Consider the following 57,671-nt stretch of genomic DNA (forward strand, 5'->3'; position numbering starts at 1 on the left):
GGACCAACAGACGTCCCCCGGTGTCCACGGACATCGGGGGACGTCTGTTTTACGTTTCCGCGGCCGCGCAGACCGCCGGGCGCGACCGATCAGCCGGCGACTCGGGTTTCAGTCGCCGGTCGCCGCCTGCGCGCGCTCGGCCCGCCTGGCCAGGATCTCCAGGGTGGTCGTCCCCCACCGCACGTTCTCCTCCTCGAAGCCGATCCCGCGGGCGAGGGTCAGATACGGGCCCACCCGCGGCGCGGAGACGAGGTAGTCGGCCTCGGTCAGCCCACCGAGCAGCCGATCGCGCAGCCGCAGATAGCGCTTCAACTTGGTTTCCGCGAGTTCCACCCGAGCGGCGACGGCGGCGCGCACGGAGTCGATGTCACCCCACTCCACCCCCTGGACCTGCACCATCATCTCGTCCCGCAGGGCCGTGGGCTTCGGCTCCCGCCGGATGAACTCGGCGACCGCCTCGAGACCGGCATCGGTGATCGAGAAGACCCGCTTATTCGGTCGGCGCTCCTGTTCGACCCGACGCCCAGCCAGCAGGCCCTCGGCCTCCATCCGGTCGAGCTCCCGGTACAGCTGCTGCGGCGCGGCGGTCCAGAAGTTCGCCACCGAGTTGTCGAAGGACTTGGCCAGGTCGTAGCCGGAGGACTCGCCGTCGAGCAGGGTCACCAGGATCGCATCGCGCAACGCCATGGCAACGAACAGTACTCACATTGTGGCTAATCACATCGGTGACCACTCACCGGCGTCGAACAAGAATTCATACCTAGTCAACAAAGTGAGTAGGTTATTTGGTTAGTATCAGTGACGCCCGGTGTCGTGTACCGATCCGACCGCCGATACCCGGGCCGATCCGCCGCCGCCCCGAGGAGATACGCCATGCATCCGTTCCGCAAAGCCGTCGAAGCCCGCGACCTCGACGCCGTCGCCGACCTGCTCGACGACGATGTCGTCTTCACCAGCCCGGTCGCCTTCCAGCCCTACCCGGGCAAGCCGATCACCGTCGCGATCCTGCGCAACGTCATCGAGGTCCTCGAGGGCTTCCACTACGTCCGCGAGATCGGCGCCCCCGACGCCGCCGACCATGCGCTCGTCTTCGAGGCCACCATCGACGGCAAAGCCGTGACCGGGTGCGACTTCATCCACGTCAACGACGCCGGCCTGATCGACGACTTCGTCGTCATGGTCCGACCGCTCAGTGCCACCAAAGCTCTCGCCGAACAGATGAACCTCCGCTACGAGCGCATCAAACAGCAGGCCGGCTTCTGAGCGTCGAGCCGTGACGATCAGCGCCGCTAGGACGAACGCCGGACGCCGGTGACCATCCGCGTCGCGATCGGCGACAGCCGTCCGGAGGTCTTCCGGGATCGCCGGATGTGGTCCCCCGATCTGCTCCACCTCGGCCCCATCGGCCACGAGCAGCCGGCGAGGGGCTGCCGCCGAGACCCTCGGGCTTCCCGGCGTCGCCCCCTGGCGGGAACCGCTCACCGGACCCCCACCGGGGTTCACCCCCCCCCGCGACGACACGGCGCGGTGGATCACCCCCAGCCCCAGGACGAGGACGGGACCCGGAACGCCGACGGCGCGATCATGTCCGTCCCCGACGCGGCGCTGTAGCTCGTCCGGGACGTGCGCTGTTCACACCTCCACGTTTTTCGGCCGCCGAGGAGACTATTGTCTTGCCGCCCGAGAAACGTCGAGCTTTGAACAGCCACCCTGCCCATACTCCATCTGCGCACCCCATATCGCGTGAGCTTCCCTTAATATCGAGCCCATCGCCGATAGTAAGAGGTGCCATGACATCGCACGTGCAACCCTCCGTGAAAGCTCTGCAGGGGCAACTTCTGACCCTCCTGATGGGCAACTGGATTGCCACATCGATTTCCATGGCCGCCGAACTGGAAATCCCCGACGCACTCGACGGCGCCGCCCTCGATTCGTCGCAGATCGCTGCACGGATAGGCGCCGAAACCGAACCTGTCGCCCGACTGATGCGCCTGCTCCACGCCCTCGAGATCGTGGACGAGCAGGACGGGCGCTATCGGCTGACACCACTGGGCCACCTCATGGTCGGCGATCACCCGCATTCGATGAAGGATCTGGCAATTCTCTATGGGGAGAGCTACTTTCACCGTGCCTGGTCGGAGCTGGCGGGAGGAGTCCGCACCGGCGAGCAGCCCTTCGTCCGCTCCCACGGCCACTCCGTGTTCGAGCATCTCACCGCCAACCCGCAGCTATTGCCGACCTACTCCGCGGGAATATCCGTGGGTAGTCGATTCATCGACGAAATGGCCGATCTCTACGACTTCTCGCAGAAGCGAATTGTTGATATCGGCGGCGGGGACGGCACACTTCTGAAGGCCGCATTGGCAGCAGAAAATACCGCCACCGGCATTCTTTTCGAGCAGCCGGAAAACCTGTCCGCCGCGGAGCGGAAATTGGGCGAATTCACCTCGACCGGGCGGTGCTCACTCGTCGGTGGGGATTTCTTCACACGTGTTCCCGCCGGGGGTGATGTCTACATTCTCTGCCGGATTCTGCACAACTGGGACGACGACGAGTCGATACGAATCCTCCGCAACTGCCGGTCCTCGATCGAGGACGACGGACGACTGCTGATCGTCGAGAGGGTGATCACCGAGCCGCCCTCGGTGATCACCTCCGGCTTCGATTTGCATATGTTCGTGATGACCTCCGGACGGGAACGCGACCTCACGGGTTATGGACGATTGCTCGATCGGGCCGACTTCGCGATCGATCGGGTGGTCGAGCTCCCGCTGGAGATGCGGTTGATCGTGGCCCGCCCCCGATAGATCCCGGCCACGCCGGCTACGCGACCACATCGGCCCCGGAACCGGACTACACCGACTGGGGTCCGTACTGCTTCTTGGTGGACTGGCGCGAGATCTTGCCGTTGGTGGCCCGCGGAATCGCCCCCGGCTCGACGAGGTCGACACCGCCGAGCCGAACGTCGAAGGTACGCGACACCGCCCGCACGATCTGCTTGCGCAGGGCTTCGCGGGCAGCCGGGTCGGTCTCGGCGGTCTCGACGACGCAGGCCAGTTCCTCGCTTGCGGCGACCTCGTAGCCGTAGACCGCCACCGCGAGGACCCCTTCGAGCGCCTGCACGGTGGCGTCGACGTCCGGCGGATGGATATTTCGGCCGTTGACGATGACGACCTCCTTCAGCCGCCCCGCGATGTAGAGGCCTCCGTCGTGGAGGAACCCCAGATCGCCGCTGCGCAGCCACCGTCGGCCGTCGGCGTCGACGACAAAGACCTCCGCAGTCTTCTCGGGTCGGCGCCAATAGCCGTCGGCGACGCTGTCCCCGGCGAGTCGGATCTCGCCGACCGTGCCCGGAGCGACGGGGCTACCGGTGTCCGGGTCGACGATCGCGAGGGTCTGACCGGTCGCCGTACCGCAGCAGACCAGGGTTCGGGCCACGCCGGCCGGCGGCCGCACCCTCCCCACCTCGAGGTGCGCGGCATCGAACTCGGACACGACGTAATCGGTGTCCACCGGCTTGGCGGCGGCGAGGCTGGCCTCGGTGCATCCGTAGCTCGGCGTGGCCGCCGCTGCCGGAAGGCCCAACGGCTCGAGCGCCTTCTGGACCTGAGCCATCGTGTCCGGGTTCATCCGTTCGCCACCGTTGATCAACGTCCGCAGGGATCCGAGATCGATGCCGGACAGGTCGGCCGCGCCGATGCTGGTCAACAGACGTTCGTAGGCGAAGTTCGGTGCGCCGCTGACCGTCGCACCGGTTTCGCTCATCACCGCGAGCCATCTGAGCGGATCCTGGATGAAGGCCTGCGCCGCGAAGTAGACCCCGTGCCCGCCCGCCATCAGCGGTCCGAGCACCTTGATGAACAGGCACATCGCGAAGGAGAACGGCATCCAACTGACCGCGACGGTGTCGTCGCCGAATCCGTAGGCCCGATCGCATTCGGCGACGTTGGCCAGCACGCTGCGATGGGTGGTCATCACCGCGCTCGGTGTGCCGGTCGATCCGGAGGTGTAGATCAGGTGAGCGAGGTCGGATCCCGCCCGGGCCACGGGTTCCCATCCGGCACCGCTCCCCGGTTCGATGTCGTCCGCGACGAGGACCTGTCGTACTCCGTCGAGCCCCTGGTCGCGAAGCATGCGCCGGACCGCCGGCAGGTAGTCGCCCGTCGTCACAACCACGGTCGGCTCGGCGTCGCGCAGGCAGTCCGCCAGATGCTCGATCTTCCCGTACTCCGGCGGCGCGAGCGGGATGGCCGTACCGCCGGCATAGAGCGTCGCCAGATAGCTCAGCGGATAGTGCTCGCTCGGCGGCAACAACAATGCGATCCGATCACCGGGGTGTGCTTCGATCCCGGCCGCAAGGTCGAGCACGGCCGACTCCACCGCTCCGAAGGTCAGGGTGCGGTCCTCGAAATCTCCGGTCGGCCCGTAGTCGCGGAAGGTGATCGCCGGACGCTCCCGATTGCGTTCCACCACACTGCGAAACCGGTCGACGATGCTGCCGGTACCACTATCGATTGCCATCTCTGCCCTGTCCTTCCAGGTCGCGTCGTGCGAGCCGGGCACGCAGGACGTCACGTTGTCGACGCGCCCGATCACGGTGCACGTTTCGGTGATCCGAACTCGAATTCCCGGTGCCGTCCTTGGCGGCGAACCATTCGGCCAGGCCGGCGACGGTCGGGTAGGCGTAGAGGTCGACGATCGAGACCTCGACCCCGGTGCGGCGGAACAGCATCGGCTGCATGGCAGCCAGGAGCAGCGAATGCCCGCCGGCCTCGAAGAAGTTCGTGTGCACGCCGACGGCGTCGATACCGAGGACGGCACACCAGGAATCGGACACCAGTTGCTCCCAGTCGTTCCTCGGCCGCTGCGCCGCCACCGATACCGGCACCCGCCGGGTGCCGGCGAGGGCCTTGCGATCGGTCTTGCCCGCCCGGGTGAGCGGAAGTTGCGGGAGGACCTCGATCGCGGCCGGCACCATATATTCCGGTACCTTCCGCAGCAGCCAGGCCTTGAGGTCGATGCCACTGACCGACGTTTCGGCGACCGGGGCGACGAAGGCGACCAACTCGGTGCCGCCGGCCGGGCCGGCCGCCACCATCACGGCGACCTGTCGGATATCCGGATGTTGTCGCAGATGTGCTTCTATCTCCCCCAACTCGATCCGGAAGCCACGGACCTTGACCTGGCTGTCGGTGCGCCCGACGAACTGGATCTCACCGCCCGAGCAGAAACGTGCCAGATCTCCCGATCGGTACAGTCGAGCACCCGGTGCCCCGGAGAACGGATCCGGTACGAAGCGGTCCGCGGTCTCGTAGGGCGCGTTGATGTAGCCGCGGGCCAACTGGGCGCCGCCGATGTAGATCTCGCCGACGACACCGATCGGCACCGGCTGCTGATCCGCATCGAGCAGATAGAGCTGTGAATTCTCGTTGGGACGCCCGATCGTGATCCGCGGGTCGTCGTCGCCGTCCCGAAAGACGCGGTGGGAGACCCCGATCGTGGTCTCCGCCGGCCCGTATCCGTTGTACATCGTGGCGCGGCAGGCCGCGCGAAAGCGATCGTGGAGGGCGGCGGTCAATGCTTCTCCGCCGCACCAGACGTGGGTGAGGTTGGCTACCGCCGTCGAGAAGCGGGGGTGGTCGACCATCACATCGAGGACCGATGCCACCACGTAGAAGAACGTGACACGTTCGCGTTCGATCACATCGAGCAGGTAGCCCGGATCCCCGTCACGACCTGCGTCGGCGATCACCAGACGTGCACCGCAGGTCAGCGGCAGCAGCATTTCGTTGATCGAGATATCGAAGCTCAGCGGAGCCTTGTACAGCACGGCGTCGGACGCGCCGAGTCCGAGCAGGTCCGCATGCCAACGCAATCGGAAGCCGATGGCCCCGTGCGTGATGATCGCGCCCTTCGGCTCCCCGGTCGATCCCGAGGTGAAGACCACGTACGCCATGGCGTCGTCCGATACGTCGACCGGCGGCGGGGTCTCGGCGGGTTCGTCGGGCTCGGAAGCGGCGACGATCACCACCTCGTCGGTACCGGCGTCGTAGTCCGACCCGGCCGCGATGACGATACGAATGCCGGCCCGCTCGAGCACGGCGTGCTGCCGCTCGGGCGGCCAATCGAGGTCGAGCGGGACAAAGGATCCGCCGGACCGCAGCGCCCCGAGGACCGCGCAGACCTGCTCGGGACCCCGCGGAACCGCGATGCCGATCGTGGTCTCCGGGCCGACGCCGGCCGCGATCAGACGGCCCGCCACGTCCTGTGCGGCCGCGACGACCTCGCCGTAGGTCATCCTTCCGGCCGACGAGGTGATCGCGATCCGGTCGGGATGATCGTGGGCGATCCGCTCGACCATCCGATGCACCGGGGTCCCGTCGATGGGGATGTCGGCGCCGCGCGACCATTGCCGGACAACCAGATCGCGTTCCCGATCCCCGAGGATCTCGAGAACTCCGATCGGCACCGAGTCGAACCGGTCGACGGCGTCCTCGATCAACAACGCCAGATGCCCCAGGATCCGGTCGACGGAGTCGACATCGAACAGATCGGTGCGGTAGATCGCAGCGACGCTCAGGACATCGGGCGCGTCCGTGAACTCGAGGACCAGGTCGAAACGTGCGGTCTCCTGTACCGGGTCGGGTGCCGAGATGACACATTCACCGGCGTCGATGGCCTGCGGTACCCCCGACCGGTAGGAGCACATCACATCGAAGAACGGGGTCCGACCGGCCGATCGGGGCGGTCCGACGGCCTCGACCACCCGATCGAAAGGGACGTCCTGATGCGCGAATGCCGCATTGCAGGCCCGGACCGTCCGACGCACCACCTCACCGAAGTCCGGCTCGCCCGACAGGTCCGTACGAAGCACCACCGTATTGACGAAGTTACCGATCAGCGGCTGCAGCTCCGGTAGATCCCGTGTCGACACCGGCGCTCCCACAGCGATATCCGTCTCGGAGCTGTACCGGTACATCAGGACGTTGACCGCTGCGACCAGAGCCATCCACGTCGTGGCGCCGGACGCCCTCGCTCGAGCCCGCAATCGGTCGGCCACCTCGGCGGACAGCGCCAGCTCGCGCCGGCCACCGGCCGAGCCGAGGACCGGTGGCCGGGGCCGTGACAACGGTAGGTCCAACGCCGGTGGCGGCGGATTCAGAGCCTGCACCCAGTACTCGATCTGCGCCGCCGATCGGTCACCGGCGGTGCGCTCCCACCGCGCATAGTCCGCGTACTGCAGCGGCAACGGATCGATCTCGCCGACGTCCGCGCGCCCGTCCCGAGCCGCGGCGAGCCGGCGGTAGTGCATGCTCAACTCGGCGAGCAGGATATCGAAGGATACGAAGTCGACCGCCACATGATGGGCGACGATCAGCAGCCGATGGCGGGTCGGCGACAGGACGAACAACGTGCAGCGTATCGGCGCCGCGCACGACAGATCGAACGGTTGACGTGCCCGTCCCGCGATGGCTGCGCCGAGCTCCTCGGCCGACCATGCCGACGCGTCGACGACGGCGCACAGGTCCGCGGGCGCCGTCAACGGCACGCCGACCACCTCGATCGACCGATCGCCGGGCTCCGCGGACGTATCGTCCGTCCCCGTGGAACGCTGCCGATAGGTCGTACGCAGGACCTCGTGCCGGTCGACGATCGCCTCCACCGCCGCGACCACGATGTCCGGCCGACACCGGCCGGTCAGATCGACCGAACCGGAGAGGTTGTAGGTGGCGGAACCCGGTGCCGCCCTCTGCATGAACCACATGCGCTGCTGCGCGGCGGACAGCGGTCGCTCCCCCGACTCCGGTGCGGCGGCCGTGATCGCCTCGACACCGGCCGAGGCCTGCGAACCGAGCCCCGCCTCGGCGACCAGGGCGCGCAGCAGGGCGGCGCGTTCGTCGTCGCTCATCGGGCAGTCCTTCCAATACCGTTGGGCTGTAGTCCCGTCCATGTCTGCCGAATGACCTGTAGACAATCCTCCCGACTGCCGTCGATCCCGACGCTTGTCCAGCCGAGTGGCAATGCGCGCCGCGAACTCCACACCGACCGATGACCGTGTCCGTTGACGACCACCCGCCACCCACCCGGCGCCGGCGCAGCGGCGACCCGTCGATGATCGAGCTGCGGGCGAAATGGGCAACCGGCGGCCTTCAGGGCCGGCACCGCCGACTCGTCATCGGGAATGAAGTACTGCAACCACTCCCGATTCTCGGGATCGCCGAAGTTGCCCAGCACCGCCGACGGCTGCGACCCGTCGAAGGCCCGCAGTCGCGTGCGGATCGCCCGTCTCGCCGCGATTCCGCGCGCGCTGTCCGGTTCGAGCCCCTCGAAGACCCAGCGCGGTTGGAAGGTGATCATGAATTCCGGGTTGTGCCGGCTCCTTCGGATCCCGTGGGCCGGCGTATTACAGACGACGAAGATCTCCTCTCCCCCATAGGCGAACTCCCAGAGCGGATCGTCCGCGTCCATCGGCAGATCGGCCGGCCATCGCTCGCGATCGTTGTCGTGCAGATACTGCAGAATCTGCCAGAAGCGCCGAAAGAAGAAGTCCTCCGCGAACCCGTCCATCACCCCGCCGAAGAAGACGACCAACGAGGTGTCCCTGGCCAACGACCGGAAGTTCTCCAGGTAGTCACGAAGAATCAGATGTAGTGGCTCCCAGGTGGACTCGTCGTGCAGGTCCTCCACGAAGCCGTAGCGGAGCGAGCCTTTGCGGGTGGCGGACACCGCGAATGTGCACGGGAAGAGGTCCTCCCGGTCCAGAAGCAACCGCTCCAGCTCGATCACCCGATCGGCACCCCAGGTCGGCAGCGTGCCCATCGTCATCCCTCGGATACGTTCGATCCGATCATCATGAGGCTGTGCTGTGGCGGGCATGGTCAGACGGAGGCCAGCAGTTCGTCGGTGATCACCGGCTGGTGATAGGTGCAGCTACCGGTCAACACCACCGAGCCGTGCAGTCGGAAGGACGGGATGAGCACCTTGTCGCCCTCGTTCATCGGGATCAGCACGCCGGGGCTGTTCCAGAAGTGCATCTGCCCCTTTTCGATCACCACGAGCCGAGTGTCGTTGTGTACGTGCGTCGTCGAGGTTTCCTCGCAGGACTCGACGAAGGTCTCCAGGTCGACCTCGATGCCCTCGCTCTCGATGCGGTGGTAGAGCTTCTCGGCCTTGTCCATATGTTCCTCGAGCGCATCGGCCCATGCCAATTGGACGGAGAGGTCCTCGTCCCACGCGTCGAAGTTCGCGGCGGCATTGGTCAGACCGCGCAGGACTCCGGCGACGAATACCGGCCCGCGCACCGATGCCAGCGGAGCCACCAACGCGTCGACGACCCGGTCGACATCATCATGGCCGAACCCGGTCCCCGTCTCCGCGGCCGCCCCGATGCCGTAGACGCTGTCGTGCAGACCGGACAGCTGCTCCGATTGCGCCCCGTCCGTGGCACTTTCGTGTAGCACGGCCCCGATGAACTCACCGAATCTGCGTCCGTCCCGGGCGGTGAATTCGAGATAGTGGGCCCGCTGCATCGACGTCGCCAGAAAGAACTGCCAGTAGGCGGTGGTCTGCGGGTTGAGCGAGGCCGCTTCGAGCCGGCTCACCAGTCGCTGCGCCTGTTGCCGCGACTGGAGGTGTTCGGTGTACAGGTGCTCGTCGGTCGCGGGTGCGACCACCGGGTACTCGGAGATCGCCGCGCGGGCGAGCGAGCGCTGCCGGGCGGGCAGGATCGCGGTGAGTTGGGCCAGCAGGAAGCCGGCGGCCTTCGACGCGTCGCGCGCATCGAGCGCGGCCTGCAGCGCGAGGCTTCCGGTCCGTCGTCGATCGATCAGATCGTGCAGGCTCCGGGTGATCTCGTCGATCGTCGCCGAGCCGGTATCGATGTCGGTATCGATCAGGCCGAAGAGGTGGTCGGTCAGGACCGGCTCCGCGGCGGCGGCGAGCACACGATTGCGCGGTGCATAGAGTTCGGCGCGGTCGCGCTCCGATTCCGGCGAATCCTCCCGGGCGAACAGGATCGTCGAGGTGTCGTAGGCGGTGCGCAGCATGCGGTGCCCGATCAGCATGCTCAGGCCGAACCTCCGATTCTGTCGGACCGGCCGCGCGAAGTTCAGGAACTCCAGATCGTGCGGCCGAACCGGGCGGCGGAAGGGGTTGTCCTCGTTGACCAGTTCCGTACTGGTCGCGTTCCGATAGGGGTATGCCGACACATATTCGGCCAGCAGCGCATTCGGATCCGAGTAATCGATGGTGAGGTCCGGGCGATCAGTCATTTCTTTTCTCTCTCTTCGATGGCCTTGTGTACTTCTTCATCACTCATCGCGGCGACCATCACGTAGAGTTCCGCGATGCGGTGGGTGGAATCCGAGCGCTCCGCGAGGGTCTCGGCGAGACCGGACGCGGTGCGCACCGTCAGGACGTCCGGGATGGCGACGGCGACGTCGGTGAATACCTTGCGCAGGGCTACGACCACGCGGTTCGCGGTCAGGGAGTTTCCGCCCAGGTCGAAGAAGTCCTCTCCGGGGCCGACGTCCGGCCGGTCGAGGGCATCGGCGAAGATCATCGCGACCGCCTGCACCAGGGGCCCGTTCGATACCGATTGCGCACCACGCGGCCGATCGATCCGGGCGCGTTCCGCCAACAGACGCCGGTCGACCTTTCCGTTGGGCGTCAGCGGGAAGCTCTCGACGACATCGATTCGTTCCGGCAGCAGACTTCGCCCCAGCACCCCGAGCAGGTCGCTCCGCAGAATGTCCGGATCCAATGCGCCGGTATCGGTTTCGGCAGTCACATATGCCGCCGTCCCGCGATACCCGGGCTGGGTGTCGTGCCGGATACCGACGACGACGGCTTCCCGGACCCCCGGTGTGGAGATCAGCGCTCGCTCGATCTCGCCGGCCTCGATCCGGTGGCCGCGCACCTTGATCTGGTTGTCGCTTCGCCCGCGGAACTCCAGCCATGATCCGCCGGAGCCGGACGGGACGAACCGTCCGAGATCACCGGTACGGTAGCGGCGCTCGCCGTCCGGTCCGAGATCGAAAGCAGCCGCGGTGCGTTCGGGATCGCGCCAGTAGCCCAGTCCGAGATTCGCGCCCGCGCAGTACATCGACCCGGTCACCCAATCGGGGCACTGCGCACCCATCTCGTCGAGCACGGTGTAGGTGTTCGCGGCGGTCGGCCGACCGTAGGGCACGGTGGGCGCGTCCGCGGGCAGATCCCGGCAGCGATGCAGGATATTCCACACCGTGGTTTCCGTCGGGCCACCGATCGACACGATGTCGGCGGCCGGTGCGATCCGACGGATCCGTTCGACCAAGGGGACCGGGAACCAATCGCCACCCAGAATCACCAGACGCAGCCCGGGCGCCCGGAAGGATTCGGGTGCGGCATCCAGCAGCATCTGCATCATCGGGGGAACCGTCATCCACACGGTGACGTCCGCTTCCCGAACGATCCGCACCCAGTCATCCGGGGACGCATGGTCCGCCACGGGCGGCACGACCACCCGCGCTCCGAGCGCGGGGCCGGCGACGACCGGGAAGACACTGAGATCGTGATGCAGCGCGGTCACCATCAGCACCCGGTCGTCGGGCCGCAGCAGGTCGTCCTGCTCGACCGTGGCGACATAGTGCGACAGGGCATCGTGTCCCACCACCGCACCCTTGGGTATCCCGGTCGACCCGGACGTCATGATCACGTAGGCCGGGGTGTCGGTGGGCGCCGGGGGCGTCGGGTGGCGCGCATCCGGCGGGGCGTCGACCGGTCGGTCGATGTCGATGGGCAGTGCGCCGATCGCGCGTACCTGTTCGGCACGGTCACCGGTGGTGATCACCGTCGTGATGCCGGTCTGCCGCACGATGGCGGCCAGCCGCGGCGGCGGAAGGTCGCGATCCAGCGGCAGATAGACCCGTGCGGCGGACAGAGCCGCCTGTACCGCGACCACCTGACGGTGTCCGGGATCGAGCAGGATCCCGACCGGCCGATCGTCCCCGACCTCGGCAAGTGCCAGCCATCCCGCGATATCGCATGCGCGTCGGTGCAATTCGGCAAAGGTCAGGGCGCCTGCCGCATCGACCACGGCGATATCGTCCGGCCGGACGGCGGCCTGGTGCGCGAGCATCGCGGATACCGGCCGGGCGGGTACGGCGAGCGCGGGGCCGATACCCGCCCCGTTCCGGGATCCGCAGGTCGGCGGCAGGATATCCGGATGCCGGGCGTCCCAGTGGTCGCCCGCGACGAGGCCGTCGACCAGTCGGACGAAGGCGGCGAACATATCGGAGACCAGGTCCGGGGGAAACAGTTCGACGACGTAGTCCCAGACCAGCCAAAGCTCTCCGCGGTTCTCGTTGACCTGAAAGTCCAGCCATACCTGCGGGGTCTGGGTGATTCCGCCGATCGGGGTCAGGAATCGTGTCCCGTCGTCTCCCCCGCTGCCCAGGGCGAGCCCACTGGTCATGACCACGGGCATCACCGGCCGGTCGTGTATGCCGGATCGGCGCATGATGTCGCGCAGCACTTCCACGCCCGGGTACCAGGGATGGCTCAGGTCCTCCCAGAGCCGATGTTGAACGGACACCGCCCGTTCGGCGAACGTGTTCCCGGCGGCGCGGTCGATCTCGACCAGGATGACCGAGGACAGCTGTCCGACGATCATGTCGACCTGCGGATGTACCGGCAGCCGCCCCGCATAGGGCAGGTTCACGGTGAAGCTCCGGCGACCGCTCCACCGGCCGATCACCTCGCCGTAGATCGCCAGCAGCAGACCCGACGGACTGAGCCCGCGCCGTGCGGCGGCGGACCGCAACCGCTGCCAGTCACCGCTCGGAAGGTGATACTCCATGCGGTCGAAGGTCGGCTCGGTGACCCGGTTCGGTGGTAGCGCCAACGGCAACTCCGGTGACGGCGCCAGGGTGGTGATGCGGTCCTGCCAGTAGGCCTTCGAGCGGAGATAGCGCTCATCGTCGGACAGAGCGGCGATGCCGCGCACGTAGTCGCGATAGGTCAGCTCCAACTCCGGTAGCTCGCAGCCCGGATCATTATGCAGCGCCTCGAGTTCCGCGACCATGATCGCCCAGCTGCGGTGGTCGTAGAGCAACGCGTCGATGCTGAGGTGGATATGGACGCGATCATCGGTCAGGCGGGTGACCGCCACCTCGTAGAGCGGCCAGTGCATCGGATCGCGTTGTTCCGCGCCGAGGCGCGCGTGCAGCAGATCGTGCGCCGCGGCCACCTCGGTGTCGTCCCGACCGCGAAGATCGATCACCTCGATGTCGAAGTGTGGAACGGTCTCGAGGATCCGCTGCTGATTGCGTTCGAGGGATACGACCCCGCGCAGCACGTCGTGCCGGCGGATCAGGAGATTCCACGCCTCGACGAACCGATCGATATCGATGCCGACGCCTTCGAATTCGACGTAGGCGTGCGCCGCGCCGGCGCCGAGTTCGAAGTCGTCGAGCCGGCCCACGGCGTAGGCCTGCTGCTGCGGGGTCAGATCGAACCAGTCGTGGCGGCCGGAGGCGTCCGGTCCGACCCGCAGGTCGTCGGCGATCCCGAGATCGCCCCCTTCCAGACGCCGTTGCCGCAGCACGCCGGCGAGTTCGGCCGGCGTGCGATGGGCGAAGATATCCCGCAGGTCGATCGTGACCGCCAGGCGGGATCGGACCGCGGCGACGATGCGCGCGGCGACGAGCGAGTTGCCGCCGGATCGGAAGAAGTCGTCCCGCAACCCCATTCGTTCGACCCCGAGCGATTCGGCGATGATCGCGGAGACCTCGACGGCCAAGCCGTCCGATGCGGTCGCCGGATCGGTTGCGGAGCTTCCCTTCCGATGCAGCTCCACCGCACGCGTCTCGAGGTCCCGGCGGTCGACCTTGCCGTTGACCGTCAGGGGAAGCCGATCGAGCGTCGTGACCACCGTCGGCCGCGCATGTCGGGGCAACCGGTCGTCACAGGCGGCATACACCTCGTCGACGACCGTCTCCGGCTCCGCGTCGGCCGAGATCGTCAGGAAGAGCGCGACATCGCCGTAGCCCGGTCCGGTCGACGCCGGGATCCCGACGGCAACCGCGGCCCGCACCTGTGCGTGGCCGGCGGCGCACGCCTCGATCTCGCCGGGTTCGAGCCGATGTCCGCGAATCTTGATCTGCTGGTCGACGCGACCGAGGAATTCGATGTCTCCGTTCGGCCCCATACGACCGCGATCCCCGGTGCGGTAGAGACGCCTTCCGGTGGTCGGGTCGACGACGAAGGCGCGTTCGCCGGCCGCCTCGTCGCGGAAGTACCCGGCCGCGACGCCGACTCCGGAACAGCAGAGCTCGCCGCCGACACCGTCCGGGCACGGCCGCAGCCGGGCATCGAGAATGTGGTAGCCGCAGTTGGCGATCGGCCGCCCGTAGGAGACGGAACGGGCGTCGGCGGGGAGGTCGCCGACGCGGTGCTGGATATTCCACAGCGTGGTCTCGGTCGGACCACCCACCGACACCACCTCGAGGTGGGGCGCGCGTACCGCCAGGTCGCGCACCAACGGCACCGGTATCCAGTCGCCGCCCAGGAAGGCCAGCCGCAGCGACGCGAGGTCGGTATCGGTCGCGGCGGTGCAGAGCATCTCCATGGCGGCCGGCACCGAATTCCACAGGGTGACCCCGTGTCGCCGGATCGTGCGGGACCACCGTCGTGGATCGGCATCGCCGTCCGACCCGTCCAGCACGACGGACCCTCCCGCGCCGAGCACGCCCAGGCTGTCGAACAATGCCATGTCGTGGTGGTTCCGAGTGACCGCCAACACCCGATCCGCCGGGCCGATGTCGAAGGCGTCGATCGTGTGGTGAATCGCGTTCGCCAGGCCGGCGCGGGTGATCTCCACACCCTTGGGTATGCCGGTGGAGCCGGAGGTGAAGATGATCGCCGCGAGAGCGGGCACCCGTTCCGGTACCGCGAGCTCGACGAGATCGGTCGAATCGATCGGCGGCGGTAGGGCATCGAGCGTCAGCCCCGCCTCGATCGACGTCGATACCGCGTCGACCACGATGATCGATGCCGGTTGGCACCTGTCGACCAGGTCGGCCAGGCGCTCGTCGGGATCGACCGGATCGACCGGTATGTACACCGCGCCGAGGCTGAGCAGCGCCACCTGCACGCTCAGCGCGCGGGGCTGGTGTCCCGCGGCGACCACCACGCGGTCACCGACGCCGACACCGGTCCGGGCCAGCTCGGCGGCGATCGCCGCGGCGTCGACGCCGAGGTGCCGATAGGAGACCGCTCCGCCCGGGTGCAGGATCGCCGGGTGGTCCGGCTGTTCGATGATCCGGCGGCGGATATCGGTCAGCACATCGGACGACGGAAATCGTGTGGCCGGCCCGAAGATCCCGCCGGCGGTCATCGCGTGGTCGTTCGGCAATTCGATCGGGTCGGCGGCGTCCCAGCGCTCGTTCCGCGCCAGGGCGGTCACCAGCTCTTCCAGGGTGGCGAACATGTCGGCCACCATTCGAGGGTCGAACAGCTCGCGGACGTGATCCCAGCCGATCACCAGGCAGCCGTCGCGCTCCTCGACCTGGCAGTCCAGCCAGGTCTGTGGCGTCTGGGAGATGCGGTAGGTCTGTGCCCCCGCACCGCCGAGGAAGGCCGTGGGGGCATCCGACGGTCCCGGCAGCGCGGACAGTCCGTTGAACACCACCGGAGCGATGGCACCGTCGAATCCGCGCTCGCGCAGGATATGCCGAACGACCTCGATGCCGTCCACCCGAGCGTGGGCGAGGTCCTCCCAGAGGCGGCAACCGAGCCGCTCCGCCCGGGCGCCGAAGCTCTCCGCACCGCGCTGGTCCACCTCGACCAGCAGGAAGCCGGCAAATTCGCCGACCAGCCGATCGACATCGGGATGAACCGGCAGCCGGTTGAGCGATGGCAGGTTCACCAGGAAGTGCTCACTGCCGCTCCAGCGCCCGAGTACCTCGGTATAGGCGGCCAGGACCACCGCGGGGACCGTCAGCCCGCGTTCCCGTGCGACCGCGGTCAGCCGGCGGGTGGTCTCGGGTGACAGACGGGTCTCGCGGCGCACGAAGGTGGGGACCTCGATCGATGCGGGCGCCGCCGCCAACGGCAGCTCCGGCGGCCCGGGCAGGCTCGCCGCCCGCTCCCGCCAATACCGGCGACTCGCCACCACCGCAGGTTCGTCGGCGCTCGCCCGCACCAGTTCGAGGTAGTCGGCGAAGGTCAGCTCCGCACGCGGCAGGGCGGCGTCGAGGTCGACGTAGCGGATCGACAACTCCCCCAACAGGATCTGCAGGCTCTGATAGTCGCAGACCAACGCGTCGATGCTCAGGTGCAGCCGGAAGCGATCCCCGGTGCGCAAGGAGATCACCCACGCGAAGAGGGGCCACCGGTCGGCCTGTCGAACCTCGGCGGACAGTTCGGCGCGAATCGAGCGCAGGACCTCGCCGTCCTGCTCGACGGTCCGATCGCGCAGATCGACCACCCGCGGTCGGTAGGGCAGCGGGCCGTCGAGCACCCTCGCCCGCATCGCCCGCACATCGATGATGGTGCGCAACTGATCGTGGCGGGCGATCAGGCCGTTCCAGGCCTCGACGAAACGTTCGACATCCAGGCCACGACCATCGAATTCGAGATAGCCGTGCGTGGAGACATTGCCCAGCTCGAGGTCGGCGCCGCGGCCGGCGCAAAAGGCCTGCTGCAGCAACGTCAGACCGAACCACTGCTCACCCTCGGGCGCCGGCGGATCGGCGGTGGTACCGCGCTCGCCCGCAGCACCCTCGACCCCGTCCACCCCGTCGACACCGTCCACCCCGTCGACACCGTCGGCCCCGTCACCACTGTCGGTCGTCGGCGACGCGGCTCCCGCCGCGACGATCGCGCAGATCTCGGTGATCGTCGGGTTCTCGGTGAACACGGTCGGAGCGATCCGTATCCCGTACTCCCGCTCGATTCGCCCGACCAGCTGCATCACCACCAACGAGCCCAGACCAAGGTCGAGCAGCCCGTCCCCGACGGTCCACTCGATGTCGAGGGCGTCGAGCAGGTGCGCGATGTGCTCGTCGATCCGATCCGGCACGCCCATCTCGATTGTCACCAGGCAGCTTCCTTCCCCGTCGGTGGCCGGACTCCGTTCGTGCCCGCCCGCATGCGCCGCGATCGCTCAGGATCGGCGCGAACTCATCAGCCGAATACCGATGCCGCCCACGACAACCGTCAGCGCCCCGAACCACACCAGGGCCGGAACGACCTCCGCGGCGCCCGCCTGCCCCTGCGAGAGCGCATCGAGGGCGTTGACCGCCACCGATACCGGCAACAGGTCGACCACCGGTTGCAGGGCATCGGGAAACGCCTCCAGTGGCACCATCCCGGTGTTCAGGAACAGCAGCACGACGTACAACGCCTCGAATCCCTGCGCCTGCGCGACGTTCTTGCTCGCCGCTCCGATCGTCAGCCCGATGGCGGTGAATCCCAGGGTGATCACCACCAGCATCGCCAGCCAGCCGGGTACGACCTCCGGGCCGGCGAAGCGGAAGCCGAACAGATACGCCACCACCACCACAACCGTGGCGGACAGTCCCATGCGCACCAGTTCCGCCCAGGCCCGGCCGAGGATGTCTCCGCCGCGCCGGATGGGCATCGAATCGAATCGCCGCAGGATGCCCGCCTCCCGTTCGACGATCAGCGACTGACCGGCGGCGAGCGCACCGAACATGGCGGGGCAGACCAACATCAATGCCGTCAGAGCCGAGATATGGTCCGTACCGGAGGCGAATTCGATCGAGTCGCCGAAGATGGTTCGGAACATGACGAACAGGACGACGGGAAACAGGAACGTCTGCACCAGGATCGGCGGATAGTAGCGCCACCGGCGCAACAGCCGACCGGCCTGCAGCAACGATTGTCCGAGCAGCGTCGGCGGGCGCCAGGCCTCCACCGATTCGTCCCGCGTCGGCGCGTCGATCGTGGTCATCGCCCCCTCCTGAGGGTCAGTCCGGATACCGCGAGAGCAACCACCGCGAGTCCGATCAGCCAGGCGAACGCCGTCGTTACCGACGACCCGGCTGTGCCGGCCGCCAGATCCCGGAGGGCGTCGATGATCCGGGACACCGGTTGATGTTCGACGAACCAGGAGACCGCCGAGGGAAACCTTTCGGCGGGAACGAGTCCGGTCGACATCAGCGAGAAGATGAGCATCGGCAGCGTCAGGACCGGGGACACCGCGTCCGGTGAGCCGAGCAGCAGCGCCACCGCGTCGAACAGGGTGTAGATCACCGCCGCCGTGAACAGGGCGATGATCAGGAACAGCGCCGTGTCGATCGGGTCGCCGCGCAGTCGGAAGCCGAACGCGTAGGCCACGCCCAACAGCACCGCGATCGCGGGCACCGCGTGAGCCAGTTGGATGATCGTCCGGCCGAGCGCCGGAGCCAGCGCATATACCGGCAAGGACTCGATCCGGCGGAGCATTCCGCTCGAGGCGTCCTGGGCGACCCGGGTCGCGGCGTTGATGCCCAGGAACATCAGCACCTGGACCAGCACCCACACCGGCAGGAACTGCACATAATCGATGCCCTGGGCATCCATGATCTTGCGTTGTGTCACCAGGAAGCCGGCCAGAAAGACCGTCGGCGCGGCAACGGCGATGCCGATCGATTCCCCGATCATGGCGCGCGCCTTGATCGCCTCGCGCACGGTGAAGACCCCGGTCTGCCGCATCAGTTCGGCCGTGGCGCTCATGTGGTTGTCTCCGCGGGGTCTCCGGTCAGCTTCAGGAAGACCTCGTCGAGGGTCGGCCGGCGCAGTCCGATATCGGAGACCTCGATCGCCGCCTCCCGCAGACGCGCTCCGACCGCCGCGAGCGTGTCCAGTCCGTGCGGGGCGGGTATCCGAATCACACCGGTCTCGGAGACCGTGGCACCGAATTCCTCGAGCAACCGGCCCGCCTCGTCGACCGCCGCCGGATCGGCCACGGTGACCACGCACAGGGGCTTGCCGACACGATCCTTGAGCTGATCGGCGGTGCCGTCCGCGATGACCCGTCCGCCGTCGATCAGCACGATGCGGTCGGTCAGCTGGTCGGCCTCCTCCAGATACTGCGTGGTCAGCAGCACGGTCACACCGCGATCCCGCAGGGCGCGTACCTGTTGCCACACCATATTTCGGCTCCCGGCATCCAGGCCGGTCGTCGGTTCGTCGAGGAAGATGACCTCCGGGTTGCCGATCAAGCCGACCGCCAGATCGAGCCGCCGACGCATGCCGCCGGAGTACTTCTTCACCTGCCGGTCACCGGCTTCGGTCAGACCGAACTCGGCCAGCAGGTCGACCGCTCGCTGTTTGGCGGCGGATTTGGGTGCGCCCAGCATCCTGGCGATCAGCTCGATGTTCTGCCGTCCGGTCAACTCCTCGTCGAGGGACGCGTACTGTCCGGTCAACGCGATCACCGAACGCACCTTCGCCCCGTCGGTGACCACGTCGTGGCCGGCGACGGTCGCGGTCCCGGAGTCCGGGCGCAGCAGCGTCGACAGAATGTTGATCGTTGTGGTCTTGCCCGACCCGTTGCGGCCGAGCAATCCGAGCACCTCTCCTCGGCGGACCTCGAACTGCAGTCCGTCCAATGCCGCGACATCACCGAATCGCTTCACCAGTGCGCGCACTTCGATTACCGGATCTCGTGTGGTCGACACGTACACCCTCTCCCCTTCACGTTGGTCTCGTCATCACGATCGATCAGCGCCCGGTCCGGGCTTTTTTCCGGGCTTCGGCCCGAGCGTGTCCCCGATGTCGACCGGTACCGGCGGCCGGTCCGGTGGGCGCGGCGGCGAGGTGCTCGGCCGGCGCCGATTCGGCTGCCCCCGACGCGGCTGCGGCGTGCAGCGCGCCCGCCAATCGCGCCACGGTCGGCCGGCGGAACAACTCGACCAGCGGCAGCTCGAACCCCTCTTCGCGCAGGGCATGTTGGACCGCAACCAAAGTCAGCGAGGTGCCACCGAGTTCGAAGAACGAACTCGTCGACGTCGGCACCTCGCAGCCGAGGACCTCCGACCACACCCGAGCGACGAGGCTCTCCCATTGCCCCACCGGGGCACCGCCCGCGCGAGGGGCTGCTCCGCTGCCGGCCAGCAGGTCCCGATCGATGGAACCGGCCGTCCCGGGCAATGATTCGTGCTCGACCACGGCCTGCGGGCATTCGTGTCCATACCCGTCGACCGGCACCGGCGGTGTCGGCGAACCGGCGGTTCGCGCCGCACGGTGGGCGACGAGGCGATGGAAGGGCGCGGCGGGCGCATCGATATCGCCGGTGAACCGCGGGGCGCTCGGATCGATGGCGACCAGCTGTTGGGGCGCCGGATCGGCCAGCGCGGCACAGAGTGTCGCCCAGCATGTTTCGGCATCCATGAGGAGGTAGCCGTGCGAGGTCGTCGCCTCGGCGGTGATCGTCGTGCGGGAACTCATCCCGACGCCGTCGACCCGACTCAACGCCACGCTGACGCAGCGGTCGGCGCCGAGTTCCCGGTTGAGTCGCGCCGTCGCCCGATCCGCCCAGGCACACGCGGCGGCATAGCCGGCGGCCGGAGGTGAGCCGAAGTGGCCGCTCACCGAGGAGGCCACGGCCAACCAGGCATCCCGGTGGCGCACCATCAGCGCCCGGGCGACCGCCAGAGTCTGCATGCGCGTCTCGATCGGCTCGATCACGTCGGCATCCGCGAGCTCCGATACCGGACCTTCCCGATAGACGCCGGCCAGATCGAAAACCCCCACCAGCGTTCGTCCCACTCGGCGGCCGAACGCGTCGATCCGATCCTGCAGATCCTCGATATCCGATGCGACGCTCCAGTAGCGCAACCGATCCGACGGGATCGCCCCATCGGCGTCGGGCTCCGGGCGGCGACCGATGACGACCACCGCCGCATCGTGATGATCGAGCAGTCGTCGGGTGATCAGCGATCCGATCCCGCCGGCGCCACCGATCAGTACGTACATGCCCCCAGTGATCAGCGACCGGGCCACACCGTCCGGCTCCGCGCGGTGGCCGAGGCGGGGCAGATAACGCCGCCCGCCGCGGTAGGCCACCCGCCGCTCGCCGTCGGCGCGATCGAGTTCGCCGAGCACCGCGACCGTATCGGCCGGGTCGAGATCGACACTGCGGGCCGACAGACCACGCACCGCCCGGTGCACCGAGGCAACGTATCCGGGAACCGCCCATCCGCCGGGCTCGATCGAGTCCTCCGGGCGGACCTCCTCGGCCCCGAAAGTCAGCACCACGAGCCGGATATCGACGTCGACCTCCGCTCGATCGACGGCGGCGGCGATGGCCCGGACCAGGGTGTGCACCTCGAGCACGGCGGACCGGTCGTCGTCGACACCGGGCCTCAGACAGATGATCAGGCGTCGATCGGCGCCGGCGGTGATCGCATCCGAGATGATCGCCGGGTCCGGATCGACCTCGGCGGCCGGGATATACGGAACGGCGCGATCGCCGAGTGCCGAAGCGACCCGATCGAGGCCCCCGCCGATCAGCAGCACCGGCGTCCGAGGATCGACCGAGTCGCCGGCGGACCGACCGCGCACCCAGGTGACACCGTAGAACCATCCGGGTAGGCGGTCCGCACCGCTGCCGGTCAACCGGTCCATTCGGGCGATCGTCGCGTCGAACTCCCCGGCCGCGAGCCGATCCCGGAGGTGGGCGCGTTGGACCTTGTGCAGAATGCTCTTGGGAATCTCGCCGAATGCCAGCGGAATGACGAACCTCGGCTGCAGCCCGCACTGGATCGACAGGGTCGACCGGATACCCGCGGCCAGCGCGATCGACTGCTCGTCGTCCGCAGCCACCGAGTCGGGCACCGACACGAAGACCGCCACAACCTCGGCCGCCGTCGATCCGGGACGGACGGCGGTCACCGCGACCTCACCGCGGGTGACCCCGGGGACGCCGGCGACCACCGACTCCATCTCACTGCAATGGAAGTTGGCGCCGTTGACGACGATCTCGTCCTTCAACCGCCCGATGACGACCAGCTCGCCGTCGAGGACCATCGCCGAATCACCGGTATCGAGCCACCCGTCGGCATCGAAGGCCTCGGCATTGCGCTCCGGATCGGCATGGTAGCCGGCCGTCACATTGGTCCCACGCACCTCCAGGCGGCCGACCTCGCCCTCGGTGAGGACCGCGTTGTCCGCCCCCGTCACGCGAACGGCGGCGCCGGGGATGGGCCGCCCCACCCGAGCGAAGACACCCGACTCCGGGTGGGCGTGGGTCGCATACGTCATCCCCGTGGATGTTTCGGCCATTCCCCAGGCGGGGGTCACGGCGGCCGCCGCCAACCCGTACGGCGCGACGGCTCGGACGAAGTCCGCCATCGTCGAGGTCAGGACCTCCTCCCCGCCGCACAACAGCGACCGCACACATCCCAGGTCCCACTCCGGTTGGCGGCCGCCCTCCCGCAACGCTCCGGCGACGAGGCCGAACATGAAGTTGGGCGCCCAGGACGACGCGACGCGATAGGTGTCGATCGCATCGAGCCACCGCAACGGATCGGCGAGGATCACATCGGTCTCGATCAGGGTCTGCTCGACGCCGCGATAGACATCCGCCATATGGAAGAAGCCCAGCCCGGCCAGGTGATCCATGGGCATCCAACACAATCCCGGCGCCTCGGCACCGAGACCGGTGCGGGCCATCGCTCCGACGATCTGGGAGAGCATATTGCGGTGCGAGATGGTGACCGCTTTCGGCGTGCCGGTGCTTCCCGAGGTGAACATGTACAGCGCGATGTCGTCGGGGTTGCGTTGTACGGGGGCCTCGCCCGGCAGCGGGTCGCCGGTCGCCAATGCGGAAGCACCGAGCACATGGGCCGGGGTCTGCCCGAATAGCTGTCGGACCGCGGGTGCGATCGCGTCCGCGACCACGATGCTCGGCCGTCCGAGCAGCTCCCACGCGGAGAGCAATCGGCGGACCGCGACGTGGTCGGGATCGAGTTCGCCCCGAACGGGACCCGCGAAGGCCGCGGGTGGAAAACTCAGTGGGGCCATTGCGGCACCCGCCAAGACGCAGCTCCAGAAGGCCTGCACGAATTGCGGATTCGAGTCCCGCACGACGATCACCGGATCGTCCCGCCGGACCCCGGCCCGTATCAGACCCGCCGCGCCGATGCGCGCCTGCGCCAGCAGCTCCGCGTAGCTGTGCGTGGTCTGCTCACCCCACCGTTCGATATAGCGAATCCCCCCGCGTCCGCGCGCCGCCTTCTCCAGGACCTCCGAGAAAACCGTGGAATCCGGTGTGACGGCGGGGCCACCGTCGATGAAGGCCGGTGCGGTCCGCGCGGAGATCGGCTCCTGCTCGTCCCGGTCGGCCACGGCCGGAATACGTCGATATCCGAGGTCGGGCGACCGAGGCTCGAGCAGTACGGCGACGTCGGCCGTTTGCCGACCGGCGTTCCACGCCTGCTCCCAGGCCTCGGCGGCGCGGCGACCCACCACCGGCAGCGCGGCGAGCGCCCGAAGGTCCGGCGTTCCCTCGCCGGTCAGCGGGATCCGGTTGACCGGGACGATGTCGTCGGGCACCAGGGGGCCGGGCAGCTCGGCGGCAAGCTTCCGTCGCAGGACGTCGGCGTGCACCGGACCGTCGGGGACGACGTACGCCACGATCCGGCGAGCGCCGGCGGTGTCCGTGCGGGCGACCGCGATGCTGTCGCGCACACCGGGCGCGGTCGCGAGAATCCCCTCGACGGCGGACCCGGGAGCCCACCAACCGCCCCTCTCCAGGTGGGTATCCGGGTCCGGTCGCACGATCGCGAGGCGCCCGTCGGGCAGGAGCCATCCCGAGCGGCCCGCGTCGGTCGTGCCCCCGTCCGCACGCACCCGCACCACTCGTCCGAGGATCTCGGCCGGTACCGGCCGGCCGCGCTCGTCCCGGATGTCGATTCCGGGCGCACCGATCCCCACCAGTACATCCGCGCGGTCGCGGTCGATGTCGCCGGCCAGGAGGTATGCCCCGGTGGACGGATCGCCGATCAGCCGATCGGTGGGCTCGCCGCCGACCTGCCACTCGCCGTCGCCCACGAGCACGCGCAGAATCTCCCACATCGCGTTCGGTATCGATCCCCCGGTTCCCACGGGACCGACCGCCTCGGCAGCCGGCCCGGCCAACCAGCCGACCGTGGCGACGATCGTCGCGGAGTCCACCAGGATCGGGCTACCGACACCTGCGATGAGGAACGTCGAGGCCGGACGCGCCCGGTCCGGCTCCCGATCGGCGGGAGTGAGATCGCCGCCGGCGAGATCCGCAGGGGGCATCGTGATCCGGCGGCACGGCAGTTCGGACGACCACCGATCGTCGCCGAGCACCAGGTCCGGACCGACGCGCCGGAGCTGTTCGTCGAGCCCGGGCGATTCCGGATCGAACAGCACCGGAACTCCGCCGGCGGCATAGGCCGCGAGGACCGCGGCCATCCGGGCCGCGGCCGAACCGGCGACGATCGCGATCCGAGCGGCGGGAAGCGCGACTTCGGCCGTGCGTGCCGCGCACGCCAGGGCATTGCGGTGCAGTTGCGCGCGCGTCACCCGCGTGCCGTCGACATCGCGCAGAACCGTCCGATCGGGGTCGGCCGCGTACTGCTTGCGCCAGCATGTCCAGACATCGATGCCCTCGTCGGCGGCGGGCACCGGCGGAGGGGCCTCGTGCGGCCGCCGATCGGTCGAGACGAAGAGGTCGATGTCGGCGATCGGTCGATCCGGCTCGGCGCACGCCCGCCGCAGCAGCACCACCAGCCGTTCGGCCAGCCGCTCGATCGCGTCCGACCGGTACCGGTCGACATCGTGCACCAACGCCAGGGCGATGCCGTCCCGGGCGTTGTGCCAATGGAATTCGAGATCGAAACGCGTTCGGGTGGCCTCGGTCACCAGCGCTTCGGCGACCAGTCCCGCGGTCACCGGGGTGGGATCGAACGATGTGCCCTGTAGTCCGCAGACGATGTCGGTGAATTCGCCGCCACCGGAGGCGCCGGCCGCCGCCACGATCCGGTCGTAGGGGGTGTCACTGTGCTCCCAGCACCGGTTGCACTCCTCCGCCACCCGCATGCTGAGCTCGGTGAAGCTCTCCGATCCGGTCAGCCGCACCCGGATCGGCAGGGTGTTGACGAACAGCCCGATCAGCGGTTCGATTTCCGGCCGATCCCGCCCGGCGTACAACGTCCCGAAGACCTGATCGGCCGGCCCCGCGGTGCGGAACAACGTGGCCGCGACCGCCGCCATCAGGACCGGCTGCAGGGTCAGCCCCAGCGATCGCCCGAACGCGATGACCCGGTCACTGCTTCGCCGGTCCACCTCGGCGATGTGGCGTGTCCCACGGTCGACGCGACCGATCGCCGCCGTGCGCGCCGGTGCGATCTCCAATGCGCGAGGAGCATCCCGCAGGTAGTCCCGCCAGAAGTCCAGCGATCGCTGCCGTCGCGCCGCGTCGTTCCGGCCGATCAGCCATTCGGCGTAGTCGCCGTACTGGATATCGATCTCCGGCAGGTCGGGAGCTCGGTGGTCGATCCGGGCCCGATAGGACTCGAACAGGTCCCGAGCCAGGACCGGAAGCGACCAGCCGTCCGCGATGATGTGGTGCATCGCGATCGTCAATACCGCTGTTGTGGAGATCTTTTCGAGGGAACCCGCGGGACCGACCGGCGCATCCGGGTCGGGCAGCCGGAACAGCCGAGCCCGGATCAACGGTCCGACGGCGAGATCGTAGGGTGCGGCGCGCAATCGCTCGACGGCACCGTGCAGAGCCTCCGCCGGGATGTCCCGCGGATCGAGGTCCACCGAGACCCGGGTGCCGACCACCTGCAGCAGCTCGCCATCGACCTCGACGAACGTCGTGCGCAAGATCTCGTGTCGGGCAACGACGTCCGCCAGGGCGCCCTGCAATGCCTCCGGAGACAGCGAGCCGATCAGCCGCAGCGACACCACGACGTTGTAGGCCGTGGCGGCCGGATCGAGTTGCGACAGGTACCACATGCGCTGTTGCGCGGGCGTGCAACGGAAGGTCAGCACCTCGTGCGGAGCGGAGTCCGACGAGATCGCGGCGGCGGGCAGCACCTGGTCAGTCACGAGCGGCTCCTTCGGTCGGCGCGGCCTGTTCCCCGGCAGCGGAGCGTCCCGCCGGGACCGCGGCGAGCAGTCGACCGTCCGCGGCGCGCCATACGCGGCGCCCGCGCCGCGGTGACGGTGTGATCGTCTCGGCCGTCTCGGCCGTCAGGGCGGCTGTCGGCGATGTTCGGCGACCGTCGATCAGGGTCGAGAGCTCGCCGACAGTCTTGGCGGCGAATACATCCCGCATGGCCATCGGCACGCCGTATCGCCGGCGAACCCGCGATGCAATCTGCATCACCATCAGTGATTCACCACCGAGGTCGACCAGATCGTCGTGGACGCCGACGCGGTCCAGGCCCAGGACCTCGCGCCAGATCCCCGCGACGACCTCCTCGATCCCACCCCGCGGTGCGACAAATGCGGTGGCCAGGTTCGGTCGGCGGTTGAACAGTTCCGGATGGCCGGCCGTGGCGGTGTTGCCCTGCGACGCTGGGGAATCGGCGTCGTCGGGGGGAGGAACGTAGAGCGTCTCGACGTGCTCGTCGGGCAACCGTCCACGTCCGTCCCCGCCGATCACATGCGTCCAGAGGCTGTGGCCGGCCCGGTTGCCGGCGGCGCAGCCGCGCGAGATCGTCGCGGCTCGACGGGCGAACCGGGGCACCGCCGTCCCGTCCGCGTCGTCATCCGGAGCCGCGCTGGTGATCACCACTCGTTCGGCCCGCGGGTACCGGCGAGCGATCTGCAGCCACCACTCCTCCCCCAACGGGTCGGGCAGTGCATCGGCGGCGATCCGGACCTCCCCCGACTCGGCGCCGTCGCTACCGCGTTCGCGCCGGGCCAGCACCAGGGTGGTGTCCGCTCGCGCGACGTCGTCGGGCAGATCCGGCAGGGTGGTCACGGTGACCCCGTCGAACTCGGCAAGCAGTCGGCCCCAGCTCTCGGGATCGATCAGCGGCGAGTCGGCGCGAATATCGTCGTCGAAGTACCACCAGCCCTCGTAGAGGCCGGCCACCAGCACGGCGGGACGCGGCATCCGGTAGCCCTCGAGGAGCGCGAAGACGCCGCCCGGGGCCGTCAGCGAGATCGCATTGTCCACCGCGGCACGCAGATTCGGTACGGCGTGGATGACGTTCAACGCCAGTACCAGATCGAAGGAACCGACCGCGTAACCCTGCCGAGCCGGGTCCTCGGCGATGTCGAGAACACCGAATCGCACATCGCCGAAGTCGCCCGCTGCCCGCACTCGGGCCTGCGACTCGACGACGAACGACCGGCCGATATCGGTCACGTGATACTCGACCGGCCCGGCGTTCCGCAGCGCGGCCAGCAGCGGCCAGGTGAGGTGACCGCGGCCGGAACCTATCTCGAGCACCCGCAGCGGCCGATGCGCGGCCGCGGCCAGCGCGCCGACCATGTCGATCAGGATCGGCTGGTAGACGGGCAGGAAGGTGGACGCGAGCTTCCGCTCGACCAACTCGCGCATCCCCGAGACGTGGCCGTCCGGGAACAGCACCTCCTTCTGGTCGACCTGCTCGGCGAAGACGGCCGGGTACCCGGCCGCGATCCGCACCAACAGCTCCACCTCGGCTGCCGCGGCCGGGTCGGCCCGGATGATCCGCGCGGCCGCGTCGCCCGCCGTACCGGCCGGCGACAGATCCCGCAGGAAGCGAATCCGGTCGGCGTCGATCACCAGGTCGCCGTCGGCGGCGAGCAGCCCGAGCAGCGCACCGATGAAGCGATGCCACCGCGGCGCCGCCCCGAGTGCCGCATGGACGTCGTCGAGGCTCAGCACTGTTCCGGTGGCGATGTCGATGCCCGTGGAGCGCAGAAACTCGTGCAGCAGAAGTCGACACAACTCGTCGATCTCCCGCTCGGTCGAACCGGGCCGCTGCGCCGGCAGCGCGGCGATCGCGTCGTTCTCGGCGCTGCGTGCGCGGCCGATCTCCGCGATCAGCCGGTCGTCCGAGAAGGCGGCACCGCGCCCCTCGGGGCGACGTTGCGAGGATGGCCGAATCCGGCACCGCACCCACCGCTGCGAGGGGGTGCGCACGACCGTTGTCTCGGCGGTCGCGATCTCGGCGGCGATGATGTCGGTGATGGTTGCGGCATCGTCGATGCCGTGCAGATCCAGCAGCAGGCATCGGCCGCAGCCCGGCAGGGCGCTCACCGCCGCGACCATCGCCTCGACCGGGTAGGCGTCGTCGGTCGCGAACTCCGCCGCCGTCGGATCGAACAGGCCGGTGCCGGTCACCACGATCGTCGCCGGCTGATCGGGTGTCCCGAGCTGCGCGTGGAGCCGCCCGGCCGCCTCGTCGACGTCGATCGGCCCGGCACCGAGATCGACAACCCGCACGTCATCACCCGGAATGCCGACCGCGCGCGGTACCGCCGCCAGCCGCCAACCACCGCGATAGTCGGTACCGGATTCGGCGGACGTACCCCGGTGCGCGACCCCGGGCTCCACCTCGTCGAGCCAGTACTCGCTGCTCGCAAAGGGGTATCCGGGGACGGACACCCGGTTGCGGACACCGATCGCGTGGGGCAGGTCCCGAACGGACACCCCGAGTTCCCAGCAGGTCGCCAGGGCGCCGAGGATTCCGGGATATCCGGGTGCGGCGGCGGGCTGGGTGGCCACCACGGCGACGGTCTCGGATACGACGGGGTGCTTCGCGATCACCGACGACATCCAGGCGCCCGGACCGACCTCGAGGACCAGGCTCGGCCCGGCGGAGAGCGCGGTCCGCAGGGCGCTATCGAAACGGACCGGTTCGCGAAGATGACGGGACCAGTAGGTGCCGTCGGCGAGGTCCTCGTGCGCGATCCATCGTCCCGTCGAGCAGGAGACGTACGGCAGGGCGGGCGGCTGCGCGGTGATCGTCCCGGTCACCTCGGCCAGACGGCCCAGCTCGGCGTCCAGTAGCCACGAGTGTCCGGCGGCGCGGACCGGAAGGCGGTGGTACTCGATACCGTCCGCATCGAGCGCCGCCTCGAGGGATCTGATGGCCGCCAACGGCCCCGCGACGAGACACCAGTCGGGTGTGTTGACGCCCGCGATGTCCAACCGGTCGCCGCGGGCGGACGGATCGAGGTAGCGATCGATCGCCTCGGGCGCCGCGTGGATCGAGACGGTGGCGCCCGGCGGACTCGCGGCGATCACGTCGCTGCGGCCGAGTACCAGTCGGACCGCGTCCTGTGGGCCGAGGACCCCCGACAGCAACGCCGCCGCGTATTCGCCGGCGCTGTACCCGACCATCGCGGTCGGCGAGACACCGTGCGAGATCAGCGAACGGCCGAGCCCGTACTCGATCGCCAGCAATCCCACACCCGCATCCGGCACGTGCTCGCGACGGCTGAACCCGACCCCGTGGGTGGTGACGTGCTCGAGCAGGTCGACACCCGGCCGGTGGCGCGCGTGGATGCGCGCGCACGCGTCGAACGCCTCCCGGAAGACCGGATCCGCGGCATGGATCTCGCGGATCCCGGCACAATCCTGACCGCCCGTGCCGGGGAAGACGAACACCACCGGCGGTGGTGGCGAATCGACTGTCCGCGAACCGTTGTCGCGGCGACCTCCCCCGGCGGCCGCGACCGATCCGTCGGTGCTCGCGACCAATGCCCTTCGGTGGGTGTGGATTCCGCGGCCCCGGGAGAGCGAGAATGCGAGGTCCGCCAGCTGATCGGGTGTCGAGGCACCCGCACCCAACCGATCGCGGGTCTGCCGCTCCAGGGCCGCGAGAGCGGCGCCGCTGCGCGCCGACAGCGTGATCACCTGGTGCGCACGCCCGCCCCGGGAGTCCCGCGGCTTCGGCGGCGCGGCCACGATGACATGGGCATTGGTGCCGCCGACTCCGAACGAGCTGACACCGGCGATGCGTTCGCCGGCGATCGGCCACGATTCCGCGGCCACGTTGACCCGGAACGGGGAGGAGGAGAAATCGATGATCGGATTCGGTCGCGCGAAGTTCGCGGTCGGCGGGACCGTACCGGACTCCACTGCGAGCACCGTCTTGATGAAGCCGGCGACCCCGGCGGCCGCGTCGGTATGCCCGATATTTCCCTTGACCGCGCCGAGCAGGACCTCGCCGCTCGGCGCAGCCGGGCCACCGAACGCCTCGATCAGCGCCCGCACCTCGATCGGGTCGCCGACCGGGGTCGCCGTCCCGTGCGCCTCGACGAACCCGATCTGCTCGGGCTCCACACCGGCGGCGGTCTGCGCGGCCACGATGACCTCGCGCTGACCGTGACTGCTCGGTGCGGTGAACCCCACCTTGCGGCGCCCGTCGTTGTTGACCGCACTGCCCTTGATCACCGCACGGATCCGGTCGCCGTCGGCGATGGCATCGGACAGCCGTCTCAGCACCACCATCCCGGCACCGTCGGACGGCACCGAACCGTCGGCGTCGGCATCGAAGGGGCGGCATCGTCCGTCGTGGGACATCGGGGCACCGGCGATATAGCGATAGTGCGGTACCGCCGACGGGTCGATACTGACGCCACCGGCCAACGCGATATCGCAGCCGAACGACAGCAGGTCCTGGCAGGCGGTGTGGATCGCCACCAGCGATGTCGAGCACGCGGTACGAATCGTCATCGACGGTCCGGTCAGGCCGAGTTCGTAGGAGATCCGGGTCGCCAATCCGGACTCCAGATTTCCCAGCTGCGCCGCCGGAACGGCCAACCGATCGTCGGCCGACCGCGGGTGGACATGCGACAGCAGATAGCGATTCTGCCCGGACCCCGCGTAGACACCGATGCGCGGATCATCGGCGGACGGGGCGGCCCACGGATCGGCCAGCACACCGGCGGCCTCGAGAGCATGCCAACCGATCTCCAGCAGCTTTCGTTGCTGCGGATCCATGAACGAGGCATCGCGGGCGGAAAACCCGAAGAAGTCCGCGTCGAACTGCCGTGCCCCGTCGATCCGACCGCCCGCGAACACCACATCCGGATCGCCGAGCAGCCGTTCGTCGACCTGCGTCGGGTCCGGCACCGTTCGCGTGATCAGATCCCGCCGATGCAGCAGGTTGTCCCAGAACCGCTCGACGGTCGGGGAACCGGGGAAGATGGCCGCCATGGCGATCACCGCGATCTCGAAATCCGCGCTCTCCGAACGGCTCATCGGATCGGCGGCGGTCATCGCGCAGCCGCCGGGTCGTGGGTGCCGCGCCCGGAGGACGGCGCCATCAGCTGCCGAAGGTATCGACCGACAACGTGCGAATCGATGGGCGGGCAAACGATTGCGTTCCCATCGAGGACGCTTCGGGCACGGGTGCAGTCGAGACGGATCGAGCCCATCTCCGGCGACCGGGCACCGGCGCCGACGATCGTGGCGGCCGCGCGGGTCGCCGTCGACGCACCGGGTTGGACCGCGGAATCGGTCAGGGCGGTCACCCAGTCCTCCCAGGGGATGCCGGCGCATTCGTATCCGAGCTCCCGAGCCGTCGAAAAGACGGCGTCCAGGGTGGTCTCGGTCGGATTCGCGAGATGGAAATCGGCGCCGGCGGGGTCGGGCAAACGGTCGGTCGCCAATGCGATACCGAGGTGGGCGACCGCCGAAGCGACGTAATCGACCGGAACGAAGTTGATCGGTGTCGCCGTGGACCCCGGCGAATCGGCCCGCGGAATCACCCCCAGTTCCAGGCAGGCGGTGACGATGTTCCACATCGCGTCGTCGTAAGCTCCCCTGCCGCTGACGCTGTGTGGGCTGATCCGGTGCGGTCGCACGACGGCCACCGGCAGCCCCCGCTCGCGGGCACGCAGCGCGATCTGCTCGGCGACCCATTTCGACTGCGGGTAGCCCAGTGCCAGCACGTCCTCGGCGGCGAGCCGCCGGCTCTCGACTATCGGTAGTCCGCGCTCGTCGCCCCGCACCACCGCACCCGAGGTCGACATGTGCAGCACCGGTATCGCCCGACCGGTCGTGGCCAGATCGAAGACGTGTCGCGTTCCCGTGACGTTCATCGCGCTCAGGCGGCGGTACGAGGCGGTCACATCCACCCGCGCCGCGTTGTGGACGATCAGGTCGACCTCCGTCAACCCGGCGAACCGCCGATCGGTCAGCCCGAACCCGGGCAGTTCGATGTCACCGGCGACGGCATCGATCCGGTCCGCCCATCGAGGGTCCCGGAGCCGGTACTGCGACATGACCCGCTCGATCCGATCGGCGGCGTCGGCATCGCTGTCCGCCCGCACCGGACAGATGACCCGGTGGACGCCGCGGTCGAGCAGTTCGGCCAGGACGAAGGCACCCACGAACCCGGTCGCTCCGGTGAGCAGCACCCGTTCGACCGCATCGACCGCCGCCGTCGGGGCGCCGGAACCGACCGTGTCGGCAAGTCTTCGAACATCCGCGAGCATCTCGGCCGTCGCGGTGGCCGGCGGCGGCTTGCGCCCGGGCGTCGACGACCGTTCGACGGCTTCGACCGCCCGGGTCATGCCCGACACCGTCGGCTCCGCCATCAGCTCGCCGATCGAGATCTCGATCCCCGATCGTTCGATGAAGGCCCGCAAATTGACCGCCAACAGCGAATGCCCACCCAGATCCTGGAATTCGGCGTCCGACGGAACGTCGGTGATACCGAGGACGTGCTGCCAGGCGTCCACCACCACGCGATGCGCCGGCGATCGAAATCTCCGGCCGCCGTCGGCGTCGCCCCGACCGTCGTCGCCCGTCGATTCCGCCGGTCCCGGCCGAGCTTCCCGCGACACCACCGCCGGCTGCGCGGTGTCGGCCGGCGTCACCCAGTGACGTCGGCCCTGGAAGCAGTAGGTGGGCAGGGAGATCCGACGCGGCGGCGGACCGTCGATCCACTCCGGTCGATCCACGCGCACCCCGCGGGCCCACAGCCGTCCCACGGCCCGGGCCATCCGGGAGGCGTCACCCCCGGAAGCGTCCGCCGGGCCGAGGGTGGTGACCACCCGGCGGCCGAAGCCCCGTCGCGCGGCGATCCCCTGCAGGGTGTTCGACGGACCGATCTCGATCAGCACCGGACACCTCGACTCGATGGCGTCGAAGGCCTCCCGATACCGAACCGGAACCCGGATCTGCCGAGCCCAGTAGTCACCGTCCGGCACCGCGGACGGGTCGAGCCAGTCGCCCGACGCACCGGATACCAGCGCCGCCGCCGGGCTGCGGAACGCGAAGCCCGAGACGCTGCGCCGAAACTCGTCGACAACGTCGTCCATCAGCGGCGAATGCACCGCAACCGTTCCCGGCAGCCGCGTGGCGCGCACCCTGCGCATCCGCAGGTCGTCGACCAGCGCCTCGATCGAGGCGACGCCGCCGGAGACGACGGTCTGATCGTCGGCATTCGCCGCTGCGATCGCGATATCGGTTGCACCCGCACGCGCGATCAGCTCCTCGGCGGTGCGCACATCGCAGGCGATGGCCACCGTCGCACCGGGCGGCGGCTGCGCCATCAGTCGACCGCGAATCGCGGACAGCGCACACCCGGTCTGCCAGGTCATCGACCCGGCGACCGTGGCCGCGACCAGTTCGCCGAGGCTGTGTCCGACAACGGCGGCAGGACGCACGCCCCACTCGGCCAGCAACTCGGTGGTCGCGTACTCGACGACAAAGAGCGCCGGCTGGATGAACCGGGTATCGCTCAGCAGGTCGGTCGCACGGGTCGGGTCGTCGAATACTGCCCGCAGATCGATGCCGAAACGATCGCCGAGCAGTTCGAGACATCCGTCGACGGCGCGCCGGAACACCGGCTCCTCCCGGTAGAGGCCGGCGCCCATCAACGGGTACTGGGCGCCCTGGCCGGGGAAGAGGAAGCCGACCGCGCCACCGTCACGGGAATCGACCGTCGCCGCCTCGTCGAGCGCATCGGCGATATCCGCGGCCGTGCGACCGACGACCACCGAGCGATACCGCAGTTCCCTGCGTCCCACCGCGAGGGTATGACAGACACGGGCGATGTCGACGTCACCGCGGGCGTGCAGCCAATCGACCAGGGCGCTGCGACCCTCCGCCAGGGCCACCGGATCGGCCGCCGACAGGCGCGCCAGCTGCCACCGCGGCGATGACACGGACATCGCCTGCTCCGGCCGGTCGTCCGGCGGGTCGGCGACGATCGCATGCGCATTGGTGCCGCCGATTCCGAAGGAACTGACCGCGGCGAGCCGTCGGGTACCCGGCCGGGGCCACGCGATCGGCTCCGCTGCCACCCGGAATCCGCAGGTGGCGAAGTCGGCGGTCGGGTTCGGTTCCTCGAAGTGAAGGGTCGGCGGAATGCGATCGTGCCGATACGCACCGAGGATGTTGATCAAGCCGACCACACCGGCCGCGGTGTCGGTATGCCCGATGGCGGTCTTGACCGAACCGAGCCAGTGCCCATCGGTGCCGGTGGACTCGAAGGCCTCGGTCAGCGCCTGCACCTCGACCGCGTCGCCCAGCGGTGTCCCGGTGCCGTGTGCCTCGATGTAGTGAATGTCGTCCGGTCGTATATCGGCGATCGCCACGGCCTCCGCGATCACGGCCGCCTGGCCGTCCAGGCTCGGCGCGGTGAAGCTCAGCTTGTCGGCGCCGTCGTTGTTGATCGCCGTACCCAGCAGCACACCGAGGATCTCGTCCCGATCGGCGACCGCGTCGTCGAGCCGCTTGAGCAGCACGAAGGCGGATGCATCGCCGGGTACCGCACCGCCCGCGCGTCGGTCGAAGGCACGGCAGAAACCGTCCGCCGAATTGGTGCCGCCCGGTCGATATCGGTAGCCGGTCTGCGGGAACGAGACGGTCACGCCGCCCGCCACCGCCAGATCGGATTCGCCCGCGAGCAGACTCTGCGCCGCCAGATGGACGGCGACCAAGCCGGAGGAACATCCCGTCCCGACGGTGACCGCGGGCCCCCGCAAATCGAAGTGATACGCCAGACGCGTGGTGAGGAAATCCTTGGTATTGCCGAGCGATACCGACAGAAGCCCAACATCCCTAATTACCTGCGGGTTTCGAGCGACATTGGCCAGTAGGTAGCTGTTGAAACCGGAAGCCGCGAACGATCCGATCGCCCCATCGAATCGGGTCGGATCGTAGCCCGCCGATTCGAACAGTTCCCACACCGTCTCGAGGGCGATCCGCTGCTGCGGATCGACGATATCGGCCTCCGATGCGGCATAGCCGAAGAGATTCGAGTCGAAGCGATCGACATCCGCGAGCAGGAAGCGGCGCCGAACGACGGCCCCCGAAGCGATCTCGTCGGCGGTGAACCCTTCGGCCATGAGCATCTCATCGGTCAATTCCACCGCGGAGTTGCATCCATTTTGAATATTCAACCAGAATTCCGATACCGACCGAGCACCCGGAAATCGACCTGCAGCACCGATGACCGCTATCGCCGGAGCACCACCCAAGACATCCTCACCAACCTCTTGATCGCCGCCACCGGAGGGTGAACGGACAAAAGCTCCCAGCAGCCGAAGTCGACGAAGCAGCCTCGCATCCGCCCTAAATAGGCAGCACCACAAGGCCTTACCGAAATTGACAGCGATACGACGTAGCGGTTGACCCGCGTCCGACCACTTACTAACGTAACCAAGGTGAGCCTAACAAAAGAGACCGAAAGCGCAAGATCGCCGTCCGATCGGGTGGGATCTATCGCGGAAGCGGTCCGCCGCCACGGTTGGCTCATCGCCCTGGGCGCCGTCCTCTCGGTGCTCTCCTCGGCCGCCGGACTGATCCCCTACGTCGTCGTCTTCTGGATCGCTCGCGAAATCCTGGACCAGGCAGGGACTTCCAACCTCGCCGCGGCCGCATGGGTCGCCGCCGCAGCACTGCTCGTGCGAGCGATCGCCGGGGCGGGGTCGACCTATCTGTCCCACGTATCCGCCTATCGGGTCCTCGCCGACGTTCGAATCGCGCTGGCTCAAAAGCTGGATCACATGCCGCTCGGCCGGGTTCGATCCACGTCTCCGGGCGATGTGAAGAAGGTCGTCCAGGAGGATGTCGAACAGTTGGAAGAGGGCATCGCACACGCGATTCCCGATCTGAGCGCTGCCGCGACGGTTCCGATCGTCACCGCGATCATTCTTTTCACCGTCGACTGGCGCATGGGTTTGCTCACGATCGCATCGGTGCCGCTCGCCATCGCCGCGTTCGGCTGGTTCGCCTCCCGCGCGCTACCCGACATGCCCCGATACAACGAGTCGCTGGCCACGCTCAACTCGTCGGTGCTGTCCTACCTGTACGGCATCAAGGTCATACGCGGCTTCGTCGACGGTGCGCGACTGTCGGATCAGACTCGCCGCGGTATCGACCGACTGCGCGATATGCGACTGTCGCTCGCCCGCGCACAAAAGGTTCCGAATGGTCTATTCAACATCGCGATCTCCGCAAACGTCGCGTTGCTGGTTCCGTTCGGTGCACTCTTCTATCGGGACGGCTCCCTGTCCGGCGGAGACTTCGTGCTCTTCATGGTTCTCGGCCTGGGGTTCGCCCTTCCGATCCAACGGTTCATCATGACCAGCGCGGCGAGCATGGTGCGCGTGACCGAGTCGGCCAAGTCGATCCGGGAGATCCTCGACGCCGACGTCCTGCCGGTCGCCGAGACCCCTCGACTGCCTCGGGGCGACGACATCGAGTTGTCCGGGGTGTCGTTCGCCTACCACGACGACGACGTGCTGCACGACATCGACCTGCGGATCCCGCAGGGTTCGACGTTCGCCCTCGTCGGCCCGAGCGGTGCCGGGAAGACGACGGTGGCCCGGCTGATCGCACGGTTCTGGGATACGCGCACCGGGACGGTGCGCATCGGCGGGGTCGACGTGAAGGACATCGCACCGGACGAGTTGGCCCGCCGGATCGCCCTGGTCGCCCAGGACGATTACCTGTTCAACGACTCGATCCTGGAGAACATCCGGATGGGCCGCCCCGACGCGTCCGACCAGGAGGTGATCGAGGCCGCCCGACTCGCTCGGGTCGACGAGTTCGTCGACGACCTCGAGGCGCTCGGACGCACCACGGTCGGCACCGGCGGGATGCGGCTGTCCGGCGGTCAGCGCCAACGGATCTCGATCGCCCGAGCACTGCTGAAGGCCGCCCCGATCGTCATACTCGACGAGGCCACCGCCTTCCTGGATGCGGAAAACGAACTCGCGCTGCGCGAGGCCATCGCCGAACTCGGCCGCGGGCGCACCCTGATCGTGGTCGCGCACCGAATCGCCTCGGTGGCGGAATCCGACGCGATCGCCGTCCTCGACAACGGCTCGGTCTCCGGCGTCGGCACGCACGGTGAACTCCTCGACCACAACGCCCTCTACCGGCGACTGTGGTCGACCTACAACGACGCCGAGGGCTGGCACCTCAACGCACCGGACAGGGCCACCTCGGCCCCGAAGCCCACCCGGTCGCCGGCGAGCACGACCGACCCGGATACCGACACCGAGGCGGCCGTCGAGATCGGTTCGCTGCCCTTCGGTCGGCAATGGCTCGAATTCCTCGGCCCCTATCGCCGACGGTTCCTCACCCGCGCCGTCCCCTTCCTGATCCTCGACGGCATGCTGCGCGGCGCCCCGATCCTGGTGGTCTACCTCGCCCTGCGGGACCTGATCGAGGACCGCGTCGACGTCGAACGCGCGGTTCTCTACGGTGTGCTGCTCATCGCGATCCTGACGACCCGCGTCTTCGTCAATGCCGCGGCCTTCGGGCATCTCTGGGAGATCAGTGCGCGCGCGATCGCGCGGGTGCAGACGGTCCTGCTGCAACGCATCCGGCGCATCCCGCTCGGCACGCTCAGCCGCGAGGACAGCGGTCGGGTCTCGACACTGGTTACCTCCGACGCGAACGGATTGGATTTCGTCGGCATACCGGTGGTGGTGATCTCGGCGATCTGCGCCCCACCGATCGCCGCGACCATCATGCTGTTCCTGGATTGGCGGCTGGCCCTGTTGATTCTCGCGGGCGTCCCGCTCTTCCTGGTGACCGTGTGGTGGGGCGACCGGTCCTTCGCACGACTGGCCGACCAGGTCGCCGAGGATCGCTCCTCCGCCAGCGCAGCGCTGATCGAGCACGTCCGAGGGACAGCCGTCCTGCGCGCCTACCCCGGGACGCCCCGCGCGACGAGGTTCCTTGACGCGGTCCGGTCCCTGCGCCGATCGAGTACGCGCGCCGCCGTGGGGCTGGTGCCCAGCAGCGCCATCGGCAGCATCGGTCTCGAACTCGGCACCGTTGCTCTCATCGTGGTGGGCGTGTCCCTCTACTCGGCCGGATCCCTTTCCGCGGCAACGCTCGTGCTGTTCCTGGTGGTCTCGCTGGTCTTCTATCAACCGATCTCGGGACTGCACGACTTCGCCGGCATGCGGCGCATCCAGCAGACCTCCACACGGCGCATCGCGACGATCTGGGATGCCGAACTGCTCCGCCAACCCGACCACTCGGCGCCGGTCGCCGACGCGACCATCCGGCTCGACGACGTCTCCTTCGACTACGGGGTCGGCGGCGCGGACGACCGGCCGACCCTGTCGGGGATCGGTTTCGAGGTGCCGCAGGGAACGATCACCGCACTGGTCGGCCCGTCGGGATCCGGCAAGTCGACGGTGACGAACCTGATCGCGCGATTCCACGATGTCGACTCGGGGGCGATCACCATCGGCGGCGCCGATGTTCGCGACCTCACCGAGGCCGATCTGATGGCACTGGTCTCGACCGTTTACCAGGACGTCTATCTATTTGCCGACACCATCCGCGCCAATGTTGCCCTCGGACGGCCGGATGCCGGTGACGACGAGATTCGGCGCGCGCTCGAGGCCGCACGGTGTACCGACTTCGTCGATGCGCTCCCGAACGGGATCGATACGGTCCTGGAGGACGGCGGCAACGACCTCTCCGGTGGTCAACGCCAACGGCTGTCGATCGCCCGCACATTGCTGAAGGACTCGGCGGTTCTGGTCCTCGACGAGGCGGTGGCGTCCGTCGACCCGGAAACCGAAAGCCAGATCCAGGGCGCCCTGGCGGAACTCGTGGCCGGACGGACCGTGATCGTTGTCGCCCATCGGCTCAACACGATCGTCGACGTCGACCAGATCGTCGTCCTCGACAACGGCACGGTCGACGGAGTGGGTCGCCACGACGACCTGCTCGAGTCGAGTCCGACCTATCAACGGCTCTGGCGCGCGCATACCCGCTCACTCGACGAAACCTCGACACGGTGATGAACGGACAAGCCGCACCGAGCGAGACGGTCGGAATCACACCGCGGGGGTCACGATAGACATCATCGAGGTCGGGGCCCGCGAGGTCGACCGCACGCCCGGATCGCAGCTCGGACAGGACGGCCGGATCGAGTTGCTGCATCACATGCTGCTGGCGCGGGGGGTCGACGAGGAGGCGGCGCTCCTGCAGAACCAGGGACATATCGATCTGTGGCCCTCGTGTCAGGGTCAGGAGGCTGCTCAGGTCGGCACGGCGGTCGCGATGGGACCCGATGTCACGGTCTTCCCCAGCTACCGCGAGCATGCGGTAGCACTGACGCGGAATATCGACGTCACGGAGTTGATGGCGCAATGGGCGGGGCGGACATTCTGCGGATGGAAGCCGCACGAGCATCGTTTCTTCCCGTACACTCTCGTGCTCGCCTCCCAGTGCCTGCACGCGGTCGGATACTCGATCGGCCGACGACATCAACACCAACCAGCAACGGTCGCAGTCTATTTCGGCGACGGCGCATCCAGCGAGGGTGAGGCTTCGGAAGCGCTGAATCTGGCGGCGGTCGAGTCGGCTTCGGTCCTGTTCATCTGCCAGAACAACGGGTGGGCGATATCCAAGCCGACCACCGACCAGATGAAGACCGATATCGCCACTCGCGCCGCAGGTTTCGGTATCCGCAGCGCCGTGGTCGACGGGACCGACCCGGAGGACGTCTGGTCGGCGACCCGGACGGCCCTGCGGCACATCGCCCGCCACAACGCGCCGTACCTGCTCGAGGTGCGCACCCACCGTCTCGAGGGCCACAGCAGCTCCGACGACCAGAACGCCTATCGACCCGCGGACGATATCCGCCGCGCCCGCGGCCGCGACCCCGTGCGCACCTATATCGACAAGCTGACCGCACAGGGCGTCGTCTCCGAACGACTCCTCGGCCACATCGACGACGAGGTTGCCGCGGTCCGCTCCCGAATGATCGACGAGTTCCGCCGGTGACGGGGCGCCGCGAAAGCCTGGCGGGGGCGCTCAACGCCACCTTGGCCGAGCTCTTGGATACCGATCCGCGGGTGCTGCTGATCGGCCAGGACATCGGGCGGCTCGGCGGGGTGTTCCGGGTGACCAGAGGGCTGCAGCAGCGGTTCGGAGAAGAGCGGGTACGCGACGCGGTGCTCTCCGAGTCGTCGATCGTCGGCCAGGCGATCGGCATGTCGCTCAGTGGGCTGGTACCGGTCTGCGAGATCCAATTCGAGAGCTTCGTCTATCCGGCGATGAACCAGCTGGTCACCCAGGCGGCTCGGATGCGGACGCGATGGAGCGGGGAAACGGCGCTGCCACTGGTCGTGCGCATACCGGCCGGAGGCGGTATCCGCGGCGTCGAGCATCACAGCGAATCGAACGAGGCGTACTTCGCACATACCGCCGGTCTGACCGTCGCCTTTCCGTCGGCGCCCGCCGACGCGTCGGCCATGCTGCGCCATTCCTGCTCCGTCGACTCACCGGTCGTCTTCTTCGAACCGAAACGTCTCTACTGGTCCCGAAAGACCGCGCCCCGGGCTCCCGCCGCAACCGGCGACACGGCCACCGGAGCACGAATCGTCCGGCACGGCACCGACATCACCGTCGTCACCTACGGCGCCCTGGTCGAGGACGCCCTGGCGGCCGCGGGGCTGATCGCCGACACCATCGATGTCGAGATCCTCGACCTGCGGTGGCTGGCCCCCCTGGACACCGCCGCGATTCTCGACTCCGTCCGACGCACCGGACGCCTCGTCGTCGTGCACGAGAGCAACAGGTTCGTGGGAGTGGGAGCCGAGGTGCTGGCCACCGTGGCGGAGGCCGGCACCTGCTTCCTGCGGGCCCCGATGCGCCGCGTCGCACCCGCTCGCGAGGTCTATCCTCCCGCCGATCGGGAGGCCGCCCACCTGGTCGGTGTCGGCGACATCGTCTCCGCGATAAAGGACTGCTGCGCATGAGCCGAATACTCCAGGTTCCCCTTCCGGAATTCGGACACGGAATCACCGAGGCGTTGATCATCGAATGGCGCGTACAGCCGGGCGACACCGTCCGACGTGGTGACGCCATCGCCGAGTTGGAAACCGACAAGTCCTCGGTGGAGCTGGTGGCCGAGCATCCGGGCATCGTGCGCAGCATCCTCGCCGACGCACGATCGATCCTCGAATCCGGCTCGCCGCTCTACACCATCGAAGTTGATCAGGAAGGATGACCCCGTCGTGACCGAAACATTGGCAACCCTCGACGAGATTCTGCTGGCTGCGATCTCCAAGCGGAAACCCGGCGCCACTCGGGATGACCTGAACGAATCCCTGTCGGACGTGGGACTCGATTCGCTGGACATCGTGGACATCACACACGATGTGGAGGATCGGTTCCATATCGAGGTGAGTTCCTACGACGTCTCGAAGCTGAAGACGATCCCGGAGATCAGGAGATACCTCGGCGGCTTGATCGACGGTTCATGAGCGCCGGAGTCACCGATATCGAGGTCACGACGACCGGCGAGCCCATCGACAACGACCACTTCACCTCGATCGGCCTGACCGACGAGTGGATCCTCAGGCGCACGGGAATTCGGAACCGTTGGTGGATGAGTCCCAGCCGGGATCTCGCGGATGTCGCCGCCGAGGTCTGCGGTCCGCTCGTCTCGCGAAATGCCGGTATCGGCGCTCTGCTGTTGGTGAGCACCTCTGCCGAGCAAACGATTCCCGGTCTGGCGCAACAGGTGGCGACGCGGGCGGGGCTCCCCCGCAATGTGCTGGCCCTCGATATGAACGCGGCATGCAGCGGCTTCGTCTACGGCGTCGTGATGGCCCTGGGGATGTGCGAGTCGGGTCAGGTCGATGCGGTGGTGGTCTGTTCCGTCGAGGCGATGTCCCGCATGATCGATCGAACCGATCGCAGTACGGCCATCCTCTTCGGCGACGGGAGCGGCGCCGTGGTGGTGGCGGACCGGCCAGGCTTCCGCCCGTCGAAATGGGTGGCCGGATGTGACGGCGCAGGAGCCGATCTGATGTATCGGAACGACGCCGGAATCGTCCTGGACGGGCAGCAGGTGTACGACCGCGCGACCCGGATGATGGCCGGTGTCGCCGCCGAACTGTGCGACGCGACGCCGGCGCCGACGGTGGTCATCGGCCACCAGGCCAACGCCAGGATTCTGGACAAGGTGCGCAGATCGATTCCCGACAAAAGTATTTCGTTCGTGGACGTCATCGAGAGTTTCGGGAACACATCATCGGCGTCCATTCCGCTGGCCTGGGGAACGAGTCTCGAGGATCGATCGATTCCGGCGGCGGGCCGAGCGGCCCTGGTCTCCTACGGTGCGGGAGAGACCTGGGGCGGGGTATCGGTCGACTACGAGATGCGTTCCGAAGGTGCGCGATAGCGCATCGCCGAGATCCCCGAACGACACAATGATGGGAAGTACAGGCCATTTTGACTGATGCGTGGGTACTGGTGGATCGACAGCTCGACCCCGGCGGCGGGGTCGACTTCTCCCAATTGCGAAGAATGCCCTTTGATATCGGCGAACCCGGCGACCACGAATCGCTGGTGGAACCGATCTACGGGTCGTGGGAAGCGAATGTGGATCACGCCCTGCGGCGCTCGCCCATCGACATCTGTCGGAGCAGGCGGGAGAAGCAGATCGTCCTGGGCAACTTCGGCCTGGTGCGGGTCCTGCGGCCGAGTGACGGCTCGCCCCTGCGGGAAGGTGACTTCTGCATGGTGATGCCCTTCGGCAGGAGCGATCCCTATGGCTATGCGGAATTGGTCTTCGCCTACGACATGCCGGGCACCATCGGCTTGCTGGCCGAGCGGACGAGGATCAACAGCGATCTGCTGCTGCCGATCCCGCGAGATACCCGGTTCTCGCTGGGCCAATGGGCCGCGTACGCCCGGTACTTCACCGCCTGGGACAACTGGCGGTGCGCGCTGGCCTGCTGGCGTGCCCAGATGCCGGAGGCCGATCCGGCCGATCATCTGGTCTTCGGCTGGGGAGGCGGCGTCGTCTTCGCCGAGTTGCTGCTCGCCAAGCGTGCGGGATTTCGCGTCGCCATGTCGACCGGTTCCGAGATCCGCGCACAGTTGCTGCGCAAGCACGGCATCGACCCGATCATGCGACCGACCGGCGACCCGGCGACCTCGGAGGACAACGGTGCCGGTGCACGGACCGAATCACTGTCCCATGTCGACGATTTCGCCGCGCGAATCGCCGAGCTCACCTCCGGCCGGGGTGCCGCCATCGTGATCGACAATATCGGCGAGAAGCTGCACGCATTGAGTCTCAAGCTCCTCGGCCGGCAGGGGGTGCTGACCACCTGCGGCTGGAAGTTGGACATGCGCATCTCCCACCTGCGCGGGCAGGAGTGCATCAACCGTCGCCTGCACGTCCATACCCATGCCTGGCGATCCTTGGACATCGAACGTATTCGCGACTTCTCCGAGGAGGCCGAGTGGATCGCGCCGCCCGAGTCGCAGGTCACCTACGACTTCGACGAGGTGCCGCAGCTGGCTCGCGACTACGTCGGCGGAAACCTGGCCCCGTACTTCCCGCTCTACCGCGTGAACGAGCCCTGATGCCGCGACCTGCAGCCGGCCGCGGTACCCGGCGGCGTATCCGCCCGGTACCCGGAGCGACCGGATGGCGATGACACCCGAGGATCTCGAGGAGATCCGACACTTCTCCCGTACCGAGTTGTGGCCCGCGCGGGCGGCGCTCGATCGCTCGACGGACGAGCCGGCGGAGGCATTGCGCGCCTTTGCCGACACCGGGCTGGCGAACTGGTGGCTGCCCGAGGAACTCGGGGGCCGGGGGTTCACCCTGACCGACAGCGTCGAGGTGGTCAACGAACTGGCATACGGCGACGCGGGCGTCGCCTTTGCCCTCTGCATCTCCATCCTGGGCTCGACGATGGTGCGGGTATACGGTTCCGACGAGTTGAAGCAGCGCTATCTGACCCCCATGGCCGCGCGCGGTCGCTTCTGCGCCACCGCGGTCAGCGAACGCGACGCGGGCAGCGAACTGACCAGGATCGGGACCGTCGCGGTCCGCGACGGCGATACCTGGGTGCTCACGGGGGACAAGTTCTTCGCCACCAACGCCGACCTCGCCGACTTTCTTGTCGTCCTCGCCCGGTCGTCGCCGGGTCGGGCGGATCACGTCGCGATCGTCGTGCCGCGGCAGACTCCCGGCGTCACCATCGCCTCGCGGTGGAACGTCAACGGACTGCGGGCATCGCGTACGCATCGGGTACGGCTGGAGGGCGTCCGGGTGCCGGTCGACCACACGCTGGCCGGTTCCGGTCTGCGGGTCCTGGAGGCCGGCCTCAATGCCAGTCGCACCCTGATCGCCACGACCGCGCTGGGACTGGCGCGGCGCATCCGGGACGAGTGTCTGGACTACGCCGCGAACAAGCCGTTCCGGTCCGGGCTCCTCGTCGACAGTCCGGTCTTCGCTCAGCACCTCGGCCAGATGGAAACCCAGATAGACGTGATGAAGAGTCATCTGCTGCGGGCGGCCGGGGAGTTCGATGCGATCATGGCGCACCCCGATGCGGGCCGCCGGTTCGTCACCGCGGGGGCGGTCAAGGCTGCGATCACCGCCAAGATCTTCTGCGGCCAGGCGGGCTGGAATGTCGCCTCCGTGGGCTCGGAGATGTTCGGCGGAGCGGGCTACACCGACGAGCTCCCGATCGGGAAGCTGCTGCGCGATATGCGTTATATCTCGATCGTGGAAGGCGGCGACGACGTCCTGCGCGAGCTGGTCTTCGGCCGATATGTGGTCGCGGCGAGCCGTCGGTCGTGAGCGGCCGCACTGTAGTTGTGCTGTTCGGCCGCCTACCAGAGCATGGGGTAGTGCCGCAGCGCGTCGACGATCAACCCCACTCCCCCGACGAGGAAGATCACGCGCACCGCGGGCGGGCCGAAGCGGTTGAGGCCGCGCATCAGGGCGCGCTGGAATTGTCGCGACCGGGCGGAGCGGGACAGTGACGCCAGCAGGATCACCAGCGGCGGCAGCAGCGCGAGCAGGCAATAGGCGACGATGATCAACGGCCACAGCGCAGGGCGCGGATCGCGGGTCGCGAGCATCGCCAGGCCGGCGAGGTAGGGCACCGCGGTCGGCGCCTGCCCGAGGCCGACCACCACCCCGAGCCCGGCCAGCATCACCGGGCGGCGCCTCGCCCGGACCGCCCAGTCGGGCAACCCCGGTCCCGCCGACGACAGCCGCAGGCTGCCCAGGATCAGCAAGACGATGCCGACCACCAGCTGCGCCCAGTACCGCTGCGTCGGGGTGATCCGGAAGTCGAAGACCTCGGTGAGCCATCCGACACCCAGCACGGTGAGCAACCCGAACGTCGTGGTGACCGCGAAGACCCCGCCGAGGAAGCTCAGGGCGCCCGGCACCGGAGAACGGCGGGCGAGGCGGCTGTCGAGGATCACCATCGCGGTCACCGCGACCAGCAGCACGTCCAACGCGTCGATGATCGCCAGACCGGCCAGCGCCGCGAGGAGGGTGAACATGACCCGTGCAGGTTATCGGGCAATCCCCGCCGGCCCGTGACCGCCCTGGATCGGCACGCGGCCGCGGTACCACGCGAGCAGGTCGCGCTACCGCACCGCGTCGCGGCGGATCAGGAGGTCGACGACGGGTAGGTCAACCGGCGCAGCAGTTGCTCGGCCGGACCGCGACGCCCGGCCCGCTCGTGGATCGTCGCCACCCACAGCGTCGCTCCCCACACGGCGAGGGCCACGACCACCACCGACCAGATCGACAGCTGCGATCCGAGCCCGAGCCCCCACGCGGACAGCAGCGGGGCGAGGATCAGCGATTGGGCGAGATAGCCACTGAGCGACCGTTTGCCGAGCGCCTGCAACGCCCCCGACCAGCGGCCGGTGGTGCCGCGCGCGTCGTGGACGCGCTCGAGTCGCTCGGCGATCAGTCCGAAGAGCGCGACGTATCCGAGGCCCCCGGCGAGGCCGCCCAGATAGAAGGCCGGGATCGACACCAGGTCGTAGCCCCCGTCGCCGCCCCAGCCCTGGAACCCGACCAGGGCGACGAGCAACCCGGAACCCCAGGCGACCGTCAGCCCGATCAGCGCCGTCCACTTCAGCAGGCCGCGGTGATCGGCGGGATTCTCCAGCACCTGCCGGCGCGCCGCCGACATGCCGAACAGCATCGCGATCGGCACCACCAATCCGAACACCGTGTGCACGGTTCCGTCCAGCCCCCATTCCGCGATGCGCTTGACCAGGGCGACGACGATGTCGGGGTCGGAGACGGAGTTGAGGTCCTCGACGCCCTCCGGGGTGGGCAGCGAGATCAGCGGGGTCGGGCCGACCCGCCAACTCAGCACGCTCGACCGAGCCACCGCCGCGATCAGGACCGCGGTCAGTCCGAGCAGCCACAGGCCGACGGTGCGATCGCGCCGGTCGAGGAAGAGCCACACCAGCAGCAGACCCACCAGTCCATAGGCCCCGAGGATGTCGCCGTCCCACAGCAGAGCGGCGTGCACAGCCCCGAACACCACCAGCCACCAGTGGCGGCGCCGGAGCAGACGGCGCGCCTCCTGCGCGGAGACGCCGGCGTCGGTCTGCCGGCGGTAGAGCTGCACGATGCCGTAGCCGAACAGGAACGCGAACATCGGATAGACGCGCCCGGCGACGGCGACGGTCGACATCGCCCAGACCGTCCAGTCGGCGGTACTCGCATACCCCGCCTGGACCCCCTCCACCTCCCCCTCGGCCGCCCACAGGAACCACGAGGCGTTGGCGACGGCGATCAGTGCCAGCATCGTCCCGCGGGCGAGATCGGGCGCGATGCTGCGGCCGCGCATCGGGGTGGGACCGACGCGGGCGCCGTCGCGGGGTGCGGGGGTGTCGACCATCAGCGGTTCACGACGGCGCGGTGGATGCCCTTGATGACCTTCAGCTGTGCCGGGTTGAAGATGTCCTCGAGAGCATCGAAGGCGGCCTCCCCGGCGGGGGTTTCCGATTCGGACATCCACGGATACTCGACGTAGTTGGCGAGGGCCTGCGGGACCATCCGTTCGACCAGATCGGCGATCGTCCGGTCGTCCGCGTCGGGTGCGAGGGTGTCGAACTGCTCGTCCTCCGGGGTCCGGTCGTCCATGATCGTGCGCAGGTCCGCCAACCGCTCCGCCGGCAGGGCGCAGGAGAGCAGATTCATCAACACCCGCTCCGGCTCGGTCAACTTCGACCCCACCGCCAGCAGCTCGGGTGGCAGCTGTCCCGAGTCACCGCTGTCGAGCATCTCGGACAGCGTGGTGCGCACCTGCTGGAGCCGGATGATCGTCTGTTCCAGGTCGCGATCGAGGTCGCGCAGCATCTCCCGGACGGGCACGTCCGGCGAGTCGAGGGTCGAGATCTGCGCCAGGGGCATTCCGACGTCGCGCATGCGCTTGATGCGCAACAGTCGCAGCAGGTCGGGGATGCCGTACTGCTTGTATCCGTTCGAGTCGCGTTCGGGCTCGTCGAGCAGGCCGATCTCGTGATAGTGCCGCACCGCCTTGGTGGTGGTACCGGCGATCTGGGCCAACTGCCGCGTACTCCACCCCATCGGAACCCTCTGCGCGGTCGACGTATCGAACCGCCGATCGGGACAGGCCACCGACGCTGCGTCCGAATTACGAGGATCCCCCCTCGATAACCGTGCGACGGTAACACGACGGCCCCCGCTCGGGGCAGCGCCCAGACGGCCCGGGCCGGGCAGCGCCGAGCCGGCCTACCTCCGCGGGTAGGCCAGGTAGCGCAGCAGCCGTTCGGCCGGCCCCCGGGTACCCGCCCGTTCGTAGGCGGCCGCCGCGAACACCGTCACGATCCAGATCGCGATCGCCAGCACCGTCACCGACCAGCTGGTCATCGTCGAGCCGAGGCCCAGGCCCCACGCGCACAGCACCGGAGCGAGCACCACCGACTGCACGAGGTATCCGCTCAACGAGCGCTTGCCGAGCGCCTGGACCGCCTCGGAGATCGGGCCGGTCGACCCCCCGCGCACCTCCCGGCCGCGTTCGAGCCGCACGGCGATCAGCCCGAACAGGGCCACATAGCCCACACCGCCGAACAATCCGCCGAGGTACTGCACCGAGACGAAGGCCGGATCGAAGGAACGGCCCAGCCCCCAGGCGTCGAGGTTCTGCAGCGCGGTGACCAGTCCGGTCCCCCAGCCGATGGTCAGGCCGATCACGGCGGTCCGCCGCAGCAGCGGGATGTGCTCGGACGGGCGGTCGAGCACCCGGTGGCGCGCGGCGAGGAAGCCGACCAGCACCGCGATCGGCACGACGAACCCGAACAGGCCGGCCGGCGTATTGAAGATCGCCCACTCCCCGATCCGCTTGGCGGCCGCGATGAAGTAGTTGGGCTCCTCGCTCGACCCGAAGGCCGCGACGCCGCCGCCCGGCGACGGCACCGGCATGCTCGAGCCGCCGACGAACCCGCCGACGGCGGCGAGCAGCATGACGACCGTCAGCAGCGAGGTCAACCAGATCACCCAGCGGCGGATGGTGCGGTCGGCGCGATCGAGGAAGAGCCACACCAGCAGCAGGCCGACCAGACCGTAGGTGCCGAGGATGTCGCCGTACCAGAGCAGCGCCGCGTGGACGAAGCCGAAGGCGAGCATCCACCATTGCCGCCGGCGCAGCAGCCGCCGCGCCTGCGCCGGGTCGACCCCCGCCGCGGTCTGGCGGGTGTAGAGCTGGACGATCCCGTAGCCGAACAGCAGGGCGAACATCGGGTAGACCCGGCCGTCGATCGCGGTGATCGAGATCGTCTGGGAGATTCGGTCGGCGACGCTGCCGTCGAGCGAGTGCCCACCGAAGAGTCCGCTGTCGTACCCCCACAGGAGCATCGGGGCGTTGGCGATCGCGATCAGCAGCAGCATGGCGCCGCGGGCGAGGTCCGGCGCGATGCTGCGCCCCCGCATCGGCGCGGGGGCGGCCGTCGGCGCGGCGGCGGGCGGTGGCGTGCTCACGACAGGTGTCTTCCAGGGGCGATGTCGACCATGTCCGAAACGCTAGGGTGTGCCCTCGGGGCACAGTCAAGCCCCGGCCGATCGGGCGGGTTCCGGCCCGAAACTGCACCGCCGGCATACATCACATGCCCCGGGGGCAAAGCTTGGCCTAAAATGATTTTTACCGTTGTTGACATACGGCTGCGTCGTCGTGACCCGATGACCGCCGATCAGCGTCGAGCGCCGCAGCGTCGCGTCGCTCCTAGTTTGCGGCTGTTGCCGTCCAGGAGCACATATGTATGTAGCGCGTCCCCGCGTCGGCCTGCACGATCCCTCTCGCGAATCGAGTGCATGCGGCGTCGGCTTCATCACGCGCAAGGACGGCATCGCGCACCACGACGTCATCGTCAATGGTGAACAGGCCCTCTGCGCCATCCCCCACCGCGGCGGCATGTCCTCCGAGGGCGTCGGCGACGGCGCGGGCGTCAGTATCGACCTGTCGGTCGAGTTCTTCGGCGCGCTGACCGGGCGGGAGTTGACCGCCGGACTCTTCGGCGTCGGCAACTTCTTCATGCCCGCCGATCGCGACCAGTGGGCGGCCGCGCAGCAGTTGATCACCGACACCCTCGTGGCCGAGGGCCTGTCGGTCGTGCTGGTGCGCGACGTGCCGGTCGACAACACCGCCACCCGGCCCGCGGCGGTCCCGCTGCAGCTGCCGATCGTGCAGTGGATCTTCGTCGGACCCGACGACTGGACGCGCGAGCAGGTCGACCGCGCCGCGAACGCGGCCCTGCTGACCATCGAGGCGGCGGCCTATACCTCCGGCGAGCTGGACGGCCTGTACCCGATCTCGCTCAGTGCCCGCACCCAGGTCCTCAAGGGGCGGCTGACCGCCGGCCAGGTGGTCCGCTACTTCACCGACCTGCGCGATCCGCGGCATTCGGTGCGCACCATGTACTTCCATACCCGCTTCTCGACGAACACCGAGCCGCATCCGTCGATGTCGCAGCCGTTCCGCATGATGGCGCACAACGGCGAGCTCAACACCGACCGCAAGAACCGCCTCTCCGACGAGGCGCTCGCCCGCTCGCGGTCCCGCACGATCGTGCGCCCGCCCGGCCAGTCCGACAGCTCCCGTCTCGACCAGACGCTGCAGAGCCGGGTCTTCGACGACGGCCTGGAACTGGTGGAGGCGGTCGTCTCGCTGATGCCGCCGGCCTGGGAGAACGACCGCGGCATCTCGGGCCCGGTGCGCGACATGCTCGAATACTTCTCGCTCTACGAGGAGAAGAACGACGGCCCCGCCGCACTGATCTTCTCCGACGGCGACATCATCGGCGCGCGCCTCGACCGGCTCGGTCTGCGCCCGCTGCGCACCGTCGAGACCGACGAGTACCTGGTGGTCTCCTCCGAGGCCGGCCAGGTGCCGTTCGCCGACGAGACGGTGACCCACCGCGGTCGCATCGAGGCCGGCGGCATGCTCTTCCTCGACCACCGCACCGGCAAGGTGCGCCGCACCGCCGAGTCGCTCGAGATGCTGGCCGCCCGCCGCGACTACGGCACCCTGCTCGAGGACGCCCGGGTCAACCTCGACGATCTGCCCGCCCCGGCGATCAATCGCACCACCTCGACGCTCGGCTACGACGGTGGGCTCAGCCTCGCCGGCCGCTACGTCGCCTACTCGCTCAACCAGGAGAGCTTCCGGTTCCTGATGGATCCGATGATCTCCGACGGGTCCGAGCGCATCTCGGCGATGGGCTACGACAACGCGATCAACGCCCTCTCCGATCAGGAGGGCGGCATGGCGAAGTACTTCTCGCAGCGCTTCGCCCAGGTGACCAACCCGCCGCTCGACTCGATCCGCGAGGCCGACGGCATGAGCATGCGGGTCGCGCTCGGCGCCAAGCCCGACGGCGGCGATACCCGCCGCAAGCAGATCGTCATCTCCTCCCCGATCCTCGGCCACCTCGACATGGTGCGGCTGCGCGAGCAGACCGTCGCCCCGCTGCGCCGCTTCCGGATGCTCTACGAGCCCTTCCCGGAGTCGAGCGAGGAGAACGCGGTCTCGATGCTCCGATCGGTCGAGTCGCTCTGCGACCAGATCGAGGAGTTCGCCCGCGGCGAGGGCGGCATCGCGGTGATCACCGACCGCAGCGTCTCGCGCGAGCGCGCCGCCCTGCCGTTGTTGATCGCGATCGCGGCGGTCAACCAGCGGCTGATCGCGACCGGTCTGCGCCTGCGGGTGTCGATCGTCGCGGAGAGCGGTCAGATGCCGTCGCCGCACCACATCGCCAGCGCGCTGGGCTTCGGCGCCTCGGCGGTCTACAGCATCAGCGCCCGGCTGCGCGCGGAGGAGAAGTACCCCAGTCCCCCGGCGCCGGCCGGCGAGTACACCGAAACCGACCTCGCGCTCAAGCGATTCCGCAAGGCCGCCGAGAAGTCGCTGGCCAAGACGATGGGGCGCGTCGGGCTCTGTACGGTCGAAAGCTATATCGGCGGTGAGTTCTTCGAGCCGAACTACCTCGACACCACCGACCCGGTGCTCAAGCGGTTCTTCCCGCATCTCGACGCGCCGGTCGGCGGGGTGGGCTTCACCCGTATCGCCTCGGCGGCCACCGACTGGCACAGCCGCGCCCTCCAGATGGAGGGCGAGGGCGATATCCCGATGCTCGGCCTGTTCAAGGAGCGCGTCGACGGCGCCGGACACTCCTACGGTCTGACCGCGGTGCGCGGCTTCACCGGGATGGTCGAGGAGCCGGTGAGTTTCGCTCCCACGGAGGACACCGACAGTTCCCTGCGGCTGTTGACCCTCAACCAGCTGGGCGACTCCTTCGGGCTGACCGACGAGGCCTACCAGAACGCCGGCTACGAGCAGCTCACCCCGGAGCAGATCGACGCCTTCACGATCACCCCCGGCTACCGCGAGTTCGTCTCGACGACGATCCTCGAGCGCTCCCGCCGCCCCTCGGCGCTGCGCGATGTGTTGGCGTTGCCCGCCGACATCACCGCGCTGCGCGCTCCGGAGGAATTCGAGCGCGAGCTGCGCCGGTTCAACCTGGAGGGCAATGCGAGCCTGCTGGTGCGCGGGCTGGGCATCGAGCAGCGCGACGACGACACCTTCCATCTGGTGCTGCGCGACATCAAGGCGGTCCGCCCGGCGCGTTACGAGGCGCTCAAGGACTTCCTGATGGCGGCCTTCCCCGGTGGGGTGGTCAGCTACTCGATCGACGAGACCGGCCTGACGGTGGTCGTCGAGGGACGCGCCCGCAGCTACCTGCAGTTGCTGCGCGAGGCCCCCGGCAGCATCGAGCTCGAGCAGGTACAGCCCGCGCACGAGATCAGCGCGGTGCTCGCCTCCGGCGCGATGAGCCACGGCGCCCTGGTCGCCACCGCGCACGAGGCGGTGGCACACGGCACCAATATGGTGGGCGGCCTGTCGAACTGCGGTGAGGGCGGCGAACACTACACCCGGCACGGCACGATCCGCGGGTCGCGGATCAAGCAGTTCGCCTCCGGCCGGTTCGGGGTGTGGGCGGCTTATCTGGCGGACCCGATGCTGCGCGAGCTGGAGATCAAGATCGGCCAGGGCGCCAAGCCCGGCGAGGGTGGTCAGCTGCCCGCGCCGAAGGTCACCGTGGAGATCGCCGCCGCCCGCGGCGGCACCCCCGGTGTCGAACTGGTCTCTCCCCCACCGCATCACGACACCTACTCGATCGAGGATCTCGCTCAGCTGATCCACGACTGCAAGGCCGCCCGGGTGCGGGTGATCGTCAAGCTGGTCTCCTCGGAGGGCATCGGCACGATCGCGGTCGGCGTGGCGAAGGCCGGCGCGGACGTCATCAACGTCGCCGGCAATACCGGTGGTACCGGCGCCGCCGCGGTGACCAGCCTCAAGTACGCGGGCCGCTCGGCGGAGATCGGCGTCACCGAGGTGCACCAGGCGCTCGCCGCGCACGGCCTGCGGCAGAAGGTGGTGCTGCGGTGTTCCGGTGCGCACCAGACCGGTTCGGACGTCGTGACCTCGGCGCTGCTCGGTGGCGACAGCTTCGAGTTCGGCACCACGGCGCTGATGATGCTCGGCTGCGTGATGGCCAAGAACTGCAATATCAAGTGTCCGGCCGGCCTGACCACGAACTCCGAAGCGTTCGAGGGTGATCCGCGGGCCCTGGCCCAGTACCTGCTCAACATCGCGCACGAGGTGCGCGAGATCCTCGCCCGGCTCGGCCTGCGGTCGCTGCGCGAGGCGCGTGGTCGCACCGACCTGCTGCAGCTGCTCGAACATCCCGCGGCGGTCGGCCGATTGGATGTGCGGGCGATGTTGACCCCGGTCGACGAGGTGATCGTCACCGATCCGGTCTACCTGGAGAAGGACTTCAGCGTCGACGACCACCTGCTCGAGGTGGTGCGCGGGGCGCTGATCGACCGCGGCGAGGAGTCGGTCGCGATCGGCGGGGTCGCTTTGCGCAACCGCAACAAGTCGGTCGGCGGACAGCTGTCGATCGACATCGAGCGGGCCCTGAACCATCAGCTCGACCCGGCGGCGCTCGACGAGCTGCCGGCGGTGCTGACCGACGAGCGCGGCCGCCGCTTCCTGGCCGAGGATTCGGTGCGCGTCTCGAGCACCGGCACGGCCGGCCAGTCGTTCGGCGCGTTCTGCAACGACGGCATCACCCTGATCCACACCGGCGTCGCGAACGACGGTGTCGGCAAGGGGCAGTGCGGCGGTCGGATCATCGTGCGCACGCCCGGCGGCGGCTCCGATGTGCGCGGCGGCAATGTGCTGATCGGCAACTTCGCGCTCTTCGGCGCGACCGGTGGCGCGACCTTCATCCAGGGTGAGGCCGGCGACCGTTTCGCCGTCCGCAACTCCGGCGCCACCGCGGTGGTCGAGGGGATCGGCGAGTTCGGCTGCGAGTACATGACCAACGGGTCGGTGCTCAACCTGGGCAGCTTCGGCAAGGGTGTCGCCAACGGCATGAGCGGCGGCTTCCTCTACCAGTACGACCCGGAGGGCCGACTGCCCGATCTGGTCAGCGCCGACTCGGTGGTGCTCAACTCGCTCACCGATCACGAGCACGGCGAGTTCCACGAGCAGGCGGTGCTCACGATGCTGCGCTGGCATCTCGACGCCACCGACTCCACGCTGGCCAAGCAGTTGTTGGTCGACTGGGACACCGTGCGCGAGCACGTGGTCGTCGCGATGCCGCGGGCGCTGCTGCTCTCGCAGGACGGCGATCGCATCCTGGCGACCAAGTCGCGCAAGGAACTGCTCGACGAGCTGGCCGCCTCGGTCGCCGGAGATCGGCTGCGCTCGTTCAAGATCGACTACCGCGACGGCAACCCGGTGGCCGGTGGGCGCGTCCCGACGTTCGGCGATCTCGAGTCGCCCGACGTCTACGCGCTGCTCGCCTCCTATACGGTGCTGGCGCTCTCCCGCGAGGTGGCGCTCGAGCGGGTCTCCGGGGCGACCGGTCCCGATGATCCGCGCGTCCAGGAGGCGGCCCGCAAGCTGGTGCTCACCGAGGACTTCAACGTCATGCAGCGGGTGGTCCGCCACCTGCGCCAGCGTCTGGAGCGTTTCGACGACACCCAGCTGGCCACGCTGATCGCCTCGAAGCGGTTGGCGGACTACAAGTCCTCGCTGCGCCGCCGGAACGTCTGGGGCATGGACGCCCCCGGCACCTACGCGTGGATCCTGCATCAGCAGGCCAAGAACGATGCGCGCACCGATCGTTCCCGCTTCGACGAACTGCTCGCCGCCGCCGCCCTCGAGGACCTGACCCGGTTCGCCCCGGCGGCCCCGACCGAATGGGTGGCCCAGCCGTGACCCTCTCGATTCCCGCCGATGCGCCGTTCACCCATGCCCAGCAGAACTGGTTGGCGGGCTTCCTTGCGGGCATCGCGGCCGCGCGCCGCGACCAGCCCGAGCAGTCGGTCGCGACGCTGACGGTCGAGATCCTGGTGGGTACCCAGACCGGCAACAGCGAGGAGCTCGCCGGTCAGTTGTCGAATACGTTGCGCTCGAACAACCTCGGCGCCAACGTGACCCACCTCGACGATATGCCGATCGACAAGCTGATGGCCGCCTCGCACGTACTGGTGATCACCTCCACCTACGGTGAGGGCGAGATGCCGGACAACGCGGAGCTGTTCTGGGATGCGCTCGGTTCGCCGGCCGCGCCGCGGCTGGAGTCGACCCGATTCGCGGTGCTCGCCCTGGGCGACAGCGGTTACGACGACTTCTGTCAGGCGGGCAAGCTGATCGACACCCGCTTCGAGCAGTTGGGGGCCCAGCGGATCGTTCCGCGCGTCGATTGTGATGTCGACTTCGAGGAGCCGGCGACCGCCTGGATCACCGATGTCGTCGGCCGACTGGCGGCCGAGGCCCCGGCGACCACGGGTGCCCCGGTGGCCGCGTCGATCCCGACCACCCCGGCCCCGTCGACCAAGAAGTGGTCGCGCAAGTCGCCGTACCCGTCGCGGCTGGTGGCCAACCGTGTCATCTCGGGACCGGGCAGCGACAAGGAGATTCGCCACTACGAGTTCGCGCTCGGCGACAGCGGCATCGAGTACGCCGCCGGCGACGCGCTCGCGGTGGTGCCCCTCAACGACACCGTGCTCGTCGAGGAGATGCTCGGGCATCTCGAGCTCGATGGCGATGCCACCGTCGGTGAGGAGACCCTGGCGCAGCGGCTGTCGCATGCGCTCGAGATCCGGTTGCCGTCGAAGGATCTGATGGCCGCACTGGCCCAGCGTCATCCGAAGGGCGAACTGGCGGCGCTGCTCGCCCGCCCGGAGCGCGAGTCGTTGGAGAACTGGCTGTGGGGTCGCGACACGATCGACCTGTTGCGCGAACACCCGGGCTGCGGCTTCGACGCCGAGGAATTCTGCGGGATGCTGCGTCCGCTGCAGCAGCGCGCGTACTCGATCTCGTCGAGCCCGCTGGCGTCGCCGGATCGCATCCACCTGACGGTGGCGTCGGTGCGCTACGGCGACGACCGGATCCGCGGCGGCGTCTGCTCGACCTTCCTGGCCGATCGTCTCGGCGAGGAGGATCCGGTGGGCATCTACCTGCAGCCCAATGCGGCCTTCCGGGTGCCGACCGACGACGACCTGCCGATGATCATGATCGGCCCCGGCACCGGCCTGGCGCCCTTCCGCGGCTTCCTGCAGGAGCGGGCGGCGCGCGGGGCGGGCGGTGACAACTGGCTCTTCTTCGGCGACCGGCACCGCGCGGACGACTTCATCTACGAGGAGGAGATCCTGGCGTTCTCGTCCTCGGGGGTGCTCGATCGGCTCGACCTGGCGTTCTCCCGCGACCAGGCGCAGAAGATCTACGTGCAGACCCGCATGCTCGAACAGGGCAAGGAGCTGTACGACTGGCTCGAGCGCGGCGCGCATATCTACGTCTGTGGCGATGCCTCGCGGATGGCCAAGGACGTCGACTCGGCGCTGCGCACGATCATCGAAACCCACCGGGCCAAGGGGCCGGCCGATGCGGACGAGTACGTCGCAAACCTCAAGCGCGCCAAGCGCTACGTGCGCGACGTGTACTGATCCACTCCGAAAGCCGGCTCGGCCACCCCTGCGGTGGTCGAGCCGGCTTTTCGGTTCGACCCTTCAGCCGAGGCGGCTGGTGCGCGGCGAGATCATCCGGGCCGCGGTCGCCCGGTTGACCGCGTCGAGCCGCGAGACCGCGTCGAGCTTGTCGAAGATGCGCCGCAGATGCCGTTTGACGGTGCCCTCGGAGATGCCGAGCTTGCCGGCGATCTGCCGATTGCTCAGCGCCTCGGCGACGCAGCCGAGGACCTCGCGTTCCCGGGCGGTCAGCGGCCCGGCCGGTACGGGCGGGCCGTCGACGCGCTCGCGCATCGGCACGATCCGCCGCGACATGTGCACCACCACCTGGCCGGTGCCGTCGGTGCGACCGCGGATCGCCGAGAGCAATGCCTCGCGGCTGGCGCTCTTGTGCAGATATCCGGAGATGCCGAGGTCCAGCAGATCCTGCACCAGGTTCAGGTCCTCGTACATCGTGACGATCAGGACCGACGAATCCGGGCTGGCGGTGTTGATCGCGCGGATGCTCTCCCGCACGTCCTCCCCCGGGATCTCGACGTCGAGGATCACCACGTCGGGCCGTTGCGCAGCGACCTTCGACAGCGCGGTGCGGGTGCTCGGCGCATCGACGATCACCCCGATATCCGGCTCCAGGTTGATCATGTCGCACAGCGCGCCGCGCAACAGCGTGTGGTCATCGACGACGGCGACCGAGATCGGAGCCGTCACGCCGATCGCACCATTCGTGCGGGAATGTGCACCAGCACCGAAGTCCCCTGTCCCGGACGAGATGTCACGGCCACCTCCCCACCGAGCAACTCCGCCCGCTCCGCCATCGAACTGAGCCCGTTGGTGCGGGTCGTCCGCGCCGCGTCGAAGCCGACACCGTCGTCGACGACGACGGCGACCACCCGATCGGGGGCGATATCGACC

General features: G+C 68.6%; 30 protein-coding genes (1 of these 30 only partly in view). 12 read left to right on the forward strand and 18 right to left on the reverse strand.

Annotated features, from left to right (window positions below; all coding sequences use genetic code 11):
* Positions 1–108: 108 nt before the first annotated feature.
* A complete protein-coding gene (locus tag MB1_RS11995) occupies positions 109–687 on the reverse strand; it encodes a PadR family transcriptional regulator (RefSeq protein ID WP_066907147.1) in 579 nt (192 codons plus the stop codon).
* Between the two features lie 186 nt (positions 688–873).
* On the opposite strand from MB1_RS11995, the gene MB1_RS12000 reads away from it, so the two are divergent.
* Complete coding sequence (locus MB1_RS12000) at positions 874–1,263, forward strand: nuclear transport factor 2 family protein (RefSeq protein ID WP_066907150.1); 390 nt, start codon at positions 874–876, stop codon at positions 1,261–1,263.
* 527 nt (positions 1,264–1,790) lie between these two features.
* On the forward strand, positions 1,791–2,807 hold the full coding sequence (locus tag MB1_RS12010) for a methyltransferase (RefSeq protein ID WP_084351605.1): 1,017 nt from the start codon (positions 1,791–1,793) through the stop codon (positions 2,805–2,807).
* Positions 2,808–2,853: 46 nt separating this feature from the next.
* On the opposite strand, the gene MB1_RS12015 is transcribed toward MB1_RS12010, so the two are convergent.
* The 11 genes from MB1_RS12015 to MB1_RS12065 form a co-directional block, all read right to left on the reverse strand.
* Entirely contained in the window at positions 2,854–4,521 is a 1,668-nt protein-coding gene (locus MB1_RS12015) for a fatty acyl-AMP ligase (RefSeq protein WP_157084028.1), read from the reverse strand.
* A complete protein-coding gene (locus MB1_RS12020; RefSeq protein ID WP_066907162.1) occupies positions 4,508–7,909 on the reverse strand; it encodes a non-ribosomal peptide synthetase in 3,402 nt (1,133 codons plus the stop codon). Before MB1_RS12020 ends, MB1_RS12015 begins: the two co-directional genes overlap by 14 nt.
* Positions 7,906–8,820 carry a YqcI/YcgG family protein gene (locus MB1_RS12025; RefSeq protein ID WP_169801645.1) on the reverse strand — a complete coding sequence of 305 codons (915 nt, stop codon included), beginning with the start codon at positions 8,818–8,820 and terminating at the stop codon, positions 7,906–7,908. Before MB1_RS12025 ends, MB1_RS12020 begins: the two co-directional genes overlap by 4 nt.
* A 59-nt stretch (positions 8,821–8,879) precedes the next feature.
* Complete coding sequence (locus MB1_RS12030; protein WP_066907167.1) at positions 8,880–10,271, reverse strand: cupin domain-containing protein; 1,392 nt, start codon at positions 10,269–10,271, stop codon at positions 8,880–8,882.
* Positions 10,268–17,080 (reverse strand): non-ribosomal peptide synthetase, encoded by a 6,813-nt coding sequence (locus tag MB1_RS12035; RefSeq protein WP_157084029.1) that lies wholly within the window; start codon positions 17,078–17,080, stop codon positions 10,268–10,270. The genes MB1_RS12030 and MB1_RS12035 overlap by 4 nt, the downstream gene beginning before the upstream one ends.
* A gap of 66 nt (positions 17,081–17,146) precedes the next feature.
* The gene (locus tag MB1_RS12040; protein WP_066907171.1) at positions 17,147–17,956 is read right to left on the reverse strand and encodes an ABC transporter permease; all 810 of its coding nucleotides are present in this window, start codon (positions 17,954–17,956) and stop codon (positions 17,147–17,149) included.
* On the reverse strand, positions 17,953–18,720 hold the full coding sequence (locus MB1_RS12045; RefSeq protein ID WP_066907173.1) for an ABC transporter permease: 768 nt from the start codon (positions 18,718–18,720) through the stop codon (positions 17,953–17,955). Before MB1_RS12045 ends, MB1_RS12040 begins: the two co-directional genes overlap by 4 nt.
* A complete protein-coding gene (locus MB1_RS12050; protein ID WP_281190019.1) occupies positions 18,717–19,637 on the reverse strand; it encodes an ATP-binding cassette domain-containing protein in 921 nt (306 codons plus the stop codon). The genes MB1_RS12045 and MB1_RS12050 overlap by 4 nt, the downstream gene beginning before the upstream one ends.
* Before the next feature lie 73 nt (positions 19,638–19,710).
* Positions 19,711–26,076: an SDR family NAD(P)-dependent oxidoreductase gene (locus MB1_RS12055; RefSeq protein WP_066907175.1), complete on the reverse strand. Its 6,366-nt coding sequence runs from the start codon at positions 26,074–26,076 to the stop codon at positions 19,711–19,713.
* Positions 26,069–31,195 (reverse strand): type I polyketide synthase, encoded by a 5,127-nt coding sequence (locus MB1_RS12060; protein WP_066907176.1) that lies wholly within the window; start codon positions 31,193–31,195, stop codon positions 26,069–26,071. The genes MB1_RS12055 and MB1_RS12060 overlap by 8 nt, the downstream gene beginning before the upstream one ends.
* The gene (locus MB1_RS12065; RefSeq protein ID WP_084351611.1) at positions 31,192–35,523 is read right to left on the reverse strand and encodes a type I polyketide synthase; all 4,332 of its coding nucleotides are present in this window, start codon (positions 35,521–35,523) and stop codon (positions 31,192–31,194) included. The genes MB1_RS12060 and MB1_RS12065 overlap by 4 nt, the downstream gene beginning before the upstream one ends.
* Before the next feature lie 120 nt (positions 35,524–35,643).
* Here MB1_RS12065 and MB1_RS12070 point away from each other — a divergent pair, with 120 nt between their 5' ends.
* The 8 genes from MB1_RS12070 to MB1_RS12105 all read left to right on the forward strand — a co-directional run bounded on the left by MB1_RS12070 (position 35,644) and on the right by MB1_RS12105 (position 45,020).
* Positions 35,644–39,204 carry an ABC transporter ATP-binding protein gene (locus tag MB1_RS12070; RefSeq protein WP_066907180.1) on the forward strand — a complete coding sequence of 1,187 codons (3,561 nt, stop codon included), beginning with the start codon at positions 35,644–35,646 and terminating at the stop codon, positions 39,202–39,204.
* A 145-nt stretch (positions 39,205–39,349) separates the two neighbouring features.
* Positions 39,350–40,192 (forward strand): thiamine pyrophosphate-dependent dehydrogenase E1 component subunit alpha, encoded by an 843-nt coding sequence (locus MB1_RS12075; protein WP_066907183.1) that lies wholly within the window; start codon positions 39,350–39,352, stop codon positions 40,190–40,192.
* Entirely contained in the window at positions 40,189–41,169 is a 981-nt protein-coding gene (locus MB1_RS12080; RefSeq protein ID WP_066907186.1) for an alpha-ketoacid dehydrogenase subunit beta, read from the forward strand. Before MB1_RS12075 ends, MB1_RS12080 begins: the two co-directional genes overlap by 4 nt.
* Positions 41,166–41,420 (forward strand): biotin/lipoyl-containing protein, encoded by a 255-nt coding sequence (locus MB1_RS12085; protein ID WP_066907189.1) that lies wholly within the window; start codon positions 41,166–41,168, stop codon positions 41,418–41,420. The genes MB1_RS12080 and MB1_RS12085 overlap by 4 nt, the downstream gene beginning before the upstream one ends.
* Before the next feature lie 7 nt (positions 41,421–41,427).
* Entirely contained in the window at positions 41,428–41,676 is a 249-nt protein-coding gene (locus MB1_RS26025; protein ID WP_066907192.1) for a phosphopantetheine-binding protein, read from the forward strand.
* On the forward strand, positions 41,673–42,599 hold the full coding sequence (locus MB1_RS12095; RefSeq protein WP_066907195.1) for a ketoacyl-ACP synthase III: 927 nt from the start codon (positions 41,673–41,675) through the stop codon (positions 42,597–42,599). Before MB1_RS26025 ends, MB1_RS12095 begins: the two co-directional genes overlap by 4 nt.
* Positions 42,600–42,724: 125 nt before the next feature.
* Entirely contained in the window at positions 42,725–43,792 is a 1,068-nt protein-coding gene (locus MB1_RS12100; protein WP_084351617.1) for a zinc-binding dehydrogenase, read from the forward strand.
* Positions 43,793–43,856: 64 nt separating this feature from the next.
* Complete coding sequence (locus MB1_RS12105) at positions 43,857–45,020, forward strand: acyl-CoA dehydrogenase family protein (RefSeq protein ID WP_218000233.1); 1,164 nt, start codon at positions 43,857–43,859, stop codon at positions 45,018–45,020.
* A gap of 32 nt (positions 45,021–45,052) precedes the next feature.
* Here the strand turns inward: MB1_RS12105 and MB1_RS12110 are convergent, their stop codons facing one another.
* The 4 genes from MB1_RS12110 to MB1_RS12125 all read right to left on the reverse strand — a co-directional run bounded on the left by MB1_RS12110 (position 45,053) and on the right by MB1_RS12125 (position 49,202).
* Positions 45,053–45,736: a GAP family protein gene (locus MB1_RS12110; protein WP_066907200.1), complete on the reverse strand. Its 684-nt coding sequence runs from the start codon at positions 45,734–45,736 to the stop codon at positions 45,053–45,055.
* A gap of 110 nt (positions 45,737–45,846) precedes the next feature.
* A complete protein-coding gene (locus MB1_RS12115; protein ID WP_084351619.1) occupies positions 45,847–47,100 on the reverse strand; it encodes a DUF418 domain-containing protein in 1,254 nt (417 codons plus the stop codon).
* Entirely contained in the window at positions 47,100–47,792 is a 693-nt protein-coding gene (locus MB1_RS12120; RefSeq protein WP_157084031.1) for a helix-turn-helix domain-containing protein, read from the reverse strand. Before MB1_RS12120 ends, MB1_RS12115 begins: the two co-directional genes overlap by 1 nt.
* A gap of 165 nt (positions 47,793–47,957) precedes the next feature.
* On the reverse strand, positions 47,958–49,202 hold the full coding sequence (locus tag MB1_RS12125; RefSeq protein WP_245650152.1) for a DUF418 domain-containing protein: 1,245 nt from the start codon (positions 49,200–49,202) through the stop codon (positions 47,958–47,960).
* 274 nt (positions 49,203–49,476) lie between these two features.
* On the opposite strand from MB1_RS12125, the gene MB1_RS12130 reads away from it, so the two are divergent.
* Positions 49,477–55,008 carry a glutamate synthase-related protein gene (locus MB1_RS12130; protein WP_066907204.1) on the forward strand — a complete coding sequence of 1,844 codons (5,532 nt, stop codon included), beginning with the start codon at positions 49,477–49,479 and terminating at the stop codon, positions 55,006–55,008.
* Positions 54,990–56,738 carry a diflavin oxidoreductase gene (locus tag MB1_RS12135; RefSeq protein ID WP_066907208.1) on the forward strand — a complete coding sequence of 583 codons (1,749 nt, stop codon included), beginning with the start codon at positions 54,990–54,992 and terminating at the stop codon, positions 56,736–56,738. Before MB1_RS12130 ends, MB1_RS12135 begins: the two co-directional genes overlap by 19 nt.
* 63 nt (positions 56,739–56,801) lie before the next feature.
* Here the strand turns inward: MB1_RS12135 and MB1_RS12140 are convergent, their stop codons facing one another.
* On the reverse strand, positions 56,802–57,467 hold the full coding sequence (locus tag MB1_RS12140) for a response regulator (protein WP_066907211.1): 666 nt from the start codon (positions 57,465–57,467) through the stop codon (positions 56,802–56,804).
* A protein-coding gene (locus MB1_RS12145) for a sensor histidine kinase (protein ID WP_066907214.1) crosses the window boundary here: on the reverse strand, positions 57,464–57,671 show its 3' portion. It continues 986 nt past the right edge of the window; 208 of the gene's 1,194 nt are visible here — the last part of the coding sequence; its start codon lies off the right edge, out of view; its stop codon occupies positions 57,464–57,466. The genes MB1_RS12140 and MB1_RS12145 overlap by 4 nt, the downstream gene beginning before the upstream one ends.

The sequence above is a fragment of the Millisia brevis NBRC 105863 genome (assembly GCF_001552615.1).
Classification (GTDB): Bacteria; Actinomycetota; Actinomycetes; order Mycobacteriales; family Mycobacteriaceae; genus Millisia; species Millisia brevis.

What these genes read in the sequence shown, in the direction of transcription:
- MB1_RS12095 (WP_066907195.1), top strand. Translation starts at nt 41,673, where the DNA reads ATGAGCGCCGGAGTCACCGATATCGAGGTCACGACGACCGGCGAGCCC.
- MB1_RS12085 (WP_066907189.1), top strand. Translation starts at nt 41,166, where the DNA reads ATGAGCCGAATACTCCAGGTTCCCCTTCCGGAATTCGGACACGGAATC.
- MB1_RS12040 (WP_066907171.1), bottom strand. Translation starts at nt 17,956, where the DNA reads ATGACCACGATCGACGCGCCGACGCGGGACGAATCGGTGGAGGCCTGG.
- MB1_RS12105 (WP_218000233.1), top strand. Translation starts at nt 43,857, where the DNA reads ATGGCGATGACACCCGAGGATCTCGAGGAGATCCGACACTTCTCCCGT.
- MB1_RS12060 (WP_066907176.1), bottom strand. Translation starts at nt 31,195, where the DNA reads ATGACCGCCGCCGATCCGATGAGCCGTTCGGAGAGCGCGGATTTCGAG.
- MB1_RS12075 (WP_066907183.1), top strand. Translation starts at nt 39,350, where the DNA reads ATGCTGCTGGCGCGGGGGGTCGACGAGGAGGCGGCGCTCCTGCAGAAC.
- MB1_RS12030 (WP_066907167.1), bottom strand. Translation starts at nt 10,271, where the DNA reads ATGACTGATCGCCCGGACCTCACCATCGATTACTCGGATCCGAATGCG.
- MB1_RS12120 (WP_157084031.1), bottom strand. Translation starts at nt 47,792, where the DNA reads ATGGGGTGGAGTACGCGGCAGTTGGCCCAGATCGCCGGTACCACCACC.
- MB1_RS12000 (WP_066907150.1), top strand. Translation starts at nt 874, where the DNA reads ATGCATCCGTTCCGCAAAGCCGTCGAAGCCCGCGACCTCGACGCCGTC.
- MB1_RS12020 (WP_066907162.1), bottom strand. Translation starts at nt 7,909, where the DNA reads ATGAGCGACGACGAACGCGCCGCCCTGCTGCGCGCCCTGGTCGCCGAG.
- MB1_RS12135 (WP_066907208.1), top strand. Translation starts at nt 54,990, where the DNA reads ATGGGTGGCCCAGCCGTGACCCTCTCGATTCCCGCCGATGCGCCGTTC.
- MB1_RS12010 (WP_084351605.1), top strand. Translation starts at nt 1,791, where the DNA reads ATGACATCGCACGTGCAACCCTCCGTGAAAGCTCTGCAGGGGCAACTT.
- MB1_RS12130 (WP_066907204.1), top strand. Translation starts at nt 49,477, where the DNA reads ATGTATGTAGCGCGTCCCCGCGTCGGCCTGCACGATCCCTCTCGCGAA.
- MB1_RS12115 (WP_084351619.1), bottom strand. Translation starts at nt 47,100, where the DNA reads ATGGTCGACACCCCCGCACCCCGCGACGGCGCCCGCGTCGGTCCCACC.
- MB1_RS12110 (WP_066907200.1), bottom strand. Translation starts at nt 45,736, where the DNA reads ATGTTCACCCTCCTCGCGGCGCTGGCCGGTCTGGCGATCATCGACGCG.
- MB1_RS12025 (WP_169801645.1), bottom strand. Translation starts at nt 8,820, where the DNA reads ATGGGCACGCTGCCGACCTGGGGTGCCGATCGGGTGATCGAGCTGGAG.
- MB1_RS11995 (WP_066907147.1), bottom strand. Translation starts at nt 687, where the DNA reads ATGGCGTTGCGCGATGCGATCCTGGTGACCCTGCTCGACGGCGAGTCC.
- MB1_RS12100 (WP_084351617.1), top strand. Translation starts at nt 42,725, where the DNA reads ATGCCCTTTGATATCGGCGAACCCGGCGACCACGAATCGCTGGTGGAA.
- MB1_RS12015 (WP_157084028.1), bottom strand. Translation starts at nt 4,521, where the DNA reads ATGGCAATCGATAGTGGTACCGGCAGCATCGTCGACCGGTTTCGCAGT.
- MB1_RS12045 (WP_066907173.1), bottom strand. Translation starts at nt 18,720, where the DNA reads ATGAGCGCCACGGCCGAACTGATGCGGCAGACCGGGGTCTTCACCGTG.